The sequence below is a fragment of the Idiomarina tyrosinivorans genome, assembly GCF_003987475.1.
Lineage (GTDB): Bacteria > Pseudomonadota > Gammaproteobacteria > Enterobacterales > Alteromonadaceae > Idiomarina > Idiomarina tyrosinivorans.
In genome coordinates this window covers 1-57,671 of record NZ_PIQH01000005.1, presented here as the reverse complement: position 1 = coordinate 57,671, position 57,671 = coordinate 1, and the positions used below count along the sequence as shown (strand labels likewise).

Here is a 57,671-nt window from a genome sequence, read left to right as displayed (position 1 = left end):
ATCTGAAGCGTTGATTTTGGCTATTATGCAAACGGAGTCGAGTTTTAATCCTTTAGCTCAATCACCTATTCCCGCCTTTGGTTTGATGCAAATTGTGCCTAACTCAGCGGGCTTAGATGTTAACCAACGCGTGTTTGATAAACAGCAAGCTCCGGCAGTAGATACTTTGTTTAATCCGCAACAGAATATTATTTATGGTGGCAATTACATTAAATTGCTAGAGCAGGTGTATTTGCGAGGGATTACCGATCCGGTCAGTAGACGCTATTGTGCAATCGCGGCCTATAATACCGGTGCAGGTAACGTCGCCAGTGTTTTTCACCCACAACACAAACGCGTAATAGGGCCGGCCATCGCGGAGATTAACAAACTGTCCGCAGACCAAGTATACAGCCGCCTGCACAGCGACTTACCTTATCGCGAAACCCAAGCCTACCTCGAAAAAGTCACCACCGCCCTAAAAGCCTGGTAGCCTGCCGGTCCGATGTAGCCTGCCGCTATCGCGGCAGGGATTCCCCGAACCCGGGAAATTCCGCTCCAAACCTGTGCTGTAGCCTGCCGCTATTGCGGCAGGGATTCCCCAAATCCGGAAAATTCCTCTCCGAACCTGTGCCGTAGCCTGCCGCTATCGCGGCAGGGATTAGATGATCTATGACCTGTTGCAATAGCAACAGGCTACGGTGGTTTATGTCGTATCTTCTCGTGGGGTGTGGCTTGGTGGCTAAATTTGGTGGATGCGAAACGTTCGACGATACTTTGAAAAAGGTGGATACTACTTTTTCACTGTTAACACCTTTCAACGCCAACCCGTGTTGCTAAAGCCAGCTGTGCAAAAGGCTTTCTGGCAGGCCGTTCGGCAGACTATGGAAACCCATCCGTTTGATATTGAAGCATGGTGCATGCTCCCCGACCATTTTCATTGCGTGATTTTCTGTGAGGATGAAAAGTTACCTCAGCGTTGGGCAAAAATTAAAGCACTTACTACTCGAGCGCTACCCGAATTTGCGCATAACGCGATCAATGCGAAAACTGCTAACGACAGTAGAATAATGCGAAAATCAGGACGATTATGGCAAAAGAGTTATTTTGAACGCACCATTCGTAACGATCGTGAGCGTTATATGTTGATGCTTTATACGTTATTTAATCCGGTTAAACATGGCTATATTGAAAATGCCATCGAGTGGCCTTATTCAACATTGCGTAGCGGTTTAGCACGCGGCTTTTACCCTTCCAGCTGGCGCTCCATAGACACCACCTGGCTCCAACAACAATTCGGCAATTATTTCGAATAACCTATACCGTAGCCTGCCGCTATGCTGTAGCCTGCCGCTATTGCGGCAGGGGTTAGATGATCTGCAACCTGTGCCGTAGCCTGCCGCTATTGCGGCAGGGATTAGATCGAGCCTGACCTGTTGCACAGCAACAGGCTACGGCGGTCTGGATGTAGCCTGCCGCTATGCTGTAGCCTGCCGCTATTGCGGCAGGGATTAGATCGAGCCCGACCTGTTGCGATAGCAACAGGCTACGTTATTAGAACTTATACATGGCCATGAGCTGGAGGCGATTTAGGTCGCCGCCGATGCCTGCTTCGTTTTCGCGGTGGGCCTGGCTGATTTCCGCACCAAAGGTTAAGCTTTTGGTCGGTGAATACATCAGGTTGACACCATAACGTTCGGTAAACTCGGTTACCGCCGCGCCGGTTAGGTCAATATCATTATCTGCCCAGCCGCGTGAATAAACGAAGTTTGAACGTACTTTATCGTTCCAGAAGTGACGATATGCCAATGATACGCCGGTTGAATCGATTGCTTCTAATCCACCGTTGCCGTCAATCACTGCACCATTAAAGGTGTTTAAACCTAAGTAGCGGCCTAAGCCCGAACCTGTAGTGCCAGATACGCGTAAGTCATCCATACCCAATTGGTATTTCAAACCGATGGTTACCCCGTAACCGGTAGTTGTTTCGTCATTACCTGTTTGCGATACGTCGTATGCCAGCTGACGCACAATAGCGGCAAAGCTATAGGTTAAATCTTCTTTTGCGCCTTTGTATTTCAGCACCACGTCTGGAATATAACCGTCGCTTGAGGTGATACGGCCGCCGCCACCATACGGGGTTACGGTCGTTTCTGGCGTTTCAATAGAAACGCTAAAGCCGCCTTGGGTATAACGGATCTGTGCTTGGCGGTTAAACACGATACCGTCGGTAATACCGATAAAGTCCACCGACTCTGCCAAAATTGATGTGTCTTGGAAGTTTGACCACGTTTGCCCAAACAACCAGTTACCGTAGGTAATATAGGCATGGCGCAAACGCGGATTGTAGGAGTTAGAAATCCGTTGGTCACCTTGTGGCGTCAACATAAAGTCCATCTCGATGTGGGCGCCCAACGTCTCGCCATTATCTAGCATGGTTTTAGTATCTAGGAAGAAACGCGATTGGCGTGCATGAAAGTCGATAACTGGGTCATCGCCTTCACCACCAATGGGCGTTAAGCTAGGAATATATATTTGCCGACCAATGTTATCGCTGGACGGTGCAGGGCCGTCAGCGTAATCAGAAATCATGGTATCGAGTTTAACGTAACCCCCGAATTTGATTTCGGTATCGTCGGCGTTTGCCGCTGCGCTCATGGCTAATGCCGTAGCAACGGCACCGGTCACTAATGAGCGAGTAAAGCGTTTAGATAATTTGCGATTGACCATGGTTATTGTTCCCCTTGGTTTTCCTTTGTTATTTGTGTTCCGCAATGCTTAGGCTTACAACGAGTATAGCGGTTATCTCAATAAGTGTCGGAAATCATGTGGTTTTAATCAATCTAGACTATGGTCTAATAGTGAACAGAAGGTGTAATACGTACAACAATAAGCATCTTGCGCAAAGGAGGAAGTGAGAATGTCGCAACAAGTTTATCCTGTGCCCGAACAGACAAAAGCGCGCGCCTTTATTGACGCAGCGCGCTACCAATCTATGTATCAAGCCTCTGTTAAAGATCCTGAGAGCTTTTGGGCCGAGCAAGGCGAGCGCATTACCTGGTTTACGCCCTATTCGCGAGTGAAGGAAACCTCGTTTGCGCCAGGCCATGTGAACATTCAATGGTATGCCGACGGCACCTTGAACGCCTGCTATAACTGTGTCGACCGGCATTTAGCCGAGCGCGCGGACAAAACCGCGATTATATGGGAAGGCGATTCGCCCGACGTTGATAAACATATTACCTATCGCGAGTTGCATAAAGAAGTCTCGCGCTTTGCCAATGGCCTGAAAAAGCTGGGTGTCGGTAAAGGCGACCGTGTCGCTATCTACATGCCGATGGTACCAGAAGCGGCTTATGCGATGCTTGCTTGCGCCCGCATTGGTGCAGTGCATTCAGTGATCTTTGGTGGTTTCTCACCGAATGCTATTACTGACCGCATCAACGACTGCCAAGCCAAAGCCATTATTACTGCCGACGAGGGACGCCGCGGGGGCGGTACCATTAGCTTAAAAGATAATGTCGATAAAGCGCTTGCCGACGATCGTTGCCCGACCCTGGAACACAGCATTGTCTGTCGCGTGACTGGTGGTGATGTCGATTGGCAACAGGGCCGCGACGTTTGGTGGCATGAGTTAGTCGCTGATGTACCAACAGAGTGCCAAGCGGAAGTGATGAATGCGGAAGATCCGCTATTTATCCTCTACACCTCGGGCTCTACCGGTAAACCTAAAGGTATTGTGCATACCACTGGTGGTTATATGGTGTGGACGTCGATGACCCACCAATACATTTTTGACTACCACGAAGACGACATCTACTGGTGTGCCGCCGATGTGGGGTGGATTACGGGGCACTCGTACATTGTTTATGGGCCGTTAGCGAACGGCGCAACCACACTCATGTTTGAAGGCGTACCGACGTATCCTGGCGTGGGACGGATAGGCGAAATCGTCGACAAGCACCAAGTGAATATTCTTTACACCGCGCCTACGGCAATTCGCGCGTTAATGGCTAAAGGCGATGCCGCGGCCAAAACCAGTAAACGCGATTCGCTACGGCTGTTGGGGAGTGTCGGTGAACCGATTAACCCAGAAGCGTGGGAGTGGTATCACCGCACTATTGGTAACGGCCAATGCCCGATTGTTGATACTTGGTGGCAGACCGAAACTGGCGGCATCATGATCTCGCCGTTGCCGGGTGCGACCGATTTAAAACCGGGTTCAGCAACTCATCCGTTCTTCGGTATTCAACCAGCGTTAGTGGACAGTGACGGCAAAGAGTTTGATGGCGCTTGCGATGGCAACCTGATTATCAAAGACAGTTGGCCAGGCCAAGCACGTACCATTTGGGGCGACCATGAGCGTTTTGAGCAAACTTATTTCTCTGCCTACAAAAACGTTTACTTTACCGGTGACGGAGCACGCCGCGATGAAGACGGTTATTATTGGATCACCGGCCGCGTTGATGACGTATTAAACGTTTCCGGCCACCGCCTTGGTACTGCGGAAATTGAGAGCGCGTTAGTGGCACACAAGTGCGTGGCAGAAGCCGCCGTTGTGGGTTACCCACACGACATCAAAGGGCAGGGGATTTATGTGTATGTGTCGGCAGTTTCTGGCACCGACATTGACGATGAATTGACCAAGGAGCTGCGCGATTGGGTCCGTTCAGAGCTCAGCCCCATCGCTACGCCAGACTTCATTCACTGGACCGATGGCCTACCGAAAACCCGCTCGGGCAAAATTATGCGCCGTATTCTGCGCAAGATTGCCGCGAACGAGTTTGAGAACCTCGGTGATACCTCTACGCTTGCCGATCCAGGTGTGGTAGATTCATTAATAGAGAATCGATTAAACCGTTAATGAACAACCACCTAGGGGTTTAGCTTGCGCTTATGGCAAAATTTTTAATTGCCGATGATCACCCGTTGTTTCGCGAGGCGCTACAAGGCGCACTCGCGAACCATTTTGATTCGCTTAAACTGCGTGAAGCGGGCGACTTAGAGCAAACCTTGGCGGCATTAGCCGAAGACGATGATGTGGATTTGCTGCTGCTGGATTTAAACATGCCCGGCAGCGGTGATCTGTACGGTCTTATTCGCGTTCGTGAGGACTATCCGCTGCTCCCCGTAGCGATTATCTCTGGCAGCGAAGACACCAGCGTGATTGCCAAGTGCATTGGTTTTGGCGCCATGGGTTTTATCCCTAAATCGCTGGCTTCAGCAAAAATTGCGCAAGCTATCCAAGCTATCCTTGAAGGAGAGACCTGGACCCCGGAAGAGTGCGAGGCGCAGTTAGAAGCGGTTTCTAACGAAGACCAAGATTTGGCCCGGCGAGTGGCGGAGCTCACGCCGCAGCAATATCGAGTGCTGCACTATTTGCATGAAGGCTTGTTAAACAAGCAAATTGCGTTTCAGTTAAACATTACCGAAGCCACCGTAAAAGCGCACATTACTGCGATTTTCCGCAAGTTAGGTGTTTACAGCCGCACCCAAGCCGTCTTGGTGGCGGAACGCCTGCAACTGTAACTGGGCGGCAACGATGAGTTGGTTGCTGGTTTTTGCCGCGCTTGCCTACATTGCCTTTTTGTTTACCGTCGCCAGTTATGGCGACAAAGTCGGATCTTGGGCTAACCGCATTAGCTATCGGCCGTTTGTCTATGCGATGTCGTTGGCTATCTACTGTACCTCTTGGACCTATTACGGCGCAGTAGGGAATGCCGCCGTGGACGGCTGGGCGTACCTTCCCATACTCTTGGGTCCGGCATTATTGTTCTTATTCGGTCTGCCAGTGATGAAAAAGCTGGTGTCGGTGAGCAAACAACAGAACATCACCTCAATTGCCGATTTTATCTCCTCACGTTTTGGTAAGCGCCGCCGCTTAGCGGTGTTTGTTACCCTCATTGCTACGCTAGCAACCGTTCCTTATATTGCTTTGCAATTGAAAGCGGTGGGCAACAGTTTTGCTGTATTAACCGAGTCATCGGGTGTGTTAAACACGTTTTCCATTAACGAGTTCGGTGCCGCCGCTATTATGGCGGTATTCGCCATGCTATTTGGCACTCGCCATGTCGAAGTCACTGAATACCGAAGCGGTATGATCCTCGCCATTGCGGTAGAGTCGATGATTAAGCTCGGGGCGTTGCTGTTGGCCGCTATTGTCGCGTGGTGGCTACTGGCCGAGCATAACGCAGCGGCGGTTTGGGAACATCTGCGCGACGCGCAAACCCAACAGTGGTCGTTGGCGTCGTTCAGCGAATTTGATTTTATTGTGCAAACCTTTATGGCTGCTGGCGCTATTTTGTGTTTGCCAAGGCAGTTCCACGTTGCGGTTGTCGATAACGTGGACGTTAAGCACCTGAACACTGCACGTTGGGGCTTTCCGCTGTATTTGGCGCTAACGGCGTTGGCAATTATTCCGATTGCGTTAGCGGGCAATTACTTTTTTGCTAGCCCATCCGACGGTTCCACATTCGCGCTGCGGTTACCGCTTATTGCCGAGCAAACCTGGCTGTCGGTGCTAATTTTCATCGGCGGTATTTCTGCTGCGACAGCGATGGTGATTATTGCTTCGGTCACTCTCAGCACCATGATCACTAACGACGTGATCATGCCGGTTCTGCTGCAACGCGAGTCGCGTCGGCCAATGCATGAACGCCGCCGAGAATACGGTAAAGCGCTACTGCTGCTGCGGCGTTTGGCCATTGCTCTGATCATGCTGTTAGCCTTCGCCTGTTATTACTTTTGGGCGGCGCGGACAAACCTCGTCAGTATTGGCTTATTGGCATTTTCCTTAGTTTTGCAGTTGCTACCGGCCATTATTGGCGCCTTGTACTGGCGTCATGGCCACGCCCGCGGCGTTTATGCAGGCTTAACCGCAGGTTTAGTGAGCTGGGTATTGAGCGTATTGGTACCCCTTTATTTACCGCATCCAGAGCAAACGCTAAGCGACACCAGCATCATCACCCAAGGTACGGTGATCTCCATCATCGCCAACGCGCTAGTGTTTGTGTTGGTGTCGATGATGGCAAAAACGCGTTTAGTCGACCGCATACAAGCCACCGCATTTGTGAAGCCCCGTGCGGCGCGGGAGGAACTCGCCCATAGCCGCCATCATAAAGTCACCGTGGCAGACATGATGCTGTTACTTCGCACCTTTTTAGGCAGCGAGCGAGCGCAACAGATCATGCAGTATTACAATGCCAGAGACGATGAATCGTTGTTATCTGAGGCGGTCGCCAGCAAAGGGTTGATTCATTATGTTGAACGCGCCATCGCCGGCGTCTTAGGGGCGGCAACCGCGCGTTCGCTCATTCAAGCCGCGTTGCGTGACAAGCAGCTAAACCTCGAAGAAGTGGTGCACTTTTTTGACGACACCACGCAGGCGTTGCAAACTCAGCAATCGATTCTATTTAGCTCGCTGGAAAATTTGGCACAGGGCATCAGTGTGGTCGATGCCGACCTGCGTTTGGTCGCTTGGAACCGTCGCTACTTAGACTTGTTCGATTACCCTGAAGGCATGGTGCAACCGGGCCAACCGATTGCGACATTAATTCGTTACAACGCTGAGCGCGGTGAATGTGGCCCCGGGGAAATTGATGAGTTAGTGAGTAAACGCTTACGCTACATGCAAATGGGGTCGCCGCATCGCTTTATTCGCCGTCGCGGCGATGGGCGCGTGATTGAAATGGTCGGTAACCCGCTACCACGGGGCGGTTTTGTTACCAGCTTTACCGATATCACCGAACACGTAGAAACCCAGCAAGCCTTGGAAGAGGCGAATATTGACTTGGAGCATCGGATTGATGTGCGTTCGCAAAAAATCCGCGAAATAAATAACGAACTCACTGAAGAAATTGAGCGCCGCCGCCAAGTCGAACAGCAATTACAGAAAGCTAAGGCCGAAGCCGAGGCTGCCAACGCCTCAAAAACTCGCTTCTTGGCCTTGGCTAGCCACGATATTTTGCAACCCCTAAACGCTGCGCGCTTATATTTATCGGCGGTCGATGAACAGCAAGCCGGTGCAGCAAACCAGCAGTTACTCGCTAAGTTAGATACGGCGTTGGGGTCAACGGAGCACTTACTTTCTACCTTGTTATCCATTGCGAAAATGGAGCAGGGCGCACAGCAGCCGAAGTTTCGCCATGTGAGTTTAAACAGTATTTTGCAGCCACTGATTCAAGAGTATTCAGTGCTCGCCGAACAACGCTCGTTGCGTTTTAGCGTGCACTACCAAGATGCTGCGGTGTATACCGACCCGACATATTTGCGCCGTATTGTGCAGAACTTCCTATCGAACGCCATCAAGTATACCCCGCAGGGTAAGGTGCTTTTGGGCGTGCGCAAACGCGCCGGTCAGCTACAAATTGGGGTGTGGGATACCGGCCCTGGGATTCCTGAACAACAGCGCGCGAAGATATTTGATGCGTTTTATCGGATAAAAGATCAAGCCGTTGACGGTGTTGGTTTGGGGCTAAGTGTGGCTCAGCGAATGAGCGAACAGCTCAATTGTAAATTGCGGGTAGATTCTATTGAAGGCCGCGGCTCCTGCTTTTCTGTATCAGTGCCTTTGGGCTCAGCAGCATTGGTGAAGGCAGCACGACAAGCTAGCGCTGATGACAGTTTGGTGTCACCGCTAACCATGGTTTGCGTGGATGATAACCCAGAAAACTTATCCGCTATGTCGGCGTTACTGAGCAAATGGCAGTGCCGAGCGATTACCTTTCAGCGAGCCAGTGATGTGCTGGCTTACGCCAAACAACATCCAGCTCCCGATGGCTTATTGATTGATTACCAACTAGGGCAGCAACTCGATGGTATTGCGCTTACTGCCGAATTACGCAAGTTGTGGGGGAGCACGCTGCCAGCCGCCTTAGTTACAGCTATGCAAGAGGATGCGGTAAAGCGTGCCGCGCGGCAGGCCAGCATGCACTTTCTGACCAAACCATTAAAGCCCGCCGCACTCAAAAGCTTATTGAAATATATTTCATCAAAAAGAAATTGAACTCTGTCACAACTTCGGTAACATACGTCCCTCTTATGATAAAGGGGATATATAAATGTTAATCAAGACAGGGAAGTTGGTGTTGCCAGCTTTGACGCTAATGCTGGTGGCTTGTGGTGGTGGCGATGATGCGTCATCGAACGACACGAGCAGTATGAATCAAGCGCCAATTGCAGGCGCCGATGCAGCACGAGTAAAATCATCAGTGGCGACTGAGATTGCGGTGTTAAGCAATGACTCAGATCCAGATGGTGATGTGTTGGCACTCGCTATTACTGCTGAACCCGAACATGGAACAGCGAGTGTTTCGGGGGATGTGATCAGTTACCAGTCAACAGACGGCTATTTGGGCTCGGACAGTCTCAGCTATGAAATTTCCGATGGGTCAGATAGTGCTTCTGCAACACTGGATATCACGGTTTATAACGAAGTTGCTCTGCAAGGTCAGGTTACTGATAGCCCCATTGCAAACGCTACTGTTGTAATAACAATTGACGGTGAGGAATACACCACAACAGCAGATGCCGAAGGTAATTTTACGTTACCAGTGCAGTATGTTGCACCCGACGCTTTGGTTGTTGTTCACGCGACAGGTAGTGCCGATAACAACCAGCAAGCAATTAACTTCACTAGTTATTTAGATACAACATCTAGCTTACAAGCTATGGCTGGCGATGACGGTGTGTTGTCCGCTGAGGAAAATAACGAAGTCAACGTGACGCACGTCACAACAGCGAAAGCGAAGATTATTGAGCGCGCTGCGGGCGGCGAAATCACTGATGCAACGGTCCTAAATGACGAAAAAGCTACGTTAGTCCCGGACGATGTGTTCCTTTTGGCTGCCGTGATCCAGTTAATTGTCGACGACCCTAATTACACCCTACCCAGTGACTACGATAAGCTTTCAGATTTTCTAGAATCGGATGACGCGGTAAGCGCATTTGTCGAACAGGTGAATAATGATGATCCTGAGTTACTAGAGAATAAAGCAGACGATATTCAGCAAGCAGAAAGTGCATCGTTGAATATTGATGAAAGTGCTTTGGTAGGCACCTACACGTGGGCTATCGCCTCACGCAAAGGGTTGCCGATGTTAAAATCTTCCACTTATGCGCAAGACGGGACGACATTGCAGTTGAAAGAGGACCATACTGGGTTGTTCTTCAATGCCTATGTCCAAGATGAGAGTCTGACGCCAATTACTTGGGAATTAACGGATAGCAATAATCTGGTTGTGACCTTTGTTGATCCTACCATTGGCTTCACTATGCCATATAAAGTGGGTGGGGTAACTGATAACGAGGACCTTATCGCTAAATGCGGCGCTGATACCTCTGTGTTAGGCGATATTCGGCCAAATACTGTGACATTTAAACTGCTCGATGAAGATCTAAGCCATACTGTGGTGGAAGAGTTTGACAATGATGTTGCTATTGCGCGACCGCTCGATTGCGGTGGTGAAACGGTAGAACTGGGTGTGGTGGAAGAATTCAATTCTTCCGTTACCGTGGCTTTGCGAAAAGTTGATGAGTCTTATGAGTCATTTACGCCAGAGCAGTTGCCGGGTCAGTGGGTGTTTCCTATCCATAGTATCGAAAATGGTGTGGTAACGACTGATGCAGATACTGTGACTTTTGCTGATGATGGTAACTTTAATACTGCTGCGGGTGTCTCTGGTACATGGATGTTGAGCGATGACAATAAAGTGCTGGAATTGGATTACCCTGCAGGAACGCAAAGGTTAAAGCTGTTTGGCCAGCAGAAACATATATCAACCGTCATGTCATCGTTTACGGCTAGCGATAAGACCGTTATTTACGTCGATTGGGCGGCGAAGATAGAGGACGTCCAGGTAACCGCTGATGACGTTATTACCGGGGAAAAACAGAACTGGCTCCGTGGATATGCGAATTCAGGTTTCTATGCGAATGCGTACGATACACTATCTGACACTTACGCTGAGTCTGTGTTAATCGGTTTGCAGTTATTAGCCCAACCTGACGCATTTTTAGTGAGCGGCTTGGATGCTGACACAGGTGAGTATCGTCAGTTCTCATCTTATGTTTGGTCTTTAGCATCTGAATCGATGCTCAATGTCTATCGCGATAGTTCGTGTGATGTTAGTACTGATTCCAATTGCTTGGTTATTGGCGCGAATATTTTATTTATCGACCGTGAGCAACACTATATGGTCGTAAATAACGCTGTTGAAAATACTGTTGAGCTATGGATGCTGCATTCACCCAGTGATGTAGAATAAGTTTAACAACGACACATTGTTCTCAAAGCCCGCCAGATTTGGCGGGCTTTTTTATTACACCGAACTCTTCTTACACAGATTGCGCCAACGGGTGTTGTCGTTGCCCACTTCGAAAATGCCAAGTTCTGTCTCGACTGGCTCGGTCACTGCTTCGTCGGTATTAAAGTCAGCCACCCAAACCTTCACTTTTTTGTCTTCGCGCTGATATTTAAAGGTGTATTCCGCACCACCCTCTAACGTAAACTGAAACGGAATAAAAGCGACTAGCTGTCGTGGACTATTCTCATGTTTCCACACCATACGTGCAATAATGTTTTGCTCACCCGCTGGGAATGTGCGGGATGCGATATATGGTGCCATCTGTTGCTTGTAACAGCCCGCGTAAACCACGGTTAATTGGTCGGTTTTATTGTCGCGAGCACTTTTGATTGTCGCTTCGTCGTTGTCTGGAGTGTGGTTGATGGGGAGCACTCCACAAGCTCCTAAACCGGTTGCAAGTAACGCGACACATAACGGTTTTACAAATACACGCATAATTTCTCCTTAGCGTTCTTCAACTTAGTGTAAGACAGCCGAGATACTAATCGATTCCCTTCTGTTGAATATTTATACGACCAAAGTCCTATTCCTCGATCATAAAAAGCGGACTAGATTCGACATTGACCCAATAAATATAACATGTTTTTAACAGGAGGGGACGTTTATGGCATTTCAAAGTGCAGAACATGCCAAGGCGTATTGGCGCGAAAACCTTGGGCTCATGCTTAAACTGCTGGTGGTCTGGTTTGTCGTTTCATACGGGTTCGGGATTCTTTTGGTAGATGCCCTTAACCAAATTACCTTTTTCGGCTTTAAGTTGGGCTTTTGGTTTGCTCAGCAAGGCTCCATTATCACCTTTGTTGTGCTGATTTATGTCTATGTCAAAGGCATGGAAAAAATCGATAACAAATACAACGTGCACGAAGACTAGGGGGCGCTATGGATATTCAAACGCTTACGTTTATCATTGTCGGCCTTACTTTCGCGCTTTATATCGGTATTGCGATTTGGTCTCGTGCCGGCTCAACCAACGACTTCTACGTGGCCAGTGGCGGCGTTCATCCAGTATTAAATGGTATGGCGACTGCCGCGGACTGGATGTCGGCGGCGTCATTTATTTCCATGGCAGGGATTGTTGCGTTCGCGGGCTATGACGGCTCGGTTTACCTGATGGGGTGGACTGGCGGTTATGTGTTGCTGGCGCTCTGTTTGGCACCATATTTGCGTAAATTTGGTAAGTTTACCGTGCCAGACTTTGTCGGCGACCGCTATTATTCGCGAGCGGCGCGGATCATTGCCGTATTGTGTGCAATCATTATTTCCTTTACCTACATTGCGGGACAGATGCGCGGCGTTGGGGTAGTGTTCTCTCGCTTCCTCGAAGTTGACATCGCGACCGGCGTTATCATTGGCATGGTGATTGTGTTCTTTTACACCGTACTCGGCGGTATGAAAGGCATTACCTACACCCAGGTGGCGCAATACTGTGTATTGGTATTCGCTTACATTGTTCCAGCCGTGTTTATCTCGCTGTTAATGACCGGCCACGTGCTCCCACAAACGGGCTTTGGTGCCACCCTCGCTGATGGCTCCGGGCAATACCTATTGCAGAAACTCGATGGCTTATCGGTTGAACTCGGCTTTACCGAGTATACCGAGGGCGCTCGTAGCATGGTGGATGTGTTCTTTATCACTGCTGCTTTGATGGTGGGTACAGCAGGTCTACCACACGTGATTGTACGCTTCTTCACCGTGCCTAAAGTGCGCGATGCACGCCGCTCAGCGTTTTGGGCGTTGGTGTTTATTGCCGTGGTGTACTTAACCGCACCAGCAATTGCTGCGTTTGCTAAAGTGAACCTGTTCAACACCATTAACGGTCCAGAGATGACCGGGGTGTCGCATGAGCAAGCACCGAGTTGGGTGAAAAACTGGGAAAAGACCGGTTTGATCCAGTGGCAAGATAAGAACGGTGACGGCAAGATGTTCTACTCGGGCGATGAACGCAACGAGATGAAGATCGATCGTGACATCATGGTATTGGCTAACCCTGAGATTGCTAACTTACCAGCTTGGGTGGTCGCGTTAGTGGCCGCGGGTGGTATCGCTGCTGCACTATCAACCTCAGCAGGCTTGTTACTGGTGATTTCAACTTCGATATCCCATGACTTGTTAAAACGTACCTTGATGCCAAATATCAACGACCGCCAGGAACTGATGTATGCGCGCTTTGCCGCAGCCATTGCGATCCTGTTGTCTGGCTACTTCGGGGTTTATCCACCGGGCTTTGTGGCGCAGGTGGTCGCTTTCGCGTTCGGCCTCGCGGCATCGAGTTTCTTCCCAGCGATCATCTTGGGCATCTTCCATAAACGGATGAACCGTGCCGGTGCTGTCGCGGGTATGGTTGTCGGTATTGTTTTCACTCTGGCTTATATCATTTACTTCAAGTTTATTAGCCCAGAGTTGAATAATCCGCAGCATTGGATACTCGGTGTATCACCAGAGGGTATTGGTACGCTCGGTATGATCATTAACTTTGTGGTTGCCATTGTGGTGCATAAGCTAACTGGCGATGCTCCCGATGACATCCAAGAAATGGTTGAATCGATTCGCTACCCTAAAGGTTCGGGAGCGGCCTCTTCTCATTAACCTCCCGTTTTGCCGCCGCAGTTTCTCTGCGGCGGCCTTTTCTTTTTTTGGTTGGACGGCTAATTTCTGATCATGAAAGACTTTCTGCAACAATGCCCACCCTTTGACCAACTGAAGGCCGACGAACTCGATTGGGCGATTAGCCAATTGCAGTCGGTTTACATGAATGAGCAAAACGCCAACGAGGTTTTACGCGACTGTCGACCGGCACTTTTTATTGTCCGCTCGGGAGTGTTTGATTTACGTTCCCAACAAGGGCGTTTACTAGAGCGTTTAGAGGTGGGCGATCTATTCGGCTATCCGTCGTTGTTAAGTGGTCGGCCGATTACCAACCATATTGCAACGCAACAGGATGGCATTGTCTATGTGTTATCGGGCGCAGCTTTTGATCGGTTACGCAAAGCTAACCGTGACTTTGAGCAATATTTTATTCAAGCCCATGGGCAGCGTTTACTGGCTGAGCAGAACAACAAAGAGAGTGGCAGTGACTGGGTCAATCAGCCGATTCAACAGATACTGCAACATGCTCCGGTCAGCATTCCCAGCACAACCACCATTGCCGCAGCGGCGAGGTTGATGTCTGAACAACAGGTGTCATCACTGTTGGTGGTTGATGACCATCACCTTGTTGGTATTCTGACCGACCGCGACATACGCAACCGCGTGGTCGCTAAGGGCTTGAGCTACGAGGTGGCGGTTAATGTGGTGATGACGCCGTTACCCGCAGCGGTAAACGCTCGGCGTTCGGTATTAGAAGCCCTCACCACCATGACTTCGCATAACGTACATCACCTGCCCGTGGTGGATGATAACGAACAGCCGGTAGGCATGATTACCGCAACCGATTTAATGCGAATACAGCGCAGTGAACCGGTGTATTTGATCAGCGCACTGCATAAAGCCGAGTCACGCCAACAACTCATTGCCGAGGCGGAAAATCTTCCAGAATATCTGCAACGCTTTGCCGACCGAGTAAAAGATACTTCGGTGGTCGGGCGGTTGATGGCCTCGGTTACCGACACTATGACCCGTAAACTCATTCAACTGTATGAACGAGATTATGGCGTTGCGCCGGTGGCGTACCATTGGTTGGCCTTCGGTTCGCAGGGCAGGGAAGATCAAACGCTGAGTTCCGACCAAGATAATGGCTTACTCTACAGTAGCGCGCCGACAGCCAGCCAAGAACAATGGTTTGCTGGCTTGGCTGCCTCTGTGTGTGAAGGCTTGCACGACTGTGGTATTCCGTTGTGCCCTGGCAATATCATGGCCAGTAACCCTGAATATCGGGGAACCGAGCAACAGTGGTTAGCACGGTTTCGCGGCTGGACTGAGAGTCCAACACCAAAAGCCCTAATGTATTGCCAAATCTTTTTTGATAGCCGTTCGATCATGGGCTCGGGGCGTCATTACCGCGAGTATCGACAGAAGGTCGCAGCGCTGGGGCAGCAATCGGTGTTTATAGCGAATCTTGCTATTCTAGTTAACCAAATTTCAGTGCCACTCGGACTCTTCAACCGTTTGCGTACTCGCTCCAGTGAGCAAGGCGAGCTGATCGATATCAAACGGTATGGCATTGCGGTAATTAACGATATCGCACGTTTGTACGCACTCGAAGCCGGGCTGACGGACGCCGCGACGCCACAGCGGCTAAATGCCTTGCGCGGTAACCGCTTACTTAATCGGCAGGATAATCAGTCGTTACTCGATGTTTGGCAGTTTCTCACCCAGTTGCGGTTACAGCATCAGTTAGCAGTGTGGGGAACCACGCAAGCGAAGAACGCGATTGACCCTGAACAACTCAGCCCAATGATGCGGCGCCAGTTAAAGTCGGCATTCCGGATAATTAAACAAGCACAGCAAGGCGTGGGCTTGAAGTTCGGACGCCAGGGGTATTAATTGTGGGCTATTGGCTCAATCGCTTAGCCAGTTGGTACCAGCGCCGCACGCTGTTAAATAGGCCGTGGCAACAGTTACGTTATGTTGCGCTTGATATTGAGACTAACGGCTTAGACCCAAAGCAACACGATATTTTAGCCATAGCGTGGTTAAGTATTAACCCGCCGTTGATGGACATCGGCCACGCCGAACACCATATCTTCCCCGCTGATCACGTAGTTTTGGGACAAAGCCCTGTCATTCACGGGTTAACCCGTAATGATTTTACTGCTTGCTCAGCGCCAAAACAGGTGTTGCAACAGTTAGCTATCGATTTACAAAACGCTGTATTGGTTTGTCATCATCGTCGGCTGGACTGGGCTTTTTTGCAATCTGCCGCTAAACACTACGGTATTTCGCTCAAGCCCTTGGCGATTTTTGATACCCTTGCGTTTGAGCAACAGCGCCTCCAGCGGCAGCCGCAATATCAGCATGGTTTACCGCCAGCGCTGCTGACGCTATCGGCTTGCCGTGACCGATACCTTCTTCCTCAATACACCGCCCATAATGCGTTAGATGATGCTATCTCCTGTGCCGAGCTTTTTCTTGCCGAGGTTTATCAAGCAGCGGATGAAAACGCCCAAGTGGGTCAACTTTTGCGACGCTTTTTTAATTAACCACATCTAAATAACATTTAGCTATGCAGTTTCGGCGAAATTTTGCGCGGGAGAAAAACGCAAAGAATGTAAAAAAAAATGTATCTGGGACGTGATCTTTGTGATTAAAGGTGGTAAAACTGTGATGAATGCAACAGTATTTTACATGCATTTAACTTGTTGCTACATTTGTCGCGTTGCTGTGGCAGATGCAACAGCAAGAAAAACAATAACGTTCCAGGGAGTTTTAACTCATGAGAAATAAATTCTTTAAGCGTACGCTAACAGCTGCCGCTGTTGCTGCAGCGATGGGAATCTCAGCGGGTGCTTTAGCGCAAAGCACCACCGGTAGCATTACAGGTAAGGTTGTTGGTACTAACCAGCAAGCTATCAGTAACGCCACTGTTACTATCCGCAACCTTGAAACAGGGTACACTCGTACCATCGAGGTTGGTGAGGAAGGTCGCTATCGTTTCCCTTCATTACCATCAGGTCGCTACGTAGTGACTGCTAATGCAAGTGGTTATGAGCCAACTAAAACTGATGAATTCACTATCAGTGCTGGTAGCTCACGTGAAATGACTGTTCCACTCGCTAGTGGTATTGAAACGATTGACGTTTCCGGTTCAGCTATCTCTATGGTAGATACCTCTACATCTGGTAGCTCGTTAAACATCAGTGAAGCGCAAATCGACCGTATTCCAGTTCCACGTAACGCAACATCTGTTGCTTTGTTGGCACCAAGTACTACAGCGGGTGATAGCCGGTTTGGTAATCTAGCATCATTTGGTGGTTCATCAGTTGCAGAAAACCAAGTGTATATTAACGGTTTGAACGTAACGAACTTCCGTAACGGTACTGGTTTCTCTGACGTACCTTTCGAATTCTACAAGGAATTCGAAGTATTAACGGGTGGTTACTCTGCAGAATTCGGGCGTTCTACTGGCGGTGTTATCAACGCAGTAACTAAGTCAGGTACTAACGAATTTGAAGCTGGTGCTAGCGTTTATTATCAGCCAGACAGCCTTCGTGAAGACTCACCTAGCACCTATCGTGCAAATGGTGAAGCACTGTTGTACAACGGCGCTGATTCACGCCGTGATCTTGAAGCAAACTTATACGTATCTGGCCCAATCATTGAAGATACGTTGTTCTACTATTTGATTTATAACCCACGCGATATTAAAGCAGAAAACGCGGGCTCTGAAGGTGGAAGCTTATTCGTAGATTCATCTGACGATGCATTCTGGGGCGCCAAAGTTGATTGGCAAATTAACTCAAACCACCTGTTAGAGTTCTTAGCATTCTCAGACTCAAGCACTACTGACACTTTGAGCTACAACTACGATATCGACACAGGTGTTGATAACTCGGTTGAACCTGCTGATTCGTATCAAGAAACAGGTGGTGACAACTGGTCAATTAAATACACTGGTTATTTAACTGATGATCTGAGTGTTACAGCCCTTTACGGTAAGAATAAGTACTCAATTACTTCAAACTCTGGTTTGTTCTCGCAATGTACTCTTATTCAGGATACTCGCGAAGTTAAGCCTTACGGCTTGAACTTGGGTTGTGCTGATGCCTCTACCTACTTTGGAGAGGTTGGTGAAGACGAGCGTGAAGCAATGCGTATCGACTTCGAATGGTATTTAGGTGATCATTTGCTACGTTTCGGTTTAGACCGCGAAGTAAACACCTCATTCAGCCAACAAGCATACTCTGGTCCTGAAGGTGCTTACTACTTGATTTACGATGCCGAGGCCGGTGCTGAACTTCCTAATGGTGCTGAGATTCCTGCGGGCGTAGATACGTATGTGTCTAAGCGTGTTCGTACTGTTGGTGGTAATTTTGAAACAGTTGCTTCGGCTTTCTATGTAGAAGACAAGTGGTCAATTACACCAAATCTTACTGCAACCCTTGGTTTGCGTAACGAGCGTTTCGAAAACAAAAACGCTGCGGGTGATGCTTTCGTTGAAATCTCTGATATGTGGGCTCCGCGTTTGGGCTTAGCATGGGATGTTAACGGCGACGGTGAATCTAAAGCATTTGTTAACGTGGGCCGTTACCACTTACCAGTAGCTAACAACACCAACATTCGCTTGTCAGGTAACGAGTTCGATCAGCGCACTTATTATCTGTTAGATGGTGTTACGCCTACAACGATTGCTGGTCGTGACGTTTATGAGTTGAACTTGGGAGACCAATTAGGTGGTCCATCTACTAACGCAGATGGTTCAGTACCTGATACTCGCTCAGTTGTTGACTCTGAAATTAAAGCGATGTACCAAGATGAATTTATCTTGGGTTATGAATCAGCTATCGCAGATAACTGGTCATGGGGTATCCGTGGTATCCATCGTGTACTTAACGGTGCTATCGACGACATGATCGTTGACCACGCTATTCAAGAGCAGTTCGGATGTAGCGAAGATTACGCTGATCTTAAATACAACGTTTACGGTCCACAGTATGTTTTGGGTAACCCAGGTGAAGACATGCGCGTGTTCACTGACACTAACTGTGATTTCGTAGATGATGCATTTGCGACATTGAAAGCTGAGAACCTTCGTTATCCAGACGCTGTTCGTAAGTACAACGCTGTTGAAGTGACTCTTGCTAAAGCTTGGGATGCGAAGTGGTCGTTCAATGCATCGTACACTTGGGCACACAGCTACGGTAACACCGAAGGTTTGGTTAAATCAGACATCGCTCAAGACGATGCTGGTATTACTCAGGACTTCGACTTCCCAGAGTTGATGGATGGTGCTTACGGTAACCTTCCAAATGACCGTCGTCATACCTTCAAAGCGTATGGTGCGTATGCGTTAACTGATAACTTGACGTTAGGTGCTAACTTCAACCTAACATCGGGTCGTCCGACTAACGCGTTCGGTATTGGTCATCCAACAGGTGTTCCTCCTTACGGTGACACATGGTATGTATGTTCGTCAGACTGCGGTACCGACGATGCAGAGTATCAATTCTTCCCACGTGGTACCTACGGTTCTACACCATGGACTGCGCGTTTAGACTTGAACGCTACTTACACCATGAACATCAGCGATTTCGAAACGAAATTCCGTGTAGACGTGTTCAATGCTCTTGATGCGTCAAGCGTACAACGTATCGATGAATTTGCTGAATCAGGTACTCCAGGAGTTCGTAATCCAGACTTCTTACTACCTACTTCATACCAGACTCCTCGTTACGTTCAGTTGAGCGCTTCAATCCGCTTCTAATTGAACCTTCGAGAAGGTATCGAAATGCAAGCCCCGCATCTGCGGGGCTTTTTTTATCCCTCAAATAGCTGTTTTCATCACGCAAACTGTTAAGTAGCAATCAATTTGCAACAACTCCGTTAACAAACTCCTACATTCGTATGCGTCGGAAATTCATTCCGATCAGCTGATAATAAATACGATTCAGGGAGTTTTAACTCATGAGAAATAAATTCTTTAAGCGCACGCTAACCGCTGCCGCTGTCGCTGCGGCGATGGGTTGCGCAGTACCTGCTCTTGCGCAGAACTCTGGCGGCTTTTTGTTGGGCCAGTCAGTTAACCGCCAAGGCGAAGTGATTTCCTCAGTTGAAATTACTATTACTAACTTAGAGACCGGTCTGACCCGTACGGTAACTTCTGGTGAAGACGGTCGCTATCGCTTTCCATTATTGCCGCCCGGTCAATATTCCTTAAAGGCAACTAAACCAGGCTTTGGCACTTTGAAAGAAGAGTTGTTGAATGTTCGTGTGGGTGGTCGTACGAATATCGATTTAACCATGGTTGCTGAAAATGCAATGGAAACTATTGAGGTTTCTGGTTCTGCGATTTCAATGATAGATACCACTTCGGCTGAATCCGAAATGGTTATTGGCCAGGACTTCCTTTCTAAAATTCCAGTACCTCGTGACTTGTCATCGGTTGCATTGTTGGCGCCTGGTACTACCCGTGGTGACTCTGCTTTTGGCAACTTGGCGTCATTCGGTGGTGCTTCGGTTGGTGAAAACGTCTACTACGTTAACGGTTTGAACGTCACGAACTTTCGTAACGGCTTAGGTGGAACTGAACTACCATTCGAAATGTATGAGACCTTCGAGGTGAAAACGGGCGGGTATTCAGCCGAGTATGGCCGTTCAACTGGTGGCGTGATCAATGCAACCACTAAATCTGGTACTAATGACTTCCATTGGGGAGCTAGTGCGTATTTTGAACCTGCATCTCTTCGCTCAAACGCGCCAGATTACGTTCTAACCGACCAAGATGCTATCGACGAAAACGGCTCTAAATATTGGCTGACCAACGGCAACGACGAGGTTGGCGAAAATAACTATAATATTTGGGCTAGTGGTGCATTAATAGAAGATAAATTATTCTTCTTTGGTTTGTTGAATTATAAAGATCGTATCAGTGATTTCTCTACCGCGACAGTTGACTACGATCGCGATGCCGCAGACGTATTGTATGCAGCCAAAATCGATTGGTATGTTACGGCTAACCATATTTTAGAGTTCACGGGCTGGGATAACTCAAGCTCATTAGATGCCGCTAAATACGATTTCGATTACGGAACCGACAAGCGAGGCCGCGAATTAGGTCAATACGTATTGGAGCGCGGCGGTCAATCTTATGCTTTAAAATATACGGGTATTTTGACTGACGATTTAACGTTGAGTGCGCTTTACGGTGTAAATAAAGCGAGTTACAGCAACTTAAACACTAGTGAACCTCAACCTCCAGTGGTTGAATATTATTCAGGCATTCAGTTTACCCAGTATGGTTTGACTTCTCCGTCTATTCAAAACGATAAGCGCACGGCATATCGCGTGGATATCGATTGGTATGTTCATCCAGATCACACTATTCGAGCTGGTATTGACTACGAAGATCTCGAAGCGTACGAAGACACCAGTCGCATCGGTGATTCGAATACTTTATACCAATATTATGGTTGTGATCCTGCCGCAGTAGCGGCCCTTGACCTAGAAAATGCGAATTGTTCGAATGTTTTATTTAATACCTATGTTAACAAAGGTAGTTTCGAAACAAAGTCAAACGCATTTTATGTTCAGGATACTTGGTATATCACACCAGATTTGGTTGCTCGTTTAGGTCTTCGTAATGAAACCTTCGAAAACTATAACAAAGCTGGTGATAAATTTGTTGATGTCAGCGACCAGTGGGCGCCACGTTTAGGCTTAAGCTGGGATGTTAATGGTGATGGAACAAGTAAAGCGTTTTTGAATTATGGTCGCTATTATTTGCCGGTTGCAACCAACACTAACATCCGTCTAGCAGGTGATGAGTTATATACCGTTACAGGCTATGCCGTTCAAGGACTAAACGACGATCTTACGCCTATCGTTGATGAATCGGCGCCTTTGACAACAACGGTATACAGCGATGGCACATTAAAAGGGACTGATGAAACCGTAAATGCTAATCTTGACCCGATGTATCAAGACGAATACATCATGGGTTATGAAACGCTACTCACTGAAGGCTGGACCGCCGGTATTAAAGCAACTTACCGCGACCTCAAATCCTCTCTTGAAGATGTCGCTATTGATGCAGGCTTTAACAGGTATCTTGAAGATGAGTTTAACGCAAGCTGCACAAATTGTGATGGATTTCATTACTACGTGCTGACCAACCCTGGTAATGACGTAACTATTACGACAGACCCAGATGGTGCTTCTGGACCATTAGAAGATCAAGCGTACACAATTCCTGGCAGTTACTTAGGCTACCCAGATTCGGTGCGTAAGTACATGGCGGTTGACTTAACATTAACTCGCGCATTTGCTGATGACTGGATGTTAGATGCTAGCTATACGTGGTCGCACAGTTGGGGCAACAATGAAGGTTTTGTGCGTTCAGACAACGGCCAGACTGATGCCGGTTTAACAACCAACTTTGACCAACCTGGATTGTTAGATGGTGCATACGGTAACTTACCAAATGACCGTCGCCACATGGTTAAAGTTCGTGGCTCATATTCGTTGACTGACAACTTTAGCCTAGGCGCTAACTTCACATGGGAATCTGGTCGTCCAAAAAATGCTTTTGGTTTCCATCCTACAGACGCGTTCGCTTCACTTTATGAAGCCGAATCGTTCTATCGTGATGGTGAACTAGTGCCGCGCGGCTCTCTTGGAAGAACACCAAGTAACTGGCGCTTAGATATGAGTGCTCGTTATGCAACACAAATTAACGGTGCTGATGTTGTATTCCGCGCTGATGTATTCAACGTATTTAACAACGACGAATACACGGAAATCAACGAGATATCTGAAGTATACGGCGGTGGTCGCGCAGACGGCGGGTACGCAGGTATAGCAAGTAATTTGTATGGCTTACCTACCTCATACCAGACTCCACGCTATGTTCGTTTGAGTGCAGAAGTGAAGTTCTAAGAGAAATATGACTTTGTAAGAAGTCAGATAGATAAAAACCGGAAACAGGAAACTGTTTCCGGTTTTTTTATCTAAACTGCTGATGCCTCAAACCTGTCCCGCCCCAAGTGCATTAACTTTTTAGGTCTGATAAGCAGACTCGTGTAACGGTTTGAACTGTTCATCACAAATCGAACAGCCACTGGCGAATCACGGCACAATAACTATGCACTTGTAGATTCCCTGGAACGGATAAACAGTGCATTGCGGGGGCTTCGGCTCCCGCTCCTTCTTTAACCGTACGAAAGTATGGCAACGAAATGTATATGCCGATAAAACGCTATAATCATGGATTGTAAAAATATTGTTGTTTTGTCGGGGGGCGAGTGTATCAAGACGCGCTATTTGTACATTGGATTGCCGCATTAATCACAAATTCTCCAGCCTGTTGCTGGCTGTCATACGATGTCCTACAAGGCAGTGTGGCAGAGGATTCCCGAGTGTCCCGCAAAATTGATGTATGGATGCAAAACAATAAGCCGTTAACAAATGGGACCTTTTTTCCTGCGGAGCTTGATGACAGTGCTTTACTCGCTGTATCTCGGCAGTTCGATTCATTGGAACATTTACACGAATTGAGTGGTAAAGCCGATGGTCAACTACCAGACTGCGTATTCCTGACAACAGACTTGCTCTCCGGACAATTCGAAAAAGATATTTTCACCATCTTATCATCGGGTATTCAATGTTACTTTGTGGTGGGTGACTTCCCTTCACATCAAGTCTGTCAAATTGAACAGCAATACCTGCACCTAGTTCCTTGCGACCATTCCTATAACGATTGGTTAGATTTATTATTGTGGCTACAGTCGTCGCTTAATAAAGGCTATCAGGGTAATGGCATAGCAACGGATAATTACTCGAAAGTCATTCCCGTCCGTTCGGTCGGTCGAATTAAATTGGTCGCGGTGGACGACATCATGTGGATTCAAGGCGCGGCTAACTACGTAGAGCTGCATTTAGCCAATCAAATGTTACTGCATCGCGATACCATGAGTTCGCTTGAACGGCGTCTGAACTCTGACAAGTTTATTCGGATTCACCGTTCCACTATCGTTAACTTAGATTATGTTCGCGAAATCAGCAGCGAACTGGGGCGTTACACCTTAGTGGAAATGAACAATGGTAAAGAGCTAAAAATCGGTAACGCCTATCGTAAAAGTCTATTTAATGCGCTCGGAATTGATGCTGCTTCTTAACCAAAATGGCTTAACTTTTTCTCAAGTCCGCCGATAACGGCTATATCAAGCATTATTGGAGAGAGACATGGGTTTGAAGCCACTGATTTTTGCGCTTTGTGCCTCCGTAAGTGTTTGCCTTAGCGCCGCTGCTGGCGTTTGGGTGAGTGAGCAGGGCACGGGCCAACAACGCCTAGCAGAAAAACTCGCGCAACAACTCGCACCGCAATTACACCGCCAGCAACAAACGCATCAATCACTGGCGTTTACGCGGTTAGTAATGGCCGATACCTTGCAACCCCCGATAAAAGCGGATTCATTGTATTCTGTCGGCTACGGCCTAACAGAAGCGCTCGCCAATGAATTGCAACGTTACTACTCGCCCATTGTCGAAGTTCGCTCGCGCGCTTATTTAGAGATTAGTGACAAAGGCGTGACCAATCTCAGTAACGATGCCGATGAGTTGAATGATTTTCCCAACGTTGACCGCATTTTAGTGGGTACCTTGAGCCGTGAGCCGCAAGGCGTGAGAGTGCGCGTGAGTGTGGTTGATCGCCGTAGCCAAAAAGTGATCGCCAGTGCTGATAGCCTGCTGCCGAAAGCCGCCTACAATGGTAATCGTCAGCTTGAGTTAGTGAACGGTCACTTACAACGGGGAGTTACGCCATGAAAGCATTAACAGCGGCTGTTGTGGTTACGGCACTACTTTCTGGGTGCGCCATGACAGCCAATCAAACGATGCACCAACAAACGCAGGCAATGGTGGCAGCACAGCAGCCCGCTACCGCGCCATATGCGGACGAGATTGCAAAACAATTAGCCGAGCAAAGCAAAGACCACCAAGCCGATTGGAAAGTCGGGCTAACGCATTTTATTCGAGTGGATGGTGATTACTACCAGGCGACACCATTGTCGAAAGTGCTTTCCGAAGAACTCTTTGTGAGCCTGTATAACAATGGTTTTACTGTATTGGACTATAAAGTACCCAATATGATCCGGGTGACGAAACACGGTGACTTTGCGCTCAGTAACGACTATTTGGAACTTAATGAAGTGGTGCCGATTTCTCACGTGCTGGTGGGGACGTTGGCGGAGCATGAGAACGGCACTATGGTGACGGTGCGGTTGGTTAATTTAAAGAGTAAAAAAGTGGCCGCTGTGGCACAAACCTTAGTGCCCGATAGTGCGTTACGCGCGATCGATTTAACCCCCAGCAAACCGCTATTAAGAAAAGCCGCACCGTAAAGGCGCGGCTTTTTTTGCCACTTTAACGGCTTACTTAAGCTGTTGTTGTAACTGTTCTAAGAAGTTACGAATGCGTTCGGCGTTTTTGCCGACATCGCTTTTACCGACGCGCGACACACTGCGAACATCGACATTGGTCGCGCCATTGTCTGGACTAATCCGAATAACCACGTCGTCTTTAAAGCCAAACCACGTGGTGGTGTCAGTGGCTTCAATACGCCCTAACGGCTGATTAGCGCTGACTAACTGCCAACCCATAGCTTTTACCACTTGCTGCGCTGCCTCGAATACTTGTTCGGCACCTTGCTGCAGATGCAGGGTTTTGATATCCGGATAGGCCTCGAGTTGTTGCTGAGCGACCGCTTCACCACCATAGTGCGCATCGTTTGGTGCATTCATACGCAACGGCAGAATAGCGACAAACTCAGGAGGGTTTTGGGTATCGGTGGTGATGTCGTGAATCGGTGGTACCGACTTCGCTTTCTGCATCATTTGGTATGGCATGTAAAACGAAATAAACCCGGCTAACGCTGCTAGCGCAACCACTGAAATGTGTGGGCCATCTTTTTTTCGAAGCAGCAGCAGAATAATATTCAATATCACCGCCGCTGCTCCCAAGTATGCCGCCCAGCGGAACAGCAAAAACGCGGTGCCGAGATCAACCAGTTCAAAACGGTAAACTGGGCCAGATACCAACAGCAGTGCCAGCGAGACAAACCCTAACCACAAAATAAACGCATGAATGAATTTCATTGGAGTTCCTATCTTGTTATTTTCCAACCATTATTTGTAAAAGCACTCTTTGCAAAAACATTATTCGGCAAAAAGTGAACAATGGTTCAACTTTGGCAGTACTATTTTCTGCACGGATATTTTGAGTTTGGCAAAATTCCGTAAGTTTTTGAACCTTACCCGGTCATTATAGGCACTGTTAAAAAAATAAAGGATTATCACGCGTGAAAAACTTTCCGCTCAGCCGCATTGCTGCGGCACTATTGTTTGCCACTTCCCCATTGGTGTATGCCCAACAAGCTGAGCAACAATCGCAAGATGTTGATGAAGTCATAGAAGTGGTTGGTGACCCTTCACAACAGCCCGTAGCGGCGCCTGATGAGCAGAATGTGAAAGGGCTATTTGGTAATAGCCAATCGATTGTCGATATTCCTCGCGCAGTCACAGCGCTTGATGAAGCCATTCTGAGGCAAGCCAAGATTAACGACCTGCATGACCTGAAACGCGTCACGGGTAATGCCTACGGTGCATCAGGGTTTGGCACCCCGAGTCTACCAACATTCCGGGGCATGTTAGGCGAGATCTTTGAAGCCGGTATGCGCCGTCAAGCTGGAAATAACGGCTTGGGCTTTCCGTTATCGTTTAACGCGTTTGGTCAAATAGATGTGGTTAAGGGCGCGCCACCGGTGATGCTCGGAACCACTCAGCGTGTCGGGGGCTTTGTTAACCTGCACCCGAAAGAACCGTCACTGGATAACAGCTTCGGTCACTTAACCCTGAATGTCGGTGAGTGGCAAAAGCGCCGCGTGCAATGGGATTACTCGACCCCCATAGATAGCAAGCAGGCCCTACGAGTGAGTTTGGAAGCGTTGGATCAAGACAGCTTTTACGACTATGCCGGGCAACAAAGCCAAGACCTGTTGCTGGCCTACAAAAGGCAACCGGATGCCAACAGCGAGTGGAACCTGGCGTTAGAGTATTACAACGTTGAGTGGACCGATAATGCCGGTATTAACCGCCCAACCCAAGCGTTGATTGATGATGGCTTGTATATTACCGGGCAAGGGGTGCAACCGAACGGTTCTACGGTACCTGGTCCAGGTGCGGTGATCAGCCCCACAGGACAAGTCAAGATCGACCGTAGCACGGTGCTCACAGATCCCAAGGATATTAACGAGGGCGAAACTCTATTACTGCATTCCACCTATGAAACACAGTGGAACAGCCATGTAGACTTTATTAACCGCACCTATTACCAATACCTGACGCGCGAAGGTATTAACCAAAATAGCTTCGTGGAAATCATCGATGGCGCTCACACTTTGGAAAACCGCAGCGAATGGCATATCGATACCGGCTCGGTGATCGGCGTGAATGTACGCTATAACGATGTCTTGGGTTACAGCCAATTCACCACCGAGGCGGACTTGCCAAGCGACCTTACCGGAACCTTGCAGCAACGCCGCATTCCGTTAACCGCTGAGCAAAAGGCACGGTTGGTGCAGTTGCGCTCGGGCTTGTATGTCTCTCCCGGCGGTCAATACGATGTAAACAACGATGGGGTGGGTGATTACTCACTGTCCGATACCACCGATTCCATAAGCTGGCAGGCCGGACTATTTGGCCAACACAAGTGGGATATCTCGGAAAGGTTCTGGATAACACTGGGCGGACGCTTAGATTACTACTGGGTAAAGGCGCAAGATCCATTGCCCCCGCAAGGCGTCAAGGCAGCGGAAGATACTTACAGCGACTGGCTCAGTGCATACAGCGGCGCGGTGTTTTATCGTCCAATTCCGGCACTGACCTTTTATACCAGTGCTTACAAAAACGATTCGACCTCGAACAGCATGGCCGGTGGCAACGTACTTAACGCGGATAACATGATTGATCCGCAGAATTTTAAAACCGAGAACTCGCTGTATGAAGTGGGTATGAAGTATGCGCCGGACGGAAGCCACTGGTATGTCGACGCCGTATTGTTTGATCAAACACGAAGCTTGCGCAATCGTGATGGCAGCAACAGTGGTATCGCTAGCCAGGGTGCAGAGCTACAGTTGAGTTACAATAATGAATCGTTATGGTGGCGTTCGGCGGCAAGCTACAATGATGTGCACTACGATAATTCGGCGGCAAGTCAGGATGTGCGCCAAGTTGCCGATGCGTTTGATAATTCGCGCCCCGATATTATTGCCGGCACCGGTGTTGGCGCTCCCAGCTTTACCAGCTTCCCAGCATCGAACAATCGGGTTCAAGGCATTCCACGTTGGCAGCTTTCCTCCGCCTTGGGCTATCAGCTAGGTGAGCATTGGTCTATTGGCGGTAACGCTATTTACACCGATAGCTATCCGTTAGATTTCTTACAAACGGTGATGATCCGCGACCAAATTAATCTCAACGCCTTTGTCGCGTACCGCTTTATGGGGAATAACGCAGAAGTACGGCTAGACGTGTTTAATGTTACCGACGAAGAAAACTGGTCGCCGGTGTTTGAAGGCGGTTATTTTGGCTCAACCTTGGTGTTCCCAGAGCTACCGCGGCGCGCGGAGCTTAGCGTCACTTATCGGTTTTAGGGCAGGTTATGAAAATCACTAAGCTATTACTGCTTGCCGTTATCGTGGCAGCGATTGCCGGTTTTTTTGCGTTCGATTTAGGCCAGTACCTTAATTTGCAGACACTGCAGGAGCAGCAGCAAGCCTTGCGTGGCCTTTGGCAGCAAGAGCCGTTGCTGGTATTTGCCAGCTTTTTTGTGATCTATGTACTGGCAACGGCGCTCAGTTTGCCGGGTGCAACGGTACTGACGCTGGCTACTGGATCGATTATGGGTTTTGGCTGGGGCTTGTTACTGGCATCGTTTGCCAGCAGCATCGGCGCTTTCTTGGCGTTTTTAAGTGCCCGCTTTATTCTGCGCGACTGGGTGCAAGCGAAGTTCTCAGAACGCTTAAAAGCTATCAACCAAGGCATGGAAAAGGATGGCGCGTTTTACTTACTAACCTTGAGGTTAGTGCCGATTTTTCCATTTTTTGTGATCAATCTGGTGATGGGGCTGACCACCATTCGTGGCTGGACCTACTATTGGGTATCACAGCTTGGCATGTTGGCGGGTACGGCTGTTTATGTGAACGCGGGTACGCAACTGGGCGAAGTCTCTTCTATGGGCGATATTTTCTCTGCCGACCTTATTTTATCGTTTTGTTTGCTCGGCGTTTTCCCGCTGCTTACTAAATGGGTCGTTAGCCAAGTGCGGCGCCGCAGAGCTTATAAAGGTTGGCGTAAGCCTAAGCAGTTTGATGCCAACCTCGTGGTGATTGGTGCGGGCTCAGCGGGGCTGGTTTCGGCGTATATTGCCGCGGCGGTGAAAGCCAAAGTAGTGTTAATAGAAAAAGCCGATATGGGCGGTGATTGCCTTAATACCGGTTGCGTGCCCTCTAAAGCGTTGTTGCATGTTGCTAAAACCATGGCCACGGTGCGCAAAGCCTCAGAGGTCGGTATTACTGGCGTTCAAACGGATAAACTAGGGGTCGATTTTGGCCAAGTGATGCAGCAAGTGAAACAAGTGATTGCACGCATTGAGCCCCATGATTCGGTAGAACGTTATCAACGCCTTGGCGTTGATGTGGTGCAGGGCACAGCAACCATTGAATCGCCTTGGCAGGTAAATGTGGCGACCGCCGCTGGTGAGCAGCAGCAAATCACCAGTAAAGCCATGGTGATTGCCGCTGGCGCCAAACCCATTGTACCGCCTATTCCGGGATTAGCAGAGGCGCAACCACTGACCTCAGATAACCTCTGGAACTTAACCGAATTACCGCCGCGGCTAGCCATTTTAGGCGGTGGTCCAATTGGCTGCGAAATGGCGCAGGCTTTCGCGCGGCTGGGTTCGCAGGTTACTGTGGTAGAAATGCAGTCGCAGTTGTTAGCGGGTGAAGACGCCGATACTGCCGTCCTTGCTGATAAAGCGTTACAAGCCGACGGGGTAACTACCTGTTTGGGTTATAAGGCCGTAGCGGTCAGCGCAGATGAGCAAGGTTACCGCTTACAGGTCGTCAACGTCGAGAATGAAAACGAGACCCACGACATTGTTTGCGATCGCATTCTCGTAGCGGTGGGTCGCCAAGCCAACTTACAAGGCTATGGACTGGAAAAGCTCGGTATTGCCGAGGGCAAAACCTTGGTCAGTGACGCGTTTTTGCAGACCCGATACCCCAACATTTATGCTGCGGGTGATGTTACTGGACCGTTTCAATTAACCCACGCGGCTAGCCACCAAGCGTGGTATGCCTCGGTGAACGCGTTGTTTGCCCCATTTAAGCGCTTCCGTGCTGACTATTCGGTAATACCGCGAGTAACTTACACCTCGCCGGAAATAGCCAGTGTGGGATTAACCGAAAAGCAGGCGCAGCAACAACATATCGACTACGAAGTGAGTGGTTACGACCTTGCAGAGCTCGACCGCGCAATTGCCGAACGCCAAGCTAACGGCCGTATTAAGGTATTAACGGCTAAAGGCAAAGATAAGGTGTTGGGGGTGAGCATTGTTGCCGACCAAGCCGGCGAGCTGCTGGCCGAGTGGGTATTAGCCATGAAGCAGGGGGTTGGCTTAAACAAGATCCTCGGCACCATTCACAGTTACCCCACCTTAGCCGAAGCGAACAAATATGTGGCTGGGGAATGGAAGCGTGCGCATGCGCCTGAAAGTGTTTTACGTTGGGTTGAACGCTTTCATCGCTGGCGCCGGGGAGGGCGGTAATGCGCTGTTGGGTTCGGATTTTACTGCTGGCGTTAACGTTCCTTGCTGGTAGCTTCAGCAGCCAAGCGCAAACAGTGTACTTTGCCGCGTGGGGAGGCTCACCGGCAGTTAATCAATATCTGCAGTGGGCGGCTGAACAACTGCGCAGCCAAGGTATCGTGCTTAAGCAGGTGAAAGTGGCCGACATTGCCGAAGTGGTAAAGGCCATCCAGCAAGGGGCAGGCAGCGACTACGACTTGCTATGGTTAAATGGCGAAAACTTCCATGCGCTGAAAGCGGCGGACGCATTGCAACCGAACCTCTGGCAACAACTGCCCGAGGTGACCGCGGCATTGGACAAAGCGTTGCCGCTACAAAGTGACTTCGGCGAGGCGGTTGATGGCTTTGAAGTGCCTTGGGGCATTGGCCAGTTTATTGCGCTATCCAGCAACGACGAGATTCTGGCACAACCGTTAACGGCCGAACGTTTGCTGCAGTTAGCGCAGCAGTATCGCGGACGCTTAAGTTACCCAAAACCGCCAGAATTTCATGGCACTACTTTGCTAAAGCAGTTGTTGATATCGCTTACCGATGCCGACCCACGGCTTTATCAACCTGCGAGCGAGAGCGCTAAGCAGCAATTATTGCCACAGCTTTGGCGCTACTTAGATAAGCTCCATCCACTGTTGTGGCGTCAAGGGCAAGCATTCCCAAGCAGCTATGGTGAACAGATTCAATGGCTGGCGAATCGGCAGTTGGATATTGCTTGGAGTTTTAACCCCAATGACATCGCCAGCTTAAAACGTCAGGGGCGGTTACCGGCGACGGTAGAGCGTAACTATTTTGCCGCTGGTGCTATTACTAACGCGCATTATTTAGCCATTCCAAAAGCCGCAGCACACCCACAGGCGGCGTTAACCGTCATCCGTTTTTTACTCTCGCACAACGCCCAACAGCGCAAGGCCGATCCGCAATATTGGGGAGACCCTAGCGTGCGTAACGATCTCGCGTCAGCGACGGCACGGCTACCCAGCACCAAAGAGCTGCATGCCAGTTGGGAGACAGCCCTGGAGCAAGGATGGCTAGCGCGTTACCAATAGCGGTGCTATTACTGCTGTGCTTGCTTCCCACCGCGAGCGGTTTATTGGGTAGCCTATTGGCGTGGCCTCCAGCTTTGACAGTAAGCGACGCATGGCCGCAACAACTTAGCTTATCGCTGTTGCAATCGCTATGGGTGGCGCTGGCGTCCACCACCGTCGCGTTATTGCTGGCATTGCTGCTCGCTCGCAGTGGGTTTATTCAGCGCCAAGGCTTTTTACGCCACCGTTGGGTCGCGCCATTACTGTCGTTGCCTCATGTCGCCTTTGCTATTGGGTTACTAATGTTAGTAGGCGATGCCGGCTGGTTGTGGCGGATATTGCCAGATAGCGTTAGCACCTGGGCGATGCCGAATAAATCGTTAACGGCACTGATTACCGTGTTAAGCATAAAAGAAATGCCCTTTCTGCTGTTGATGTTAGTAAGCCAGCGCAACCTGTTTGCCGCCGAGCAGTGGCTTGCGGTTGCCACGCGGCTGGGCTATTCGACGAACCAAAGTTATTGGCTGTGTGTAGTGCCAGAACTGTTAAGGCGGGTGCGATTACCGATTGCCGCGGTGCTGATTTACGGTCTGGCCGTGGTCGACGTAGCGTTATTGGTCGGGCCAAATACTCCGAGCACTTTGGCCGTTCGGGTTTACCAATGGAGCTTACAGCAGGGCGAACTGGCGTTAGCGCAAACGCAGCTCGGCAGCGTGTTGTTGATTGCTGCGGCATTGTTACTGTTGATGTTGTTATATGCTGCGGTCGAGGGCTACCAATTTTTTGCCACTAGGCGTCTGCGTCGAGGTCCGCCTGCAGCGGTTCCACGTTTTAAGGGATTTTCCGACAAATTCATTTCCGCGCTGTGGTTGATATTAACCGCGGCAGTATTGCTATTGCTGATATTACAGAGTGTGGCGTTTGCTTGGTTTTACCCGCAGTGGTGGCCGCAACAGTTTTCTTGGCAAGCATGGCAGGGCATCCCACAGCCGTGGCTGTTGCTTGGCAGAACCGCCGTGTTAGCCTTGTTAACAGCGTCACTCGCGGTCATTTCGGTGGCGTTAATCAGCGCGTGGCGGCAACAGCTTCGTGCACGCCAACGGGGTATAGTCGATGTACTGCTGTTGCTACCATTATTGTTACCCCAAATTAGCCTGGTGTTAGGTTGGCGCGCATGGCTGCCTAGCGGCTTGGCGAGTATGATCTGGGCGCATTGTGTATTTGCCGAGCCCTACGCCTTTTTGGTGTTAATAGGCCCTTACCAACAACTTACCCCGCGCTGGCGCTGGATGCTAAACAGTCTAGGCTATGGGCGCTGGCGAACCGAGTGGTTGCTGGTGCGCGGTAAACTGATGCCGGCATTAGGCTTTGCCTGGGTCATCGCGTTTAGCGTAAGCGTGGCGCAGTATTTACCCACTCAGCTATTAGCCGCTGGGCGGTTTCCCACGGTCACGACTGAGGCTGTTGCTACCGCCAGCGGTGGTGCAGCAAGCCAAACCGCAGCAATGGCGCTATTGCAGGCGCTGTTGCCCTTATTGGCGTTTGTGGGTTACCGACTTTATGATGCTAACGTGGCGAAACTGGGCAAAGGAGCCAATGCCGATGTTTGAATGGCGCAATGTGACCTTTTACCAAGCCGGGCAACGCTGGTTTCAGTTACCCGATCTAGCTTTGGCGGCAGGGCAAGTGGCGACGGTTATGGGACCCAGCGGCAGCGGCAAAACCAGCTTATTACGCTGGATATTGGGCGAACCCATCGACTACGCCCGTGGCGAGGGTGAGCTATTGTTAGTGGGGCAGCCACTGAAGGGGCTCGACGCGAATCAGCGGCGCGTTGGCTTGGTGCAGCAACAGCCGCTATTGTTTCCGCTCCTCACGGTGGCTGACAATATTGCTCTTGGGCTAAGAAACGAAGCCACGAAAGAAAATCGCCAACAACGCATTACTGAGGCACTGCAGGAGGTGGGGCTGGCCGATAAGTTGTCGGCGTTCCCAGCCCAACTCAGTGGCGGGGAAAAAGCGCGGGTATCGTTACTGCGGAGCCTATTAAACCAACCGCAGCTGTTACTTATGGATGAGCCGTTTAGCGCTTTGGATAAGGCCCGTCGACAACAAGTACGAGAGTGGACCTATGAGCAGTTAGCGCGCTACCAAATCCCTGCCATTCTGGTGACTCACGATGTTGACGATAGGCCAAGTGAGCCACAGCAAGCCGGTATTTTTCAGCTTGAACAGGAGTATTAGCGATGTTTGACCCGCTACTAGCGCCACTGTCGCGGAAAATCTTACAACCGCTAGCTCGCTATTTGGTGAGCCGCCAAGTCTCGGCGAATCAAGTGACCCTTGCCGGCTTTGCTGTAGGCATGTTGGCTTTGCCTGCACTGGCGCTGGGTTGGTTTGGCTTGGCGTTACTCTGTATTCTGCTCAACCGCTTAGCGGACGGTTTAGATGGCGCGGTGGCGCGGCAAACGCAGACCACTGATGCCGGCGGCTATTTGGACATCGTGTTGGATTTTATTTTTTATAGCGCCGTGCCGTTTGGTTTTTTACTCTATGATCCCGCGCAATTTGGCATTGCCGCAGGGCTACTGATGCTCACATTTATGGGCACCGGGGCAACCTTTTTGGCGTTTGCCAGCATTGCCGCTAAGCACGCCATCGATAACCCGGGCTATAGCAATAAAGCGCTACACTATATGGGCGGACTAACCGAAGGGTTTGAGACAATACTGGCGTTCGTGGCGTTTTGCCTATGGCCACAACACTTTACTGTACTGGCGCTAACCTTTGCTGGACTGTGTTGGTTGACTGCGCTCACCCGCTTGTGGGCTGGCTACCGAACCCTGCGGGAATTGCCGAAAAGGCATAGTGAGCAGTCCCCATAGGCTGGCATGATCCTGTTCACGGTTAATATTAGTTAAGCCAATATCAACACCGTCTGAGCCTTTTTCCGCGGTTGCGGTAAAGCTGGCAAAAAGATGATCCCACCACGACACGCTGAAGCCGTAATTGCTATTGGTTTCGGTTATTTTACTGCTGTGATGAATGCGGTGCAGCTCTTGGGTAATCAGGAGTTTACGTACCAGCGCTTCCAGCCGCGCGGGTAAGGCATAATTGGCATGGTTAAACATCGAGCAAGCGTTTAACAGAATTTCGAATACCAAAATCACACTCGCTGGAACGCCTAATGCCAGCACCATCACCGCCTTCCAGCCTAAACTCAAGACAATTTCTAGTGGGTGAAAACGCACTCCGGTACTGACATCAAAGTCTTTGTCGGCATGGTGTACGCGGTGCATGCGCCAGAGTAATGGAATGCGGTGAAATAAGCGGTGTTGCCAATATAAGCCGATATCAAGCGCTATAAGCCCAAGCAGCCAGACGCTCCAAGCGGGCAGGGTGACGTTATTAAATAGCCCCCACTGCCATTCGTCGGCAGCCAGAGCCACAGCTGCAAGGCCAGCCGGTGCGACCAAGCGCAACGCAACGATATCCACTAACAGGATACCAATATTGGCTTGCCAACGTTTACGCGTGGAGATACGCGGCTGGCGCTTAGGCGCAAGCCATTGCAGTATCAGCATCAGGGCGGTGATGCCGACAAAAATCGAAAACCGCCAGAGAGAGTCGCTCATTTTAACCGAGCAACACCCAGCGAATGGCAAAGCCAACAGTGGTTACCGCCAACACCCCGGCGCACCATAACGCAATAAACCACAACCAGCGCTTCCACAACCTTGCCTCAGCCAAGTTAGCCTCCGAACACCGAGCATAAAAATGCTGACCCATACGGTCTTCATAGTACAAAAAGCTGGGTATCGATAACAGGCAAATGCGACAGTTCTGTCATTTGTATTATATAAACGTTAAAAATAACTTGTTAAACGCTACAGTATTGTATACTATTTGCGCGCTTTAGCTTGTGGCCTCATTCCGCAATCGCTTACAAGTTAAGAAAATTTAAATGGCAAACTGCATCGAAAGGGCAGGACGCAAAGCCGCTGGTCTACAAACTTGCTGGATCAAGTTGATGATGGCAGTGGCTACAATAAGCTTAACGCGATCAGCTTTTTTGTTCCTTCCTACGTTGTGTTGTCTTCAGTTTTGCCGAAGCTGTCTAGCGGTCCGTCATGTCGGCTGCAAAGGTTTAATGTTCAGGGAAGATTAGCAGTCGTGATTAACGCACAACCGAGCGTTCTTAAAACGCTCGTTCTCGTAGTCAATTTGTTAACGCTATTTTGTGGCTCTGCGCAGGCACAGAATCTGTCTGAATACGAAAAACTGCTGAAGCAAGGCATGGACAGGCTTGAACAGCAAACAGCCCCTTTAAAAGAACGTCCGGATGTTCGCCTACCTCGTCCAGAGCCAGTGAATACCAACCTCAGCGCTTTAGACGACTCAGATAAGTGCTTCGAAATTAATGAAATAGTCATTAAAGACAGTAAAAAGCTCAGTGGTAAAGTCACGAATAGGGCGGTCAGTCCGTTTATCGGACACTGCTTAGGCCTTGAACGAATTAATGCGTTAGTCGGTGTTATTTCGAATCTCTACCTTGAGCAGGGTTTCATTACTAGCCGTGCTTATATCCCCCCTCAAGACTTGTCGGATGGCAGTTTAGATTTAGTCGTGGTTGAGGGCGTTATAGAAGATTTTGCTTCTTCTGACAATTCGATAACCGCTCAACAGTTACGCCTCGCGTTTCCTTCTCAGACCGGTGAAGTATTGAATATTCGAGCCCTTGAACAAGGGGTCGAAAACCTTAACAGCGTGTCCAGAAACAACGCACGGTTGGATCTCAGACCTGGCAGTCAACAAGGGCAGACGTTGGTTGCGGTAACCAATCAACAGTCGCGTGGTTGGCGGGGCTCAGTCGGTGTTAATAACTATGGCGTGCCGAGCACAGGTGAGTACCAATTGGATGGTAACGTCGTGGTCGATAATCCACTCGGCTATAACGATACGGCGTTTGTTTCGGCTTCTTCTAATGTTGGTGGGCATGATCTGCCGCATGCACAGTCACGAAGCTACTCCGCCTCTTGGTCGATGCCTTTAGGGTATTGGCACTTTTCGTTTAACAATAGTTATTACGAATATGAACAAACTGTGGTGGGGGATGTAACCAATTTTTCTATCTCCGGTTCATCAACGAATAATGCGCTTCAGTTGGGGCGAAACATATTCCGCAGTCAGGCCGACAAATTGGATCTGACGTTAGGATTTACCCGTAAGGTCAGTAAAAACTATATCGAAGACGTATTTTTAGAGACCTCTTCTCGAACGCTCTACGTCTGGGATCTTACTATCGACTATCGGCGCTTTTTAGAAAACGGCACTTTCACGCTAAGTGCCGGAGCGGTGAAAAGCGTTCCATGGTTTGACGCAAAGCGCCAATTGGTGGCAGAAGAAGACAACTTTCAATTCTCGAAATATCACTTAACGCTAGGCTACAACACCCAGTTTGATATCAAGGGGCAGCGGTTTTTCTATAACGCCTCAGCGGATTTTCTTTATGCGCCAGAAGTTATTTTAGCCTCAGAGGGCATTACTGTCGGTGGTCGCTACTCTGTGCGCGGGTTGTCACAAAGTAGCTTATTTGGTTACCGCGGAGGCTACCTGAGAAATGATCTAAGCCTACCTGTGCCAGTGAACAGTGCGGTGGTTAGTCAGGTTCAATACTTTGCTGGCCTTGATGCTGGCTGGACCAATTTACCGGAATATCCAGAAAAGCAAAATGACTGGGTCGCTGGTGCAATTGCCGGGTTAAAGCTCCTCGGTAACCGTTTTAGTTTGACGTTTTCCTATGCCAGAGCGTTACGCGTTCCCGATTTCCTGCCGCAACAGCAGCAAGAAATTGACGCCTCTGTCAGGTTTAATTTTTAATTCAGGACTTTTCTATGTTTACGTGTAAATGGCGAGCCGTTACTGCCCGAATATTGATTGCCGTGTTTGCGGGGAACCCCGTTTTGATGGCAGCCCATGGCATTGAACGTGCGGGAAGCCGAGCTGAAGAAAATATCCTGACCGTAGAACAACGGCAAGCGCAGGCAGCAACAACTGTGCAGTCGCAGCCGATGCAATTAGCATCTGGCCAACAAGCAGTGCTGCGTCGTTCAGCAAACGGCACCTTAGTGATAGATATTGTTACGCCAACCGCAAAAGGCGTTTCACATAACAAATTTAGCCAATTTAATGTCACGCCGAGCGGCGTGATTTTAAACAACAGCCAAGCTCCAGCACAGTCGGTAATAGGCGGTTGGGTTGATGGTAACCGTCGATTAACAGCAGGTACGGCGAAGTTAATACTGGCAGAAGTCACCAGTAATAGCCGGTCAAACTTATTAGGTTTTACCGAAGTATTTGGTGATTCAGCGGAGTTTGTTCTGGCTAACCCAAACGGTATTACCTGTGACGGCTGCGGTTTTATTAATACACCACGAGTGATGTTGACAACCGGCCGCCCAGATATGCAAGACGGTAATCTGGTCGGAATTGATGTCGCCGGCGGTGATATTACTATTACTGGCGCTGGGTTAAACGCGTCAAACGTTGATAAGTTCGATATTTTAACCCGAGCAATGCAGCTAAATGCGGCGCTTTACGCCAGAGATCTGTCTATTCGCACAGGTCCTAATTACTACGATTACCAGAGTTTAGAGAATCAGACCTCCAGTTCTGCGGTAGATGATTCAAAAGATTACGAATTTGCCCTAGATGCCTCACAATTGGGGGCGATGTATGCGAACCGCATTAGTTTAATTGGTACGGAAGCGGGATTAGGGGTTCGTAGTGAGGGCTTAATTACCTCTACCAGCGACCTGACATTAACCGCCGATGGCAGACTTCAGTTAAAAGACACCATAGCAAACGGCGAATTACAGATTGCTTCCGCGTCTTCGAGCACCGAAATTACCGGTACAGCATACGGCAACAACGTCCAAATAACGACCGATAAGCAACTAACCAACCAAGGTGTGATTGCCGCAGAGAATGACTTACAAATAAGTGCAGACTCAACCGTAACAAGTGAGCAGTCGGTCATTCAAGGTAATACGGTGTCGCTAACTGCGAATGATGTGAGCAACAGCGGTGTCATTAATAGTAACCGTCTATCGGTCATCACAAATAGTCTTACCAACGCAGGGCAGATACAAGCGCAAAATATGCTTGTTAACGCAGATACCCTCCGCCAAAAAAAGGGGGTGATCTACCAAACCTCAGTAGACGGTGGTTTACAGCTCAATAGCACCGATATAGCCGTTGAAGAAGGGTATGTTGTCAGTAATGGTTCAGCGCAAATTACGGCTGCTGAGACTTTAGATAACAAAGGGGTTTGGTTTGCGGCGGGTAATACCGAGATCGCTGCTAGTGACCTGAATAACCAAGGCGTTTTGCAGTTTGGCAATAATGCCTTATTAACAACTGAGAGTGTAAACAACAATAGTGGTCAGGTTATTCACAATGGCGCAGGCGCGCTATCGGTTATTGCTAACGACAGTGTGACGAATGTAAGTGGCCAAATTGTCGCTAACAGTAACGTGGGCATTGCAACGCAGAATCTTGATAACGGCCATGGAATTGTTTCTGTTGATGGCCAACTTTCAATTCTTTCGGATCGGTTAACGAATGGTGAGGCGGGGGTTATTACCGCAGGATTACTGCAGGTCGACACCGCGACGTTAAGCAATGGCGAGAATGCGCGGTTAGAAGGGATCTACGCGAACCTCGGCGCTGATTCTTTTGAAAACCTGGGTACGCTACTGACGGTTGGAACCAACGGCCAGTCACTGCAGCTTACAACCGATGAATTAACCAACCGCGGTGTTATTGAAAGCCATGGTGAATGGTTGATGCTAAGTGACCTTACGCTAGATAACCGTTATGGCCAAATTATCCAGCAAGGTACTGATGGGTTAGCACTTTCTGTGCTTGGTGATTTAGCCAACAACGGCGGCGATATTTATTCTGCTGGTGACTTACACATTAACAGTGCCAACGTTGATAACACGCAAGGTGCCATTCAGGCAAAACAGGCGTTAAAAATAGCTACACGCCAAGTTATTAACCAGAAAGGCCAAATCAGTAGCGATGCTGATCTTGATATTCACGCTTTGTCTGTGAGGAATACCGAAGGGCTGATCGCAGCAAAAAATGCACAGGTAACCGCTGCAGAACTCATTAACACCGGTACGCTGTCGGCGACCGAGCAACTGGCATTAGCCGTGACCGACATCACCAACGATGCCCTGCTGTACAGTGACGCGAGTTTGGCTATCGACACCGATACCTTTACCAACACCGGTACGGTGGCGGCCAGCGACGTTGCGGTGACAGGCTTTGACTTGCTTGAGAATAGCGGCCGGATAGAAAGCGACCGCGGGAATTACCAAGGTCAGCAGCTGCTCAATACCGACACCGGGGTGTTGGTGAATGCCGATACCGGCGCAGAGACCTTAGTGCTGGATGTCGCGCAGCTAACCAACCAAGGCGTGCTGCATAACAGCAGCGACAGTATGAGCCTGGGCGGTGATCTGCGTAACAGTGGCCAACTGATCCACGCAGGCAGTGGCCAGTTGTTGTTGGGCAATCAGGGCACGATCGACAACAGCGGTGGCCGTATTGCCAGTGCCGGGGATGTGCGGATTGAAAACAGCGTTAATGGCGCGGGTAGCGTGTATGCCAAGCAGAGCATGACCCTGGCGCGCAGCAACGGCACCTTGGTCAATAACAGCGAGCTGTATACCGAAGGCACGATGCAGGTGAGCAGTGCCTTGAATAACCAAGGCGGCAGCTTACTCAGTGATGGCACCCTGACCATTGATACCCAAGGCGATGTGACCAACAGCGGGCAGATCCAAGGGCAGGCGCTGCAACTGCAAGCCAATACCCTGAATAATGACAATGGGGTACTGACCTCCACCGGCAGTGCTGCAACACTCATCGACACCGCGCAGTTAAGTAACCGCGATGGCGTGATACAAGCCACCAACGACCGCATGACCCTGCGCACCCGCAGTGGTGAGTTGGATAACCAGCAAGGCTTGATCCAAAGTATCGGTGTATTGGCGCTTGAGACTGATTGAATAACCAAGGCGGCAGCTTACTCAGTGATGGCACCCTGACCATTGATACCCAAGGCGATGTGACCAACAGCGGGCAGATCCAAGGGCAGGCGCTGCAACTGCAAGCCAATACCCTGAATAATGATAATGGGGTACTGACCTCCACCGGCAGTGGCGCAACACTCATCGACACCGCGCAGTTAAGTAACCGCGACGGCGTGATACAAGCCACCAGCGACCACATGACCCTGCGCACCCGCAGTGGTGAGTTGGATAACCAGCAAGGCTTGATAGCCCACTCAGGTGAAGTATTAACGGTGACCAGTGCAGGCGGTATTAATCAGCAGTCAGGATCAATTAAAGCTAACGGTAGCTTAGCTCTAGATACCTCCGGTGGTTTGGATAATCGCTCTGGTTCGATCATTGCGGGGCAGTTCGATATTGCTAGTAGCGGAAACGTTAATAATACTGATGGGTCTATCGTTGGCTTTTCGTCCGCTGACAGCCACTTGATTGCAAACGATCTGGCTAATGTAAATGGCTATATTGCGGCAAGTGGAAACGACTTGTCGATTGAAGCCGCTGCCGTGGATAATCGCCACGGTTCAATTCTATTGGGTGGCTCAGGAAGTCTATCGATAACGGCCTCTACGATTAACAGTGGCGGTAGTGATGCTTTGCTGTTGAGTAATGGGGGAATACTTCTTGATAGTGCCGGAGCCATTCAAAATGGCGGCACCGTCTCTGCTGCCGACACATTACTATTAACGGCAACGAGCCTAAACAACAGTGGGACCCTAGCCAGCCGCTCTGCTGGGGTCACAATAAACACTGACGGTACCCTCACGAACAGTGGGCTCACGTCAGGATTTCAAGCGCTCACAATAGACGCGCACACACTTAATAATAGCAATGGTTCTCTGCAATCTGATGGCACTGTTGGCGTTGACGCAAATGCGTTATCAGTAGGAACTATTCAAGCGCGAAATATCAATTTACGTAGTGGTCAGGATATTTCGTTAACTGACTCGGATTATATGAGTGCGGTAGGTGATATCAGCCTATCAACACAGGCCGATATCGACAATCGCGGCACGGTTGTAACCAATGGCCGTTTAGCATTAACGGCCTCCGATATTACTAACCGTTCAGGCGCGTTGTTGCGTGCTGGGGACAGTGCCAGTATTTCTGCTGACAATCTAGTTAATAGCGGAGTTATTAGCAGCAACAATTCGTTAACTGTTGACGCAACTACCGTCAATAATGGTGGCACCTTAGCTGCCGCAAATGTTCTAGATGTTAGCGGCAACATAAATAATAGCAATTTGTTGTTTGCCAGCAACTTACTCAATCTTGATGGCAATGTAACCAATACCGGTAATATCTATTCAAATTATAATGCGATAATCACCGGCGCGAAAATCACTAATAACGGTGGAACCATTGCCGCTGCCAACGATATGAGCATCAGTGGCGAAATCCTCAATACCTATGTGGGAACGTTCTCTTATTCTGCTAGCGACCCCGTAACTACCACCAGTTATCCCGATGGCTTCACGAATGTTGCTCCAGCATATAAAGAAATCGAAGTGTGGAAGGGACAACGAGTTACCGAGACAACCACGACTTATGAGGCAACCGTTGATGGACAAGTGGGTTTAATAGCGGCCGGAAGAGATTTAGCGTTAACCGGAACTATCACCAACGATTTTGGAACAATTTCTGCTGTTAGAAATTTAGTGCTTTCAGGAGAAAGTTTTACCAATAATTCAGCCGAAAGTAGAGATGAAACCTTTGTTGAGGTTTACGAGGAGAGGTGGACGGGAAGCTGTCCTGGAGCTGATCTAAAAGGATCGACAATTGAAACATGCTCTAACGAGGAAAACCTTGTTAAAACCAATGAAACCTTTGTTGAAGAATACACGGAAGTTAACTACGTAGAAGGCGAAAAATATGGCACCGTAACCGCGGGAAATATTAGCGGAAACTTATCCGGATCATTGGTGTTAAATGATGTTAGCCCGTCCGATACCCAAGCCTCTTCAGTGAATACCCAAGCGAGTGGTAGCAAAGGAACGGCTGCTCGTGGACCGTCTGCGCAAACTAGTAGTAGCCAGAATATCACCGTTTACCGCGATAATGGTAACGCGACTACAACAAACTCGGCGCAACGAGAAGTTAATCAATCCGGTAGCGGTACCGAAATAGCGAATACGGATGACGAGATTTCGAAAGATACAGGCTCAGCAGAAACGGTCACGATTGCCCGTAGAACGATCAAAGATCTGAGTACCGATCCGGGAACGGCAACACTGCCGGCGGTCACACGCGATGTAGGCGACACCCAAGAAGTTCCGCTCGTTCGCCGCGATATCCAAGATGTAGACACCGATACCGGTGTAGAACAGCCGCCCACGGTCACACGCGAAGTTGGTGACACTCAAGAGATTCCAATTGTTCGCCGCAATATTGAAGACCTTGGCGAGCAATCTGGCACTGGTGGCAGTGATAAACCCTCTGGAAAACTCTGGAAAAATAGCGGTGGAAGAGTCAACGGGCCGTTAGATCCGTCAATGGCACAAACTGTTGGGTTTACTGAGCTTAACCTCGCGGATAACAACCAAGTTCCTACTAATGCAGTGCCTTCAGCACCGGTCTCCGAAAACTCTCCTAGTGGAGTGGCGGAAATCGCCGATGCAGATGATGCGGATCAAAATCCGGATGTGATTTTTAAGCGTCTGGAAGACACACAAGAAAATACGATTGCCGAGCAACAGCAGGCACAAGCGCCAAGCAACGGGACTTATGCAAACAACGCACAAAATGTCTTTCTCACCGAAGAGCAGGTTCAAGTATTAACCGACGATCTTGGTTTTGATGGCGATGCAATCAATCAAGGGCAAGCTGGCCTATACAGTGCGATCAGTCAAGCGGACTTATTGGATGACGGCGTGACGTTGAGCGCAAGTGGTGTTGTCGATATCAACGCCGACTCAGGCTTATCTATCGATAGCGGCATTTCCGCAGGTGATGGCTTATTACTAAGCAGTGAAGCAGGCTTAGACCTAGGTACCTATGGCTTTTTTGATAGCGACAACATGCTTGGGTTGGAGCTCGGAGGCGATTTTACCAATACCCAATCGTTAACCAGTGACAACCTTTATCTGGATATCGGCGGCAACTTTACCAACCAGGGCGAAGTGATTGGTGGTGATGTTCTAAGTGTCAGTGCCGGCGAAGATTTAGTGAATGAGAACCTGCTAAGTGGCGGCAACGTGCTCCTGAATGCGGGCGGAGACATTATTAACCGCACTGAATTCACCCAACACACGCTTGAATTCAAAAATGGCGATAGCCGTACCTATACCGATATCGAAGATGCCCCGGAGATTGTTTCCACAGATAACCTGATGATGAATGCGGGTAACAATATCGACTTACAAGGTACCGACCTTGCTGCCGCTGGCGATATTAGTCTGCAAGCGGGCAATGATGTGCTGTTAAGCGCCGTCGAAGATGTCAGCGGTCATGAGTGGTATTTCGATGGTGGCTACGACATTGAAGAGGACCGTACTTACGACGTGGTGAGTATGGAAGCCGGCGGCAACCTTAGTGTGTCTGCAGGTAACAACCTGCAATCGGAAGGCGCTCAGTTCCTCGCGGGTGGTGATGTTGAAATGACGGCAGGCAATGAGATGAACCTGTTGGGCGTCGTTGAATATCATGAAGACCGCAAGCAACATACGAGTGAAAGTTTCTTTAAGAAAACGGTTACCGTTGATGAAACTTATAGTGCTGACCATCAAGGCTCGGTTGTCTTAGCGGGCGGCAATATTAGCTTAAATGCACATCAATCAGATGACGGTTTGGCATTATATAACTCTGGTGATGTGCTTTTAGAGGGAACTCAGTTACAGGCTGGCGGCGATGTTGTTGCTTATACCGATGGTGAGTTAAATATCGTTTCTGGCGAAGAATGGGAGGCAGAAACCCACTCAGAACAAGAGAGCTTATTTGGCGGGTTATTTGGCTCAAGTGAAACGACTGAAACAGATGTTCAATATCTAGGGCATTCAGAACTTAGCGCAAATGGTGACATCGCATTACTTGCGCAAAATGACATTAACGTTCTCGCAGGACGTTTGAGCGCGGAGAATATTAATGCGCAAGCCGGTTTTGGAAATGAAGATGCGCATGCGGCAGATATTAATATTTTAGGCGATACGGAAACCCGTTCGCTTTACCAAGAGAGCCGTAGCAATGGTTTGACCCTAGATTTCAGCGATAACTTCCTGTCGGTTGCTAAAGAAACAGCGTCTGAAAACCGCACCAACCAAACCGACTATGTTGGCAGTACTTTTAGGGCGACTGACAATATGGCACTCGCGGCAAGTCGCGATCTGAATGTTGTTGGCTCGGAACTGACCGCAGGAAACCTTCTTCAACTCGATGCTGACCGCGATGTCAACATAGCGACTGGTGAGAGTAGCAGCGCCAATTCTCGTCGTAAAACAGAGACCAAAACGGGCATCGGTGTTAGTGCAGATATTAATACCGCGAGTATTTTTGCCGGTGATGATACGCAAAAAGATACGATTTCTAACGAGAGTGTGACGCAAACTAGCAGCTTACTCACCGCTGGAAACACTGTTCAGATTAATGCAGGAAGAGACTTACTCATTTCTGGTAGCGACGTTGAAGCTGGGCAAGATATCAATCTGACCGCAGCCAATGACATTAATATTGTTACGGCACAGGAGCTGTTTAACCAAGAGACCGAGAGTAGCAATACACGTGACGGTTTAACTGTGAGTGCGAACTACAATATTGGAACTACCGTTGATGCGATTAGCAATCTTGGACAGGGAGGCGATGCTGTCAGTGTAGCGAGTTCAGTCCTGCAAGCCGCAGAAACGCTCAATAATGCAGGTCCGAGTGCAGGAGCACACCTAGGCCAAACAACCGAGACGACCACTGATACATCACAGCAAAGCCTCGCGAAGTCTAGCGGCCTCGCGGCAGGAAGTGACATCAACATCAGTGCTGGCGGGAACGCTTTACTTGAGGGAGCGAATGTAACCGCTGACAACGATTTGGCGATCAGCGCGAAGGATATCACTATTGCGGATGCCCAGAATAGCCAGCAGAGTGAATATGAAACGGACTACTTGCAAACTGGATTCAACCTTGATGCAAGAACCACCAATGTCAGCTTAACCGCAGGTTATAACCAAGCGGATAGTGATTTAGACAGCCAGCAGTCAAGTAGTACGGGAAGTCAGCTAAGCGCAGGCGGGAATGTTGACCTAAACGCCAAAAATGACTTAACGATTGTTGGCAGTGATGTTAATGGAGAAGGACATGTTTCGTTAACGGCAGCTAATGACATTGTTATAGAAGCTGCACAGAACCAGTACAGCAGCGATAGCGAAGATAGCCACTCAAGTGCTGGAGCTGGAATGAATTTCGGCTCTGAGGGTGTGGGTTTCACTGCTAATGTCGCTCTGGGAGAGGGTGATTTAGACCGAGAAGGAGTGACTAATGCGAATAGTCATGTTACTGCGGGTAATGCGCTAACCGTAAGCAGTGGTAATGATACGAGCATTGAAGGCGGCAACCTGGCCGGTACGGACGTGGCGATGGATGTTGGTGGTGACCTGACATTAGCTTCTGTTCAAGATACTGGCAAAGTCAGCGGAGAGCGTTGGGACGTTAGTGCGAACATCACTGTTGGTGCGGGAGCCACTGTGGGCGCCAGCGTCGGCTACGGCGAAACCGACGGCTCAAGCGCTTGGGTGAATGAGCAAAGCAGTATTACCGGCAGCGGCTCAGTGGACATTCGTACAGAAGGCCATACCCAGATAGACGGCGCGGTTATCGCCAATATCGACGAAGAAGGCAGCGACGGCGGCAACTTAAGCTTGGATACCGGCACGCTTGCCTACAGCGATATTGAAGACCACGACCAGGAAAAAAGCACCTATCTGAACGTTGGCTTCACCATGGGTGATGACAACAGTACCAACCAAACGGAAAGCGGCACAAACTATACAGCAAGCGGTAATTACAGCGACCGCGATAAAACGCAGACAAACCGCGCCACCGTGGGTGAGGGCACCATCGTTGTCAGAGACAACACTGAGCAGGACACCAGCGACTTAAACCGCGATACCGACCTTGCGCAGGAAGTCACCAAAGACGACAGCCAGAATACCAATCTGTACGTCAGCACCACGGCGGCAGAGAGCCTGACGAACTTGGCGGAAAACCCTTCAGAGCAGCTTAACCAGTGGAAGGATAATGTTGTCAGTGTGGCCAGCACGGATGCCTGGGGGCTGGTGGGTGAGAATACATCCGACGCACTGGAGGATACCTACAACGCCGGTGCAGCGGTTGCGACCAACAAAGACCTGGGCGTGGGCAACTTCTGGGTGTCACTCGACAGCACTCACAAAATGACGCAGCTGAAAAATGACCTGACGCGCACTGCCGAAGGTCAGGCGTTACTGGCACGACTGACCAGTGACGACCCGGACCAGCGTTTAGCCGCCGAGGCCGAGCTGGGCCATAGGGCGCAGGAAAAGTTCGGTATCGACCCGGGCGACATTCACTTCTACGCAGGCTCGGAAACCACCAGCGTTTCATTGCGGGACACGGTGCTGGGTGATGTTAAAGGTGCGACGGTAACCGAAGAAGGCCATAGCAAGCGCGGCACAATTTACGTGAATGTCGACAACGCCACCGACGGCAAGGACATGACCAACACCCTTGGCCATGAAGTGTATGAAACCGTAACCCTGCGAACCGGCGGTGAAAACGACGATGCACAGGAAGCCATCGCCAATTTGGTCGGTGGTCAGCTGGCCAACCGCATTGACCAGGCTACGGGCGGCGGGCTTGCCAATGTGGGTACGGATGACTTAGCGGGCAGCAATACCGTACGGCAGGGCACACAACACGCCAATGCTGTGGGCAATGCGCAGGTGGATTATCGTCAGCTGCAGTCAAAAGAAATGCAGGCCATTGAGGAAATGGCTCCGCTGATGGCAAAGAAAGAGGGGATAACCGAAGAGGCCGCAGAAAAACGCATGGCCGAAGAGCTGCTCAGCCATCTGGATGCCAGCTGGAGCAGTACCTTTGAAGAAAACGGCCGTGAGAGCGATGAGACCGCGCTGGATTATCTGGCGGCAGCGCTGATGGAGCAGGGTAGTGCCTATGCGGAATATTCCGACAGTGATGTGCCTGAATCCCCCGATACCGCTCCCAAAACTTACACGAAAGAAGAGGTGAAGCAGAGCCTTATTGCTTATAAGGACGAGCGCACCTCAGAGTACAATGACCGCACAAGGGAGGGTGAGGGCTTAACCAGCCAGTACTCAGAGCAATGGCAGTTCTACGATAAGAATCTTGCCGCCGATAAGTCTCTGTCCGATTATCGAGATGCAGCCTTAGGTGCCTTTGCCGGTTTCATGGATACCGGCGGTGGTATGGTGCAGGGAGTGGCTGATATGATTTCAGACCCGGCTGGCACGGCGCAAAACGCGTCGCTGGGAATGCAGCAGATGCTGAACGAACCTGAAGGCACTATCTCCAGCATTTTCGAGCAGCGGGAAGACGGCCAGATAAACGCCGCGCTGGATAACCTGCAGGGCGACGATTTCAGCGGCGCCCGTACCGGAATGAGTACTGACCTAGACTTTGCGCTGGATGCTGGGCTGTTGCCGGTTGGTCGGGTTGGTGGAATAGGTAAACTTTCTCCTGATAAAAAATTAACTCCGAATAATGGGGAGATTGATGTTTCGTTTGATCAAACAGGGGAAGGTGACTTTTATGCTGGAACGAATATTTATGGCGTAACGGGAGACTTTTACAAGCAGATTGATAATAAGGTTGACTTTGAAACAACAAGTGGCCTGGAGTTGGTTGCTAACCCTGATGCGACTACGACGATTCTAGGAAACTACAGATCTGATATGCAACATATTATTGATGACTTGAGATATCCTTCAACAATGAATTTTGAAGCTAAAGATGGCTCATTTAATATTTTGAACGCTCCCCCCGACTATTATCAAACTCCAGAGCAATTTTGGAAAGAAGTGAATCAACCATTTTTGGATAAAGCGATAAGTCGCGGGGATGATATCGTGCTTGCTACAGATCCTACTCCGAGTGTGTTAAATCGTGAGCTTGCAGATGGAACCGTTGAAAGGACAGGTTTTGGTCGAGAGTATGATTACTTAATTGAAAGTGGTTATGAGTATGATCCAGTTACTAAAAAAATGGTTAAGAAAGAGGGTTAAAAATGATTCCAGCTTACCAAGAGCATTTAAAGTTACTGTTAGAACGCTTACCGAAATTGGGGTTTCAGTTGACTAAGGACAATGATTACACTGCCGAATTTTTGGGAAACGATGGTTGGAAAATTATATTTGAAGGAGAGAGATATAATCATTCTCTCTATGGTTTGTGGTTAGTTCATACCGATTCTGAAGGTCACACTCATGAGTATGTCTTGTGGTTGTTATCCAGAGCTTTTCAAAAAATCGGGTATGAAGGTTATTCCGATGCGACGCTTGATGGACGTTTAGATTGGTTAGAGGAAAACACGGATAAAATATTTACTAGCTATAGGATATACGGGCAGGCTTACAACGAATTAAACAAGGTTAAAAATTAAACTGCTGACTTGGTTTAATGGAGACTGTAAAAGATTTTGTGTAAATGGCTGATTGCACGGTTAAATCCGATCTTGAGGGTGTTCAATATTCTGTGTCAACCAAGTTTTCATAGGTCGATGTGAGCATCCAGTCGGCCGTCGAAGCGGAGGTTAGTTGCGACAGGGTTAGGTTCCAGTTTTGCACCGGATGCGACCACCGGTCAGACGCTTTTAACATACCTGCGTAGAGCAGCTTGAGCTAGCTGTTATCGATAGTATTATTTAGAGGAAGCCTTGGTTGAGCAGGGTGATGTCTATGCGGAGTATCCCGACAGTGATGTGCCTGCATCCACCGATGCCGCTCCCAAAACTTACACGAAAGAAGAGGTGAAGCAGAGCCTTATTGCTTATAAGGACGAGCGCACCCCAGAGTACAATGACCGAACCCGGGAGGGTGAGGGCTTAACCAGCCAGTACTCAGAGCAATGGAAGTTCTACGATAAGAATCTTGCAGCCGATAAGTCTCTGTCCGATGTGGGAGATGCAGCCTTAGGTGCCTTTGCCGGTTTCATGGATACCGGCGGTGGTATGGTGCAGGGAGTGGCTGATATGATTTCAGACCCGGCTGACACGGCGCAAAACGCGTCGCTGGGAATGCAGCAAATGCTGAACGAACCTGAAGGCACTATCTCCAGCATTTTCGAGCAGCGGGAAGACGGCCAGATAAACGCCGCGCTGGATAACCTGCAGGGCGACTATTTCAGCGGTGCTCGCACCGAAATGAGTACGGACTTAGGCTTTGCGCTGGATGTGGGGCTGTTACCGGTTGGTCGGGTTGGTGGAATAGGTAAACTTTCTCCTGATAAAAAATTAACTCCGAATAATGTTGAAAACAGTCTTTATTTTGGAAATGATAGGCAGTATTGGTCATCTGATCCTATTACTTTTAGCGGAAACAAGGTATACCAACGGGACGATCTGATCGATTCAGCGCGAATAGATGTCCAGACTGGAATGAGTAATAAGCAATTGATGGAGAATGGGCTGGCTCCATATGGCCCAGACGGCCAAAAAATAAATATTCACCATATGCTGCAAACCCAAGATGGGCCAGTAGCTGAGGTGACACAAACTTTCCATCAGAAAAACTCTAAAACTATCCATATCAATTCAGGAACGGATATTCCATCGGGAATTAATCGAGCTGAATTTGATAAATGGAGAAAAAAAGTATTGGAAAGAAAGAGCTGCTGACTTTGATTAAGGAGACTAATGTATATGCCTACAGATATAATAAATGCTATTAACGAACTAAAAAAAAATAGAATTGTGTTACCCAAGGCTCAGACTCTTCCAAACGATGAGACTTTGGATCTATATGATAATGAATTAGGGTTTTGCTTCCCTGATGACTATAGGCTTTTTTTGAAAGAAGCAAGTGACAGTATTTTGAATGGTAAAGATGCTTTGAGGGTTACAGATGAAATGGATAGCCCAAGAGAGTTAATCAAAATAGCAAAGAATGCTTGGCAAGAGGGAGTACCTGAGAGTTGGTTACCAATTTGCGAAGATAATGGCAATTATTATTGTATAACGGCCGATGGGGACGTTCGTTACTGGTCTCATGATGGGCCGACTGATGAGCGTTGGCCTGATTTAGCTACTTGGATTGAGAGTGTATGGCTTAATGAAGAATAAGGTATTTCTTTCTAAACTCTCCGTTTATTTAGTTTGTACATTGAAAAATCAACTTGATTTGCTTGATATCAAGCGTAATTAAATTTCTGGTGGTTAAGAAAGGAACCTGAGGTTTACTTTTCAATTGCCCCCGTTGTCCCGTTCATATCGTTCGCATAGAAATGGCACTAAGATTCACTCTGTTTTTGCTTGCTATTTGAGCAAAGCTAAGTTTCTGGCGGTTAAAAAAGCATTCTTTGGTTTGTTTTTTTAATCACCTTTGTTCTTTTACAGCCTGGTTTTTTACTTTTCAGGCAGGGGAATGCAGCATTCACTATGAACGCTGTTTACCCTGCCTGAGAATCTTCACTTTTTACTCCGGAAAATAATAGCCACAAAGCACCCCTTGCCACGAGTTGACCCATTGTGCTCGATCTGCATTTTTATTCCGTTTGCCGTACCAGACTTCAGCCGGCGTTAAACCGCTGAGGTTAGAATGTGTCCGAATTTGATTGTACCAGGTGCGGTAGATGTTGAGTTCGGTTTGCAGATGGCAACGGGTGAAGTCCAACTGATATGAATAATATGCAGAGAAAGATATTGTTAGATATCAAGTTAGAGCTAGAGAAGGAAAATGATCCCTTGTTGGATAAGTTTGATAGCTTATTTAGTCAAGGGGATGCCAAGGTGATTTTTGTTTGGCTTAATAAACAAATTCGCTTAGAGAAGCTCCCTTACTCCGCTAAAAATCATATGACAGATTTATATTATGCCGTGAGGTAAAATGCTTATTTCGTTTTAGTGCATCATTAGACGTCCTTGCCAGCCAGGACACGCAACGCTCAGAAACCGATACCCAGAGCGGCAGTATGACCGTTGCGCAGACAGTCTGGGGTGCGGCCGGCGGGCCGACAGTGAATGCCAGCTTAAACAGCAGCAAGCAGCAGGACAAACAAACCACCCACAACAACAGCACGCTGATGGCGAAGACACCTCACTGGAAGGCGTTAACCGTGATGTCGCGGCCGTCAACAAAGAGATTTACGACGTTGACCGCCAGCAGGGCAACATCGACCTGACGGTCGACCACCGGCTGCTGAGTGAAGACGGGCGAAAACAGATAGCGGAAGACGCCAAATGCACCGAAATTATGGGCGATTCCATTATCGACGTGGTCGCGGACAGCGTGTCGCTAACCGGCTCTGGTGAGGGTGAAGACTCCCTGCGTGACCACATGGGTAACAAGCAGGACTACTTCACGGCGACCAAGAACTTCACTCAAAACCCGGCGAATGCTGAACATGTGAAAACGTTATCAGACGGTGATGCTACGTTCGAACAGAAGGAGGCGGCTTATACCGCACTGGTCAATGAAATAGCCGATTATATGGACGTTGACCCCACCGAAGCTAAAGTACTGATGTCGAACGACTCACTGTTTGCTGAGGTAGCCGGTGCTCACTCGCGCGACACCGACACGGTGTATGTGAACGACGCCGCTCACGACAACGCCTCAGACGCCGTAAACACCGTCGGCCATGAAACCCAGCATTATCTGGATAACCAGCAAAATCCGGATGCGGAGCAGACCGAAACGTACCATAAAAATCGTGACGAATACGCACGTATTATGGGTGATGCCACGGAAGACTATCTGGGCTTTAACTTTGCACAGAATGATACCAGTCTGGCTGACGGGAACAGTCATAGCTTCGGGACAACTGCGGATGATGTCCTGACTAACCTGAATTTAATATCGGAAAACCAAAAGGCCTATGACAGTGAAAATCAGGGTAGCCTCGACCACAATATTTTCGCTGCTGTTCCGGCTGCGGAAGCCGGCCTGGGGCTGGCCGCTCTGGGCATTGTGGCTGCGTCAGGCGATGAAGATGCAAAACGGCAATTTGCACAGGACGTAGAGCAGTTATTTAACGATATTAATGGGTTAATGGGAGGTGAAACGAACAGCCCTGACACTATTAATACGGAGTATGTGGTTAATGAGCTGATAGCGTTAAAGGTAAAAGAAGCTGCTCTGATTGAAGAAGGCTCAGATAATTACCATGCGTTCAATGAAATCTATGAAAAACGCGCCAGCCTGACACAGGGCTTACCGGCCGATTCCAGAGCCGGTATTAACGATACCGTTACGGCCTTTGTGAATGACTTTAACGAAGGAACCCTGGGCAATAGCGGCGGATTCCAGGCGGCGGATGAGCCAGCGGTAATCGCCATGCCGAATCCTGTACAGGATTCACCCGGCACGACAGTACTGGATAATACACCGCCGGAAATACCGGGGGAAGCCGGTGGTTATGAGCCCGGTGCGAGCCTACCCTCAGTTGAAGGCTCCCCAGTGCAGGACGGGCACTGGAGTGATCATTTGGTCTTTAATGATACTGTACAAGAGGCAGATCCAAACAAAATAAAATTCACTCAAGATAGCATAAAGAACTCATTTAAAGATGGTCAAAGCATTGAGAAACTAGTGGAAGGGCTTAAGTCAGGAGAAATTTCTGCAGAAAAGGTACCTGCCATTCGTGTTTTTGAAAAAAACGGGGAAACATACTCTTTAGATAATCGTCGTTTGAAGGCGTTCCAAGATGCTGGTGTGCCAATAAAGACGGTACCAGCAACCGCAGAGGAAATAGCAAATGAGTCTTATAAGTTTACAAGCAAGACTGACGGGAAGTCTATTCGAATTCGTGGAGGAAAGTAATGGACAATAATTTGTTGGGCGAATTAAATAAGGTGAATACGAAAGGTGATTTATCAAAATTTATTATGAGTTTAGTCCATGATTTGAAAAAAAATAAAGCTCAGTGGGAAAATGACGATTTGTCTTCATTTTTGGAAGCGATGTCTGCTTGGGTAGATGATATGGATGGTCTTTATGGGGAAAGGAAAAATCTAACTGTTGATGGTGAATACTGGAAACTCTTTGCCGAAATGTTATTTGCTGCAAAGTATTATGAGTGACGGAATGCGCTCAGATTCTAGGAGGGTGTTCCGTTTACGTCGCTCGCATGGGAATGGCACTAAAAACTAACTCACTTTGATTGTTATTTAAGCAAAGCTAGGTTTGATGCATTGGGTAAACGCACTGGAGTGAGGGTGAATACGTTGCTTGATTTATCTGATTTTCATGAAATGAACACAGACTTTATTCCTGATGATTCTACTTTACGAGAAAATCTAAATAACCTAGTCAATAAGGACGATGATGAAGGCGAGTGATTTTATTTGGCCCGACAAATGGATTCCTTTTAAGGTAAGAGTCTTTGTCGTTATTTTAGCCTGGACTTTGTGGCTTGTTGTTTCGTACCTGAAATACTTTGTTTTTCAGGTCGATGGTGTGCTTCAGTTTGTTGGGTTTTACGCTATTTTAATTATTTGGACCTACTTATTTAATCGATCGCTTTCAATGGCTACTGGGAGTGCATATTTTGATGCTAGCAATATGAGGCTTCAAGCTGCTCGCACCTGTATTTTTGTGATAGCCGTGATTGCATTTTTGAGCATACTTTTTGTTGGCGACTGGTAGGTATCCTGTTCACATGTAAGCGCAATTAAAAAACAACCTATGTCTGGTTTTTAATCGCCTTTGTTCTTTTAAAATCAGAATTTTTTTCAGGCAGGGCAAACAGCATTCATATCGGACGCCGTTTGCCCTGCCTGAGCATCTTCATTTTTAGCCGGGGCAGGCATTAACTTTGGCTCTGACGGCATCGGCTTTACGGCCAATATGGCCATGGGCGAAGGTGAGTTAGACCGCGAAGGCATCACTCACAGCAACAGCCACATTACAGCCGGAAATAACCTGAGCGTCACCAGTGGCAACGACACCGTGATTGAAGGCGGCAACCTGGCCGGTACGGACGTTGCGATGGATGTAGGTGGGGACTTAACGGTGGCCTGGGTGCAGGACACCGGGCAGGTGAAAGGCGATCGCTGGGATGTTAGCGCCAATATCACTGTCGGTGTCGGAGTGAGTGGCGGTGCCAGTGTCGGCTACGGCGAAACCGACGGCTCCAGTGCCTGGGTGAATGAGCAAAGCAGCATTACCGGCAGCGGCTCGGTGGATATACGCACCGAAGGCCACACGCAGATAGACGGCGCGGTTATTGCCAATATCGATGAAGAAGGCAACGACGGCGGCAACCTAAGCCTGAGCACCGGCACGCTCGGTTACAGCGATATTGAAGACCATGACCAGGAAGAAAGCACCTACCTAAACGTTGGCTTCACCATGGGTGATGACAACAGCACCAACCAAACGGAAAGCGGCACAAACTATACAGTAAGCGGTAATTACAGCGACCACGATAAAGCGCAGATAAACCGCGCCACCGTGGGTGAAGGCACTGTCGTTGTCAGAGACAACACTGAGCAGGACACCAGCGACTTAAACCGCGACACCGACCTTGCACAGGAAGTCACCAAAGACGACAGCCAGAATACCAACCTGTACGCCAGCACCACGGCGATAGACAGTCTGAGTAATCTTGCTGATAACCCTGAGCAGCAAGTCTCGCAGTGGACTGACAATGTGACAAGCGTGCTCAGCCCTGATGCGTGGGGAGAGGTTGAGGAAAATGCCAGTGATGCATTGGAAGAAGTTTCCGACGAGGTTTTAGCGGTAACCGATGAGCTTGGTATTACCGGTATGTCGGAAGAGGAGCGTTTAGCGCTGGCCGAGGAGATATCAGCAGAGCTCCCAGATGATTTGAACGATATCAATGCAAAAAGTGCTGAAAAGAAAGACGCAGATAAGCAGGCTTTTGCAGCGGAAATAGATGAGCTGCTATCAGCGGCAGGGCTTTCAGGTGATGAAGCGCTCTTTGGTGAAGATGGTGAGGGGCTTCCTGGTGAATTAATCGTATATTCAAGTGAAATTCGCTCTCTTATCCTGGCTTCTCAGGAGGAAGGAGTTGACCCTGTTAGAGCAATAATGGCGTTAGAAAAGCTAAAAGCTGACATTAACTCAATCCCCTCGTCAGATATTTCTAACCCTGAACGCAAAGCTGAAGCCGATGAAATCATTACTGGTTTGCAGGACGGCATTCTGGAGCGAATGGAGCTGTCCGATGCGTTAGGTATGGCAGGTTTACCGGTTGCGACGCGTAAGCTGGTTATTACGGCGAGTAAGGAAATTGTAGAAGGCGGTACCGAAGTCATAAGGCCGATTTACCAGAAACTGAAGAATCTACTGGTCAAAGAGAAAGGTTCGGAGACGTCTACTGCAAATAAAAATACGGATTTAGCTAATGGGGAAATGGATTTTTATCAATCAAACCAAGATGGTTCCTTTCATTGGCCTGGAAGTTTAGGCTTTCTAGGAGAACCTAAAGCTACCACACTGGAAAAAGGAGTTTTATTAGATCGTTATGGTAATAATGACGGTGCTTTTTTATCGCCCAATGGTACTCCATTTGAGCAAAGAGCCCTAGGTCCGGGGAATGGGGATAGGGTGTATCGACAGTATGAAGTTATTAAACCATTGCCAGTTATAGAAGGTGAGGTTGCGCCAGCTTTTGGTAAAAGTGGTGGAGGCAAACAAATCTTGCCAAATTTGCGCGATAGGGTTGATATCGATGAATTGATTGATAATGGTTATCTAAAAGAGAAGAATTGATATGGTTAGTATTGATGAGATTGTAAAAGAGGTTAGGAGTAAAGGCCGAATAATCGGCGCGCCCGAATCTTTATTAGTTGTTCATGATTCGCCTCAGAGTGATGGAACTCCTTATGTGAAAATTGTAGACGGCTTTTGTTTTTATATTTCTACTGAACGAGGTTTGGAGATTTCCAAGAAGAAAGCTTCAAACCTAGATCAAATTCTGTATTTTATCTTTAGCAGGATAACAAAGAGAATGGCTTCTGATTATGAGCTTAGAAACCGAATTCCTCATCAAGATTGTAGAAGAATCATTTTTGAGAAACAAATATCTCTTTTAAAGAAACTAGATGAGTCATGGGCTAGTAGGAGGCAGCAAGAGATAGTAAGCACGTTGATAAACCATCCTTACGATGATGAGTTATAGTGTTTGACAAATTGTCTCGTTCACATCGTTCGCATGGGAATGGTACTAAAAACCAACCTTTTTTGCTTGTTGTTTAGTCGAAATTAGGTTTTTGGCGGTTTAAAATTATTCATTGTTTTACGTTCTAATCGCCTTCGTTCTTTTAAAATCTGAACACCCTAACCGGCGAATTAGATGTCCTCGCCAGCCAGGACACCCAGCGCTCAGGAACCGATACCCAGAGCGGTAGCATTGTAATCCCCCCATTTTAAGCAGCAGCTATTCGTAGAATTAATGAACCGCTTGCGTTAATTGTTTGGGCGGAATGCCTCCGATGGCCGTGTTAGGCCGTTCGTTGTTATAAAGCCAAAGCCACTGAG

At 48.8% G+C, this 57,671-nt stretch carries 39 protein-coding genes, 1 pseudogene and 1 riboswitch (1 of these 41 running past the window's edge); of the genes and pseudogenes, 34 read left to right on the top strand and 6 right to left on the bottom strand.

Features of this window, described 5'->3' with window-relative positions:
• Together CWI84_RS06320 and CWI84_RS06315 are read left to right on the top strand one after the other, a co-directional pair.
• On the top strand, positions 1-472 hold the 3' portion of the coding sequence (locus tag CWI84_RS06320; protein ID WP_126841742.1) for a transglycosylase SLT domain-containing protein. The gene continues 650 nt to the left of window position 1, outside the view; only the last 472 of its 1,122 coding nucleotides appear in the window; the start codon falls outside the window, past its left edge; its stop codon occupies positions 470-472.
• A gap of 262 nt (positions 473-734) precedes the next feature.
• Positions 735-1,295, top strand: coding sequence for an REP-associated tyrosine transposase (locus CWI84_RS06315; protein WP_126841741.1), 561 nt, complete (start codon positions 735-737; stop codon positions 1,293-1,295).
• Between the two features lie 238 nt (positions 1,296-1,533).
• Here the strand turns inward: CWI84_RS06315 and CWI84_RS06310 are convergent, their stop codons facing one another.
• Positions 1,534-2,709, bottom strand: coding sequence for a DcaP family trimeric outer membrane transporter (locus CWI84_RS06310; RefSeq protein WP_126841740.1), 1,176 nt, complete (start codon positions 2,707-2,709; stop codon positions 1,534-1,536).
• A 190-nt stretch (positions 2,710-2,899) separates the two neighbouring features.
• Here CWI84_RS06310 and acs point away from each other — a divergent pair, with 190 nt between their 5' ends.
• Genes acs through CWI84_RS06290 form a run of 4 tightly spaced genes read left to right on the top strand, consistent with a single transcriptional unit; the run spans position 2,900 to position 11,243 of the window.
• Positions 2,900-4,843, top strand: coding sequence for an acetate--CoA ligase (gene acs, locus CWI84_RS06305; RefSeq protein ID WP_126841739.1), 1,944 nt, complete (start codon positions 2,900-2,902; stop codon positions 4,841-4,843).
• 32 nt (positions 4,844-4,875) lie between these two features.
• Positions 4,876-5,508, top strand: a complete 633-nt coding sequence (locus tag CWI84_RS06300) for a LuxR C-terminal-related transcriptional regulator (protein ID WP_126841738.1) — start codon at positions 4,876-4,878, stop codon at positions 5,506-5,508.
• Positions 5,509-5,521: 13 nt separating this feature from the next.
• Complete coding sequence (locus tag CWI84_RS06295) at positions 5,522-8,983, top strand: hybrid sensor histidine kinase/response regulator (protein WP_126841737.1); 3,462 nt, start codon at positions 5,522-5,524, stop codon at positions 8,981-8,983.
• Positions 8,984-9,038: 55 nt separating this feature from the next.
• Positions 9,039-11,243 (top strand): Ig-like domain-containing protein, encoded by a 2,205-nt coding sequence (locus CWI84_RS06290; RefSeq protein WP_126841736.1) that lies wholly within the window; start codon positions 9,039-9,041, stop codon positions 11,241-11,243.
• A gap of 54 nt (positions 11,244-11,297) precedes the next feature.
• On the opposite strand, the gene CWI84_RS06285 is transcribed toward CWI84_RS06290, so the two are convergent.
• Positions 11,298-11,777 (bottom strand): hypothetical protein, encoded by a 480-nt coding sequence (locus CWI84_RS06285; protein WP_126841735.1) that lies wholly within the window; start codon positions 11,775-11,777, stop codon positions 11,298-11,300.
• Positions 11,778-11,946: 169 nt separating this feature from the next.
• Here CWI84_RS06285 and CWI84_RS06280 point away from each other — a divergent pair, with 169 nt between their 5' ends.
• The 9 genes from CWI84_RS06280 (at position 11,947) to CWI84_RS06240 (ending at position 25,333) form a co-directional block, all read left to right on the top strand.
• Positions 11,947-12,213: a DUF4212 domain-containing protein gene (locus tag CWI84_RS06280; RefSeq protein ID WP_126841734.1), complete on the top strand. Its 267-nt coding sequence runs from the start codon at positions 11,947-11,949 to the stop codon at positions 12,211-12,213.
• An 8-nt stretch (positions 12,214-12,221) separates the two neighbouring features.
• Positions 12,222-13,928: a sodium:solute symporter family protein gene (locus CWI84_RS06275; RefSeq protein ID WP_126841733.1), complete on the top strand. Its 1,707-nt coding sequence runs from the start codon at positions 12,222-12,224 to the stop codon at positions 13,926-13,928.
• A 72-nt stretch (positions 13,929-14,000) separates the two neighbouring features.
• Complete coding sequence (locus CWI84_RS06270; protein ID WP_241968746.1) at positions 14,001-15,824, top strand: DUF294 nucleotidyltransferase-like domain-containing protein; 1,824 nt, start codon at positions 14,001-14,003, stop codon at positions 15,822-15,824.
• Between the two features lie 2 nt (positions 15,825-15,826).
• On the top strand, positions 15,827-16,480 hold the full coding sequence (locus CWI84_RS06265) for a 3'-5' exonuclease (RefSeq protein ID WP_126841731.1): 654 nt from the start codon (positions 15,827-15,829) through the stop codon (positions 16,478-16,480).
• A gap of 233 nt (positions 16,481-16,713) precedes the next feature.
• Positions 16,714-19,701 (top strand): TonB-dependent receptor, encoded by a 2,988-nt coding sequence (locus CWI84_RS06260; protein ID WP_126841730.1) that lies wholly within the window; start codon positions 16,714-16,716, stop codon positions 19,699-19,701.
• Between the two features lie 200 nt (positions 19,702-19,901).
• Positions 19,902-22,871, top strand: a complete 2,970-nt coding sequence (locus CWI84_RS06255) for a TonB-dependent receptor (RefSeq protein WP_126841729.1) — start codon at positions 19,902-19,904, stop codon at positions 22,869-22,871.
• Positions 22,872-23,350: 479 nt separating this feature from the next.
• Positions 23,351-24,109: a LytR/AlgR family response regulator transcription factor gene (locus tag CWI84_RS06250; protein ID WP_126841728.1), complete on the top strand. Its 759-nt coding sequence runs from the start codon at positions 23,351-23,353 to the stop codon at positions 24,107-24,109.
• A gap of 67 nt (positions 24,110-24,176) precedes the next feature.
• Positions 24,177-24,758 carry a FlgO family outer membrane protein gene (locus CWI84_RS06245; RefSeq protein WP_126841727.1) on the top strand — a complete coding sequence of 194 codons (582 nt, stop codon included), beginning with the start codon at positions 24,177-24,179 and terminating at the stop codon, positions 24,756-24,758.
• On the top strand, positions 24,755-25,333 hold the full coding sequence (locus CWI84_RS06240; RefSeq protein WP_126841726.1) for a FlgO family outer membrane protein: 579 nt from the start codon (positions 24,755-24,757) through the stop codon (positions 25,331-25,333). The genes CWI84_RS06245 and CWI84_RS06240 overlap by 4 nt, the downstream gene beginning before the upstream one ends.
• 30 nt (positions 25,334-25,363) lie before the next feature.
• Here the strand turns inward: CWI84_RS06240 and CWI84_RS06235 are convergent, their stop codons facing one another.
• Positions 25,364-26,086 carry a DUF1499 domain-containing protein gene (locus tag CWI84_RS06235; protein ID WP_126841725.1) on the bottom strand — a complete coding sequence of 241 codons (723 nt, stop codon included), beginning with the start codon at positions 26,084-26,086 and terminating at the stop codon, positions 25,364-25,366.
• A gap of 203 nt (positions 26,087-26,289) precedes the next feature.
• Here CWI84_RS06235 and CWI84_RS06230 point away from each other — a divergent pair, with 203 nt between their 5' ends.
• Genes CWI84_RS06230 through CWI84_RS06205 form a run of 6 tightly spaced genes read left to right on the top strand, consistent with a single transcriptional unit; the run spans position 26,290 to position 34,758 of the window.
• Entirely contained in the window at positions 26,290-28,638 is a 2,349-nt protein-coding gene (locus CWI84_RS06230) for a TonB-dependent receptor (RefSeq protein ID WP_241968745.1), read from the top strand.
• A gap of 8 nt (positions 28,639-28,646) precedes the next feature.
• Positions 28,647-30,815, top strand: a complete 2,169-nt coding sequence (locus CWI84_RS06225) for an FAD-dependent oxidoreductase (protein WP_126841724.1) — start codon at positions 28,647-28,649, stop codon at positions 30,813-30,815.
• The gene (locus tag CWI84_RS06220; RefSeq protein ID WP_126841723.1) at positions 30,815-31,894 is read left to right on the top strand and encodes an ABC transporter substrate-binding protein; all 1,080 of its coding nucleotides are present in this window, start codon (positions 30,815-30,817) and stop codon (positions 31,892-31,894) included. The genes CWI84_RS06225 and CWI84_RS06220 overlap by 1 nt, the downstream gene beginning before the upstream one ends.
• Positions 31,873-33,483 carry an ABC transporter permease family protein gene (locus tag CWI84_RS06215; protein WP_126841722.1) on the top strand — a complete coding sequence of 537 codons (1,611 nt, stop codon included), beginning with the start codon at positions 31,873-31,875 and terminating at the stop codon, positions 33,481-33,483. The genes CWI84_RS06220 and CWI84_RS06215 overlap by 22 nt, the downstream gene beginning before the upstream one ends.
• A complete protein-coding gene (locus tag CWI84_RS06210) occupies positions 33,476-34,117 on the top strand; it encodes an ATP-binding cassette domain-containing protein (protein WP_157981004.1) in 642 nt (213 codons plus the stop codon). The genes CWI84_RS06215 and CWI84_RS06210 overlap by 8 nt, the downstream gene beginning before the upstream one ends.
• A gap of 2 nt (positions 34,118-34,119) precedes the next feature.
• Positions 34,120-34,758, top strand: coding sequence for a CDP-alcohol phosphatidyltransferase family protein (locus tag CWI84_RS06205; RefSeq protein WP_126841720.1), 639 nt, complete (start codon positions 34,120-34,122; stop codon positions 34,756-34,758).
• Here CWI84_RS06205 and CWI84_RS06200 read toward each other — a convergent pair.
• Positions 34,654-35,508 carry a sterol desaturase family protein gene (locus CWI84_RS06200; protein ID WP_126841719.1) on the bottom strand — a complete coding sequence of 285 codons (855 nt, stop codon included), beginning with the start codon at positions 35,506-35,508 and terminating at the stop codon, positions 34,654-34,656. The genes CWI84_RS06205 and CWI84_RS06200 overlap by 105 nt on opposite strands.
• A gap of 1 nt (position 35,509) precedes the next feature.
• Positions 35,510-35,662, bottom strand: coding sequence for a hypothetical protein (locus tag CWI84_RS11760; RefSeq protein ID WP_198674487.1), 153 nt, complete (start codon positions 35,660-35,662; stop codon positions 35,510-35,512).
• 167 nt (positions 35,663-35,829) lie between these two features.
• A riboswitch (cyclic di-GMP riboswitch) is annotated at positions 35,830-35,924 on the top strand.
• 122 nt (positions 35,925-36,046) lie between these two features.
• Between CWI84_RS11760 and CWI84_RS06195 the strand changes: the two genes are divergently transcribed.
• Genes CWI84_RS06195 through CWI84_RS06180 form a run of 4 tightly spaced genes read left to right on the top strand, consistent with a single transcriptional unit; the run spans position 36,047 to position 49,612 of the window.
• Positions 36,047-37,753: a ShlB/FhaC/HecB family hemolysin secretion/activation protein gene (locus CWI84_RS06195; RefSeq protein WP_126841718.1), complete on the top strand. Its 1,707-nt coding sequence runs from the start codon at positions 36,047-36,049 to the stop codon at positions 37,751-37,753.
• 14 nt (positions 37,754-37,767) lie between these two features.
• Entirely contained in the window at positions 37,768-40,953 is a 3,186-nt protein-coding gene (locus CWI84_RS06190; RefSeq protein ID WP_126841717.1) for a two-partner secretion domain-containing protein, read from the top strand.
• Positions 40,950-49,235: a hemagglutinin repeat-containing protein gene (locus tag CWI84_RS06185; protein WP_126841716.1), complete on the top strand. Its 8,286-nt coding sequence runs from the start codon at positions 40,950-40,952 to the stop codon at positions 49,233-49,235. The genes CWI84_RS06190 and CWI84_RS06185 overlap by 4 nt, the downstream gene beginning before the upstream one ends.
• Positions 49,236-49,237: 2 nt before the next feature.
• Positions 49,238-49,612: a hypothetical protein gene (locus CWI84_RS06180; protein ID WP_126841715.1), complete on the top strand. Its 375-nt coding sequence runs from the start codon at positions 49,238-49,240 to the stop codon at positions 49,610-49,612.
• Positions 49,613-49,719: 107 nt separating this feature from the next.
• Here CWI84_RS06180 and CWI84_RS11755 read toward each other — a convergent pair.
• Positions 49,720-49,850: pseudogene (locus tag CWI84_RS11755) on the bottom strand (IS256 family transposase); the annotation flags it as partial.
• 35 nt (positions 49,851-49,885) lie between these two features.
• On the opposite strand from CWI84_RS11755, the gene CWI84_RS06170 reads away from it, so the two are divergent.
• From CWI84_RS06170 to CWI84_RS06130, 9 genes are all read left to right on the top strand, one after another.
• Positions 49,886-50,845, top strand: coding sequence for an HNH/ENDO VII family nuclease (locus CWI84_RS06170; RefSeq protein ID WP_157981003.1), 960 nt, complete (start codon positions 49,886-49,888; stop codon positions 50,843-50,845).
• Between the two features lie 24 nt (positions 50,846-50,869).
• Positions 50,870-51,289 (top strand): SMI1/KNR4 family protein, encoded by a 420-nt coding sequence (locus tag CWI84_RS06165; RefSeq protein WP_126841713.1) that lies wholly within the window; start codon positions 50,870-50,872, stop codon positions 51,287-51,289.
• A 555-nt stretch (positions 51,290-51,844) separates the two neighbouring features.
• On the top strand, positions 51,845-52,051 hold the full coding sequence (locus CWI84_RS06160; RefSeq protein WP_126841712.1) for a hypothetical protein: 207 nt from the start codon (positions 51,845-51,847) through the stop codon (positions 52,049-52,051).
• Positions 52,033-52,347, top strand: a complete 315-nt coding sequence (locus tag CWI84_RS06155; RefSeq protein ID WP_126841711.1) for a hemagglutinin repeat-containing protein — start codon at positions 52,033-52,035, stop codon at positions 52,345-52,347. The genes CWI84_RS06160 and CWI84_RS06155 overlap by 19 nt, the downstream gene beginning before the upstream one ends.
• 71 nt (positions 52,348-52,418) lie before the next feature.
• Positions 52,419-53,987 carry a hypothetical protein gene (locus CWI84_RS06150; RefSeq protein WP_126841710.1) on the top strand — a complete coding sequence of 523 codons (1,569 nt, stop codon included), beginning with the start codon at positions 52,419-52,421 and terminating at the stop codon, positions 53,985-53,987.
• Complete coding sequence (locus tag CWI84_RS06145; protein WP_126841709.1) at positions 53,987-54,247, top strand: DUF7660 family protein; 261 nt, start codon at positions 53,987-53,989, stop codon at positions 54,245-54,247. The genes CWI84_RS06150 and CWI84_RS06145 overlap by 1 nt, the downstream gene beginning before the upstream one ends.
• A 244-nt stretch (positions 54,248-54,491) precedes the next feature.
• Positions 54,492-54,812, top strand: a complete 321-nt coding sequence (locus tag CWI84_RS06140) for a hypothetical protein (RefSeq protein WP_126841708.1) — start codon at positions 54,492-54,494, stop codon at positions 54,810-54,812.
• 162 nt (positions 54,813-54,974) lie between these two features.
• Positions 54,975-56,903, top strand: a complete 1,929-nt coding sequence (locus CWI84_RS06135) for a glycohydrolase toxin TNT-related protein (RefSeq protein ID WP_275540939.1) — start codon at positions 54,975-54,977, stop codon at positions 56,901-56,903.
• Position 56,904: 1 nt separating this feature from the next.
• Positions 56,905-57,312: an Imm63 family immunity protein gene (locus tag CWI84_RS06130; protein ID WP_126841706.1), complete on the top strand. Its 408-nt coding sequence runs from the start codon at positions 56,905-56,907 to the stop codon at positions 57,310-57,312.
• The last annotated feature ends 359 nt before the right edge of the window (positions 57,313-57,671 follow it).

Bases quoted from the DNA above. Each gene is read 5' to 3' on its own strand.
- acs (WP_126841739.1), top strand. From the start codon at position 2,900: ATGTCGCAACAAGTTTATCCTGTGCCCGAACAGACAAAAGCGCGCGCC.
- CWI84_RS06275 (WP_126841733.1), top strand. From the start codon at position 12,222: ATGGATATTCAAACGCTTACGTTTATCATTGTCGGCCTTACTTTCGCG.
- CWI84_RS06180 (WP_126841715.1), top strand. From the start codon at position 49,238: ATGATTCCAGCTTACCAAGAGCATTTAAAGTTACTGTTAGAACGCTTA.
- CWI84_RS06210 (WP_157981004.1), top strand. From the start codon at position 33,476: ATGTTTGAATGGCGCAATGTGACCTTTTACCAAGCCGGGCAACGCTGG.
- CWI84_RS06130 (WP_126841706.1), top strand. From the start codon at position 56,905: ATGGTTAGTATTGATGAGATTGTAAAAGAGGTTAGGAGTAAAGGCCGA.
- CWI84_RS06295 (WP_126841737.1), top strand. From the start codon at position 5,522: ATGAGTTGGTTGCTGGTTTTTGCCGCGCTTGCCTACATTGCCTTTTTG.
- CWI84_RS11760 (WP_198674487.1), bottom strand. From the start codon at position 35,662: ATGGGTCAGCATTTTTATGCTCGGTGTTCGGAGGCTAACTTGGCTGAG.
- CWI84_RS06235 (WP_126841725.1), bottom strand. From the start codon at position 26,086: ATGAAATTCATTCATGCGTTTATTTTGTGGTTAGGGTTTGTCTCGCTG.
- CWI84_RS06310 (WP_126841740.1), bottom strand. From the start codon at position 2,709: ATGGTCAATCGCAAATTATCTAAACGCTTTACTCGCTCATTAGTGACC.
- CWI84_RS06225 (WP_126841724.1), top strand. From the start codon at position 28,647: ATGAAAATCACTAAGCTATTACTGCTTGCCGTTATCGTGGCAGCGATT.
- CWI84_RS06290 (WP_126841736.1), top strand. From the start codon at position 9,039: ATGTTAATCAAGACAGGGAAGTTGGTGTTGCCAGCTTTGACGCTAATG.
- CWI84_RS06270 (WP_241968746.1), top strand. From the start codon at position 14,001: ATGAAAGACTTTCTGCAACAATGCCCACCCTTTGACCAACTGAAGGCC.
- CWI84_RS06200 (WP_126841719.1), bottom strand. From the start codon at position 35,508: ATGAGCGACTCTCTCTGGCGGTTTTCGATTTTTGTCGGCATCACCGCC.
- CWI84_RS06260 (WP_126841730.1), top strand. From the start codon at position 16,714: ATGAGAAATAAATTCTTTAAGCGTACGCTAACAGCTGCCGCTGTTGCT.
- CWI84_RS06205 (WP_126841720.1), top strand. From the start codon at position 34,120: ATGTTTGACCCGCTACTAGCGCCACTGTCGCGGAAAATCTTACAACCG.
- CWI84_RS06145 (WP_126841709.1), top strand. From the start codon at position 53,987: ATGGACAATAATTTGTTGGGCGAATTAAATAAGGTGAATACGAAAGGT.
- CWI84_RS06300 (WP_126841738.1), top strand. From the start codon at position 4,876: ATGGCAAAATTTTTAATTGCCGATGATCACCCGTTGTTTCGCGAGGCG.
- CWI84_RS06315 (WP_126841741.1), top strand. From the start codon at position 735: ATGCGAAACGTTCGACGATACTTTGAAAAAGGTGGATACTACTTTTTC.
- CWI84_RS06140 (WP_126841708.1), top strand. From the start codon at position 54,492: ATGAAGGCGAGTGATTTTATTTGGCCCGACAAATGGATTCCTTTTAAG.
- CWI84_RS06215 (WP_126841722.1), top strand. From the start codon at position 31,873: ATGGCTAGCGCGTTACCAATAGCGGTGCTATTACTGCTGTGCTTGCTT.
- CWI84_RS06165 (WP_126841713.1), top strand. From the start codon at position 50,870: ATGCCTACAGATATAATAAATGCTATTAACGAACTAAAAAAAAATAGA.
- CWI84_RS06220 (WP_126841723.1), top strand. From the start codon at position 30,815: ATGCGCTGTTGGGTTCGGATTTTACTGCTGGCGTTAACGTTCCTTGCT.
- CWI84_RS06150 (WP_126841710.1), top strand. From the start codon at position 52,419: ATGGGCGATTCCATTATCGACGTGGTCGCGGACAGCGTGTCGCTAACC.
- CWI84_RS06160 (WP_126841712.1), top strand. From the start codon at position 51,845: ATGAATAATATGCAGAGAAAGATATTGTTAGATATCAAGTTAGAGCTA.
- CWI84_RS06245 (WP_126841727.1), top strand. From the start codon at position 24,177: ATGGGTTTGAAGCCACTGATTTTTGCGCTTTGTGCCTCCGTAAGTGTT.
- CWI84_RS06190 (WP_126841717.1), top strand. From the start codon at position 37,768: ATGTTTACGTGTAAATGGCGAGCCGTTACTGCCCGAATATTGATTGCC.
- CWI84_RS06280 (WP_126841734.1), top strand. From the start codon at position 11,947: ATGGCATTTCAAAGTGCAGAACATGCCAAGGCGTATTGGCGCGAAAAC.
- CWI84_RS06240 (WP_126841726.1), top strand. From the start codon at position 24,755: ATGAAAGCATTAACAGCGGCTGTTGTGGTTACGGCACTACTTTCTGGG.
- CWI84_RS06255 (WP_126841729.1), top strand. From the start codon at position 19,902: ATGAGAAATAAATTCTTTAAGCGCACGCTAACCGCTGCCGCTGTCGCT.
- CWI84_RS06285 (WP_126841735.1), bottom strand. From the start codon at position 11,777: ATGCGTGTATTTGTAAAACCGTTATGTGTCGCGTTACTTGCAACCGGT.